The sequence below is a fragment of the Pseudomonas sp. 06C 126 genome (assembly GCF_001855215.1).
In the GTDB taxonomy this organism is placed as follows: domain Bacteria; phylum Pseudomonadota; class Gammaproteobacteria; order Pseudomonadales; family Pseudomonadaceae; genus Aquipseudomonas; species Aquipseudomonas proteolytica.
Window position 1 is genome coordinate 1 of the sequence record NZ_MIFU01000013.1, and the last position, 57,671, is coordinate 57,671.

The window sequence follows — 57,671 nt, forward strand, 5'->3', positions numbered from 1 at the left end:
GCATCGCCGAAATGCTCTGGCGCAGGGCCGGGATGCCGCTGGAGCCGCCGGTGAAGAACACCGTGTCGACCTGGGCCACGTCTACCGAGGCGTCGTCGAGCAGTTGGGTCACGCTGTTGCGCACCCGCTCCAGCAGGTTGTCGATGGAGGACTCGAACAGGGCGCGGCTCAGTTCCACGCTCAGGCCTGGTTCTACCCGGTCCAGCGGTACATGGCGGCTGTCGTCGTGGGTGAGGTGGATTTTGGTTTCTTCCACCTCCATGGCCAGCCAGTGCCCGGCGCGCTGTTCGATCAGCTTGAACAGGCGGTCGATGCCACCGGTGTCCTCGATGTCGTAGCGCATGCTGCCCAACGCAATCTGGGATTTTTGCGAGTACACCGAGTTGATGGTGTGCCAGGTGGCCAGGTTCATATGGTGGCTGGTGGGCATGTAGGCGCCGCTTTTCATACGGCTGCCGTAGCCGAACAGCGGCATCATGCCTTGCAGACTCAGCTGTTTGTCGAAGTCGGTACCGCCGATATGCACGCCGCCGGTGGCGAGGATGTCGTCGTGGCGGTTGTCGTGCTTGCGTCGCTCGGGCGACAGGCGCACCAGGGAGAAGTCGGACGTACCGCCGCCGATGTCGACAATCAGTACCAACTCTTCTTTTTCAATGGTGGACTCGTAGTCGAAGGCTGCGGCAATCGGCTCGTACTGGAACGAGACTTCCTTGAAGCCGAGCTTGCGGGCCACGTCCACCAGGGTGTCTTCGGCCTCTTTGTCGGCCATCGGGTCGTCGTCGACGAAAAATACCGGGCGGCCCAGCACCACTTCCTCGAACTCACGACCGGCGGTGGCTTCGGCGCGGCTCTTGAGCTGGCCGATAAACAGGCCCAGCAGGTCCTTGAACGGCATGGCCGTGCCCAGCACGCTGGTGTCGTGCTTGATCAGCTTGGAGCCCAAAAGGCTCTTGAGCGAGCGCATCAGGCGGCCTTCGTAGCCTTCCAGGTACTCGTGCAGCGCCAGGCGGCCATAGACCGGGCGGCGTTCTTCGAAGTTGAAGAACACCACTGACGGCAGGGTGATCTTGTCGTCCTCCAGCGCGATAAGCGTTTCCATGCCGGGACGGATCCAGCCGACAGTGGAGTTGGACGTGCCGAAGTCGATGCCGCAGGCACGGGCTGGGGAGGTGTTGTTCATGTCTAACAGGTTCCGGTTAAAAAACGGCCGCGCAGTGTATGTCACTCGCGTGCAGATGCGTAGGCCGACTATCCGCTAAATACAGCAGACTTGTTACCTTGAAAGGTCGGCTCTTTGCCCCCAACTCCTGTGCATACGGTTGGTGGCTGTCGAAAGGATCAAGTTTGTCCTGCAAGCCGCCGATAATTTTCTGACGCACCTCGAATCGCCCCGCAATGCCCCGGCAGGCAGGGCGCGACTGTGCGATCTCGATAACGGATGGTGATGCCCCCATGGATTTCAAAGACTATTACAAGATTCTTGGTGTCGAGCCGACGGCCGACGACAAGACAATCAAGGCCGCTTATCGCAAGCTGGCGCGTAAGTATCATCCCGACGTCAGCAAGGAAAAGGACGCGGAAGCGAAGTTCAAGGACGCCTCGGAAGCCTACGAAGCGTTGAAAAGCGCAGACAAGCGCGCCGAATACGACGAGTTGCGCCGCTATGGCCAGCACGGTCAGCCCTTCCAGGGGCCGCCAGGCTGGCAGAGCCGTGGCGGGTTTGGCGGTGGCCAGGATACGGGCGAGTTTTCGGACTTCTTCAGCTCGATCTTCGGCTCGCGCGGCAATGGTTTTGGCGGTGCCCAAGGGCGCAGCCCCGGCCGTCGCGGCCAGGATGTGGAGATGGAACTGCCGGTGTTCCTGGAAGAGACCCTGTCTACCGAGTCCAAGGCGATCAGCTTCCAGATTCCGCAATACGATGCGTCGGGCCGGCATGTCAGCAACACCACCAAGAGCCTGAATGTAAAAATCCCGGCCGGTGTGGCCGATGGCGAGCGCATCCGCCTCAAGGGCCAGGGCGCGCCGGGGATTGGCGGTGGGGCCAATGGCGACCTGTACCTGATCATCAAGTTTGCGCCGCATCCCAAGTTCGAAGTCGACGGCGAAAACCTGATCATCAACCTGCCTCTGGCACCCTGGGAGCTGGCGTTGGGCGCGGAAGTCGCGGTGCCGACGTTGACCGGCAAGATCAACCTCAAGGTCCCGGCCGGCAGCCAGAATGGCCAGCGCATGCGCGCCAAGGGCCATGGCTTGCTGAACAAGGCCGGGCAACGCGGCTATCTGTTTGTGCAGCTCAAGGCCGTGATGCCCAAAAGCAGCGACGAAGAGGTCAAGGCGTTGTGGCAGGAGCTGGCGAAAAAGGCTGATTTTGATCCGCGGGAAAACTGGGGTCGCTAAGGGGGGGAGCGGGCTTACTGTGACCAGCGGGCTTGTTGTGGCGAGCGGGCTTGCCCCGCGCTGGGGTGCGAAGCAGCCCTACACCCTGCCACTGAGGTGTATCTGGAAGAATGCAGTGACTTTATTGGGGCTGCTTCGCCCCCCAGCGCGGGGCAAGCCCGCTCGCCACAATAAACAATCGCACTAGCACCGTCGCGGCAGCACCACGGTGAATGTGGTGCCTTCGGCCTCGCTGGAGGTCACTTCAATCGTGCCCTGATGGGCCAGCACCACTTCCTTGACGATAAACAGCCCCAGCCCGAGGCTGGTCGAGGTGTTGCCCAGTTCTTCAGTGGCGCTGCGTACCAGCGGGTCGAAGACGGTGCCCAGCGCCGCCTGGGGAATCGGGATGCCGTAGTTGTGCACGCTCAGTTCCACGGTGTCGGGCGTGCCCTTGAGGTTCAGGGTCACTGCCTGGCTGTTGAGGCCGTGCTGCAACGCGTTGCCAATCAGGTTCTGCAGCAGTTGATCGATTCGCCCACGATCCCACTGCCCCTGGGTGTCGTCCTCGACATGCAAATGGGCCTGGCAATCCGGGCGACCGGCGCATGCTTCGTCGATGGCGGCCTGCGCGGCGTCAGCCAGGTTCATCGGCTTGGGTTCGATCGGCAGGCTGCTGCCCAGCCGGCTGCGCACAAACTCCAATAGATCGCGGACCATTGCCCCCATATGCCGGGCGCCATTTTTGATATTGCCCACCAGGCTCAAGCCTTGGCTGTCCAGCGCGACTTTGCGCAACAACATCTCGGTGGACATGTTCACCGCCTGCAGCGGTGCGCGCAGGTCGTGGCCGAGGATGGCGAGGAAAATATCCCGCGAGCGATTGACCTGCTCGGCGTAGGCCGCGGTGGATTCGGCCAGGGCTTCGTCGATGGCCTCATTGAAGCGGATCATGTCCTGGAAGTACGTCATGTCCGGCACTTCGAGGCTATCGACCCACAGCCGGATCACACAGGCCCGCAGGTGGCGGAACTCGGAGGTCATCTGCACCAGGTCAAAACCCACGGTATGACGTAGCTCGCCATGGCTGGCGGCGGCTTCGTCCAGGCTTGGGGTTTTCTCCGGGCCTTCGCCCTTGGCCTTGGCCGCTTGTTCGTCGGCGCTCTGGCGGGTGTTCATGTCCCGTGCGGCGGCCAGCAGGATCGAGTGCGCGTGGTCGCGCAGTTGCGTGCGGTTCAGGGTGTCGGCGGCCGGGGTCAATGTTTCGGCAAACTGCTCCCATTCATCGACGATCCGCTCGGCATGCAACACGATGAATTCGGATAGGCCCATAGCCAGGTTCCCAAGTGCAAGACAGTAAAGAGGCGCATCGTAGCGCCTTACGCCTCTTCGCTTCACTGGCACACAGGGTTAATGCCGATGAACGGTCAGAATAGAAAGTAACGCTGGGCCATCGGCAACACATCCGCCGGTTCGCACCACAGCAATACACCGTCGGCCTTGACCTGATAGGTCTGCGGATCTACCTCGATCTGCGGCAGGTAGTCGTTGTGGATCAGGTCGGTCTTCTGCACCTGGCGGCAGCCCTTGACCACCCCGATCTGCTTCTTCAGGCCCAGGGCTTGCGGCAGGCCCTCGGCCAGCGCCGCCTGGCTGATAAACGTCAGGCTGGTGGCGTGCAGCGCGCTGCCGAAGCTGGCGAACATCGGCCGGTAGTGGACCGGCTGCGGCGTAGGGATCGAGCCGTTGATATCGCCCATCAGGCTTGAGGCAATCGCCCCACCCTTGAGAATCAACGTGGGCTTGATCCCGAAGAACGCCGGGCGCCACAGCACCAGGTCGGCCCACTTGCCCACCTCGATCGAGCCCACTTCATGGCTGATGCCATGGGTGATCGCCGGGTTGATGGTGTACTTGGCGATGTAGCGCTTGGCACGGAAGTTATCGTTGCCTGCTCCGTCCCCCGGCAGCGGCCCGCGCTGTTTTTTCATTTTGTCGGCGGTTTGCCAGGTGCGCATGATCACCTCGCCCACGCGGCCCATGGCCTGGCTGTCGGAGCTGATCATCGAGAATGCGCCAAGGTCATGCAGGATATCTTCGGCGGCGATGGTTTCGCGGCGGATGCGGCTTTCGGCGAAGGCCACGTCTTCGGCAATGCTCGGGTCCAGGTGATGGCAGACCATCAACATGTCCAGGTGCTCGTCGATGGTATTGCGGGTGAATGGCCGGGTCGGGTTGGTGGAGCTGGGCAGCACGTTGGGGAAACCGCAGGCCTTGATGATATCCGGCGCATGCCCGCCGCCAGCGCCTTCGGTGTGGTAGGTGTGGATGGTGCGCCCCTTGAGGGCGGCGAGGGTGGTTTCGACAAAACCGGACTCGTTGAGGGTGTCGCTGTGGATCGCCACCTGCACATCGTATTCGTCGGCCACGCTCAGGCAGTTGTCGATGCTCGCCGGGGTGGTGCCCCAGTCTTCATGCAGCTTCAAGCCAATAGCCCCGGCCTTGACCTGTTCGATCAACGGCTCAGGCAGGCTGGCGTTGCCCTTGCCGGTAAAGCCGATGTTCATCGGGAACGCATCGCTGGCCTGCAGCATGCGCGCCAGGTGCCACGGGCCCGAGGTGCAGGTGGTGGCGTTGGTGCCGGTGGCCGGCCCGGTGCCGCCGCCGATCATGGTGGTGACGCCACTGGTCAGCGCCTCTTCGATCTGCTGCGGGCAGATGAAGTGCACATGGGTGTCGATGCCGCCGGCGGTGAGGATCATGCCTTCGCCGGCAATCACTTCGGTGCTGGCGCCGATGGCCAGGGTCACGCCCGGCTGGATATCCGGGTTGCCGGCCTTGCCGATCCCGGCGATACGCCCGTTCTTCAGGCCGACATCGGCCTTGACGATACCCCAGTGATCGATGATCAGCGCGTTGGTGATCACCGTGTCGACCACGTCGGCGGCCAGCAGTTGGCTCTGGCCCTGGCCGTCGCGGATAACTTTGCCGCCGCCGAACTTCACTTCTTCGCCGTAGGTGGTGAAGTCCTGTTCCACTTCAATCCACAGCTCGGTATCGGCCAGGCGGACCTTGTCGCCGACGGTGGGGCCGAACATGTCGGCGTAGGCTTGGCGGCTGATTTTCATAGGGGTGTCCTGAAGAATTTGTGTTGAATGTGAATCCGCTATCGCAGGCAAGCCAGCTCCCACATTTGAAATGCGTTCCCATGTGGGAGCTGGCTTGCCTGCGATGCGGCCCTACAGGTCGCCCATGATGCGTCCGGCAAACCCGAACACCCGGCGCAACCCCGCCAGCTCCACCAACTCCACCTCGCGGCTCTGCCCTGGCTCAAAGCGCACCGCCGTGCCCGCCGGGATGTTCAGGCGCATGCCGCGGCTCAGGGCACGATCGAAGGCCAGCGCGTCGTTGGTCTCGAAAAAATGGTAATGGGAGCCGACCTGGATCGGCCGGTCGCCGCTGTTGGCCACGCTCAGGGTGACAGTGCGGCGGCCCACGTTGAGTTCGATTTCACCAGGCTGGATCTGATATTCACCAGGAATCATGCAGGTTGCCCCAGGGTCTTGTAGTAGATGGCGGTCGGGCTGTAGCGCCCGTCCGGGCTTTGGCAGTAGTCCGGCAGTTCGCCGATCTTGGTGTAGCGCAGCGCCTGGTAGAAAGCTTCGGCGGGGGAGCCGGCTTCGGTGTCCAGGTACAGCAGGCCGCGCTTGTGCTGGCGCGCGCACAGCTCCAGGGCGCTCATCAATTGCTGGCCGAGGCCGTGGCGCCGGGCGTCATTGCGCACCAGCAGCTTTTGCACCTCGGCGCGGTTGAGGCCGTTGGCTTTCTGGCACAGCGCCAGTTGTACGCTGGCCAGCACCTGTTCATCGCGCACCACCACCCACAGCAGCAGGCTGGAGTCCTCGATACCGGCCTGTACGCCGTCGAAATAGTCCCGTGCCTGAGCCGCGTCGAGGTCGGCCATGAAGCCCACCGATGCGCCGTGCTGCACGGCGTCCAGCAACAGCTCAATCAAACCCTGGCGGTAATGGGCAAAGCTTTCGGTGTTCACTCGACGCAGTTGGGCGGCGCTCATTGCTGTTACTCCTTGTGAACCGCCGGCGGCTGGGCGCCAGGGTTGAGCATCAGTTGCATAAAGGTCAGGTCCAGCCAGCGGCCGAACTTGGTGCCCACCTGGGCCATTTGCCCGGTGATGCCAAAGCCCAGGCGCTCATGCAGGCGGATCGAGGCCTGGTTGCCGCTTTCGATGGCGGCGACCATCACGTGTTTGTCGCAGGCCCTGGCGCGTTCGATCAGGGCCTGCATCAGCAGGGGGCCGAGGCCTTTGCCGCGTTGGTCATTGCGCACATACACCGAATGCTCGACGGTATGGCGAAAGCCGTCGAAGGGCCGCCAGTCACCGAACGAGGCATAGCCGACCACGTGCTCGGCCTCCACCGCCACCAGGATCGGATAGAACTGTGCCTGGCGCGCACTGAACCAGGCCTGGCGGTTGCCCAGGTCCACCGGTTGGTCGTTCCAGATCGCCGTGGTGTTGAGCACGGCATCGTTGTAGATATCGCGGATCGCCGGCAGGTCGCCGTGCACCGCGTCACGAATCAGCAAGGACATGGCCGGGCCTCAGGCGATGGGTTGGTGGACGGTCACCAGCTTGGTGCCGTCGGGGAAGGTGGCTTCGACCTGGATATCCGGGATCATCTCCGGAATGCCTTCCATCACTTGCTCGCGAGTGAGCAGGGTGGTGCCAAAGTGCATTAGGTCGGCCACCGTGCGCCCGTCGCGCGCGCCCTCGAGCAGGGCGGCGGAGATGTAGGCGATGGTTTCCGGGTAGTTGAGCTTCACCCCGCGCGCCAGGCGGCGTTCGGCCACAAGGCCTGCGGTGAAGATCAGCAGTTTGTCTTTTTCCCGTGGGGTCAGGTCCATGGTCAGCAATCCGTCATAAAAAGCATTCTAAAAAACACCGAAAATCCAATGTGGGAGCTGGCTTGCCTGCGATGGCAGCACCTAGGTTTGTCTGGGGGGCCGAGTCGCCTGTATCGCAGGCAAGCCAGCTCCCACACAAGCCAGCTCCCACACAAGTTCAGTTCCACCTTGAATGTTCAGGTGTTCCAAATTCTTGGGGGCACAGCTTCACGCCCCAGCAATGCCGGGCGCAACAGCCGCCACAGATCAATCAACCAGGCCCGCGCCAGTAACGTCTCGCTGGCCAGGCAGCGCGCCACCAGCAAACCGGGCAGTTGGGTCAGGTCGCCACGCACTGCATGCGGCAGCGCACGGCATTGTTCAAGCAGTTCGGTATCGATTTCCCCGCTCACCAGCAACGTGGCAAACACCGGCTGCCCATCCAGGCCAATCGGTGAGTCGAGCAGGCCGTCGTCGCCCACAATGCGTTGGCGCTCATGCCACAGCAACTGGCCGTCGCGGCGGATATCCAGGTGCGACTGAAAGTGCCCCCGGTCGAAACGCTCGCCACTGGCCGGGCGCCCTAGCGCCACCACGTCCCAGTAGAACAGCCGGGCGTCGCCTTCGAGGTTGATGCGCGTGCTGAGTTCGGCCTGGGCGGCGCTGAACACGATGGTTTCCTGGGGCAGCCACTCCAGGGTGGCGCCGGCCTCGACCGTCAATACCACCTGCTGGTAGGCCGGCCCGCTGGCGCGATACCACTTGGCGGCGCCGGGGCTGGTCAATTGCGCCCACGCGCCCTCAGCCAGATGGGCGGTGATATCCAGGCGATCCCCCCCGGCAATCCCGCCCGGCGGGTGCACGATGATGTGCTGGCACACCTCGGGGCCTTCGGCGTACAGGTGCTTTTGCACCCGCAGCGGGCCCAGGTGGCGGCGCAGTACCGGACGAGTGGTCGCGCCGAATCGTGCATAGCCCAACTCCAGCGCGGCGTGCCAGCTGGGGGTGAACAGGGCGGTGGGGGCAGGAACAGTCATGGTTTGGGCTTATCAACGAGACGCTACAGATTAGATGGTAACCAGGCCGCGTACACCCTCGGCCTCCATATTTTCACCACGGCCTTGCTGGACGATTTCCCCGCGGGACATCACCAGGTATTGATCGGCCAGCTCGGCGGCGAAGTCGTAGAACTGCTCCACCAGCAAAATCGCCATGTCGCCGCGCTCGGCGAGTTTCTTGATCACCGCACCGATCTCCTTGATCACCGAGGGCTGGATGCCTTCGGTGGGCTCGTCGAGGATCAGCAGGCGTGGGCGGCTGGCCAGGGCGCGGCCGATGGCCAGTTGCTGCTGCTGGCCGCCAGACAGGTCGCCACCGCGCCGATGCTTCATTTGCAGCAGCACCGGGAATAGCTCGTAGATAAACGCCGGGACTTGCTTGGCTTCGCTGCCGGGAAAACGCGACAGGCCCATCAGCAGGTTTTCTTCCACCGTCAGCCGGCCGAAAATCTCCCGGCCCTGGGGCACGTAGGCAATGCCGGCGTGTACCCGCTGGTGCGGCTTGAAACCGGTGATGGCCTTGCCTTCCCAGTTCACCGCGCCTTCCTTGGCGGGCAACAGGCCCATCAGGCATTTGAGCAGGGTGGTCTTGCCCACGCCGTTACGGCCGAGCAGGCAGGTGACTTCACCGACTTTCACGTCAAAGGACAGGCCGCGCAGGATGTGGCTGCCGCCGTAGTACTGGTGCAATTTGTCGACTTGCAGCATGTTCAAACTCTCCTCAATTCCCTGTAGGAGCGAGCGTGCTCGCGAAAAACGCCAAGGCACCGCGGGCATTCAGGCTCGGCGCGTTATCGTTGACGATCTTCGCGAGCAAGCTCGCTCCTACAGAGAGCAATCCGCATCGGGTTCAGCGACCGAGGTACACCTCGATGACGCGCTCGTTTTCCTGCACCTGTTCCAGCGACCCTTCGGCCAGCACACTGCCCTGGTGCAACACCGTGACGTGGTCGGCGATCGAGCCGACAAAGCCCATGTCGTGCTCCACCACCATCAGCGAATGCTTGCCCGCCAGGCGCTTGAACAGCTCGGCGGTGAACTCGGTCTCGGCGTCGGTCATGCCGGCCACCGGCTCGTCGAGCAGCAACAGCTGTGGGTCTTGCATCAGCAGCATGCCGATTTCCAGGAACTGCTTCTGGCCGTGGGACAGCAAACCGGCCGGGCGTTGTGCCGATGCGCTAAGGCGGATGGTGTCCAGCACCTCTTCGATGCGGTCCTTCTGTTCCCCGCCAAGGCGTGCGCGCAGGCTGGCCCATACCGATTTGTCGGTCTTCTGCGCCAGTTCCAGGTTCTCGAACACGCTCAGGGCTTCGAACACCGTGGGCTTCTGGAACTTGCGGCCGATGCCGGCCTGGGCGATCTGCACTTCGCTCATGCGGGTCAGGTCCAGGGTTTCGCCGAACCAGGCCTTGCCGTGACTGGGGCGGGTCTTGCCGGTGATCACGTCCATCAGGGTGGTCTTGCCTGCGCCATTGGGGCCGATGATGCAGCGCAGTTCGCCAACGCCGATGTACAGGTTCAAGTCATTGAGGGCCTTGAAGCCGTCGAAGCTGACGCTGATGTCTTCCAGGGTCAGGATCGTGCCGTGGCGCGTGTTCAGGCCTTTGCCGGCGGCCTGGCCGAGGCCGATGGCATCGCGGCTGGTGCCCTGGTCGCGGTTCGGTTCGATGATCGGTTCGAGCATGAACTGGTCGGTTGCCGTGACTCTCATTGTTCGCCCCTTTTCTTCAACAGGCCGATGATGCCCTTGGGCAGGTACAGGGTGACGATGATGAACAGCGCCCCAAGGAAGAACAGCCAGTACTCCGGGAAGGCCACGGTGAACCAGCTCTTCATGCCGTTGACCACGCCGGCACCCAGCAGCGGGCCGATCAGCGTGCCGCGCCCGCCCAGGGCGACCCACACGGCGGCTTCGATAGAGTTGGTCGGTGACATTTCGCTGGGGTTGATGATGCCCACCTGCGGCACGTACAGCGCCCCGGCCAGGCCGCACAGCACGGCGCTCAACACCCAGACAAACAGCTTGAAACCACGGGGGTCGTAGCCGCAGAACATCAGGCGGTTTTCTGCATCGCGCAGGGCCGTCAGCACGCGGCCGAACTTGCTCCGGGCCAGGCGCCAGCCGATAAACAGGCTGCCCACCAACAGCAGCACCGTGGCCAGGAACAGCACCGCACGGGTGCCGGGTTCGGTGATGCCAAAGCCCAGGATGCTGCGGAAGTTGGTAAAGCCGTTATTGCCGCCAAAGCCGGTCTCGTTGCGGAAAAACAACAGCATCCCGGCAAAGGTCAGGGCCTGGGTCATGATCGAGAAATACACGCCCTTGATCCGTGAGCGGAAGGCGAAGAAACCGAACACCAGCGCCAGCAAGCCCGGTGCCAATACCACCAGGCACAGGGCCCAGAGGAAGTGCTCGGTGCCGAGCCAATACCACGGCAGTTCGGTCCACGACAGGAAGGTCATGAACGCCGGCAACTCGCTGCCGGCGGCCTGGCGCATCAGGTACATGCCCATCGCGTAACCGCCGAGGGCAAAGAACAGGCCGTGGCCCAGGGACAACATGCCGGCGTAGCCCCACACCAGGTCCAGGGCCAGGGCGACGATGGCGTAGCAGAGAATCTTGCCCACCAGGGTCAGGGTGTACGCCGAGACGTGGAATGCACTCTCTGCGGGCAACAGCGACAGCAGCGGCAACGCCAGCAGCACGGCGAGGATCACCGCGCCCACCGCAATCGTCACCTTGGGGCCGGCCTTTTGCGCGGCCGTGAGCATCAATGGCTGGTTCATCAGTCGATCACCCGTCCTTTCAGTGCGAAGAGTCCTTGCGGGCGTTTCTGGATAAACAGAATGATCAGCGCGAGGATCAGGATTTTGCCGAGCACGGCACCGATCTGCGGTTCAAGAATCTTGTTGGCAATCCCCAGGCCGAAGGCGGCCATGACACTGCCGGCCAGTTGGCCGACGCCGCCGAGTACCACCACCAGGAACGAGTCGATGATGTAGCTCTGGCCCAGGTCCGGGCCGACGTTGCCGATCTGGCTCAGGGCCACGCCACCCAGGCCTGCGATGCCCGAGCCGAGGCCAAAGGCGAGCATGTCCACGCGCCCGGTGGGCACGCCGCAGCAGGCGGCCATGTTGCGGTTCTGGGTCACGGCGCGCACGTTGAGGCCCAGGCGGGTCTTGTTCAGCAGCAGCCAGGTCAGCACCACCACGCACAACGCAAAGCCGATGATGACGATGCGGTTGTATGGCAGCACCAGGTTGGGTAGCACCTGGATCCCGCCCGACAGCCAGGCCGGGTTGGCCACTTCGACGTTCTGTGCGCCGAACAGCAAGCGCACCAGTTGGATCAGCATCAGGCTGATGCCCCAGGTGGCCAGCAGGGTTTCCAGCGGCCGCCCGTAGAGATGACGGATCACCGTGCGCTCTAGCGCCATGCCGATGCCGGCGGTGACAAAAAACGCCACCGGCAGCGCGAGCAACGGGTAGAACTCGATGGCCTGGGGCACGTAGCGCTGCATCAGCAACTGCACCACATAGGTGGAGTAGGCACCGAGCATCAGCATCTCGCCGTGGGCCATATTGATCACGCCGAGCAGGCCGAAGGTGATCGCCAGGCCCAGGGCCGCCAGCAACAGGATCGAGCCCAGGGACATGCCGCTGAAGGCCTGGCCGAGCACTTCGCCCACCAGCAGCTTGCGCTTGACCTGGGCCAGGCTGGTTTCGGCGGCGGTGTGCACCCCGGCATCGGTTTCTACGCCAGGCGCCAGCAGCGCTTCCAGGCGCGTGCGGGCCAGTGGGTCGCCGGTGCTGCCCAGCAGACGCACGGCAGCCAGGCGCACGGCCGGGTCGGGGTCGACCAGTTGCAGGTTGGCCATGGCCAGGCTCAGGGCGCTGTGTACCTCGTCATTGGTTTCGCTGGCGAGTTGCTGGTCGAGGAATTTCAGTTGCGCAGGTTGCGCGCTTTTTTGCAGGGTCTGGGCGGCGGCCAGGCGGACCTTGGGGTCGGCGGCGAGCAGTTGCTGGCTGGCCTGCACGTTGTTGATCAAGCCACGCAGGCGGTTGTTCAAGCGTACGGTCTTGGTTTCGCCGTTGACGCTGACTTGGCCTTGTTGCAGGGCGTTGACCAACTCGATGCGCGCCGGGTCGGGCTGGGCGGCCCAGTCTTGCAACAGTTTGGCCTGTTGCATGGGGTTGGCCGCGAGGAAGTCTTCGGCATCGCCTGCGTGTGCGGCCAGGGGCAGCAACAGCAGGCAGGCCAGGATGAAACGGTGGAGGGCAGTGGGCATAAACAAATGTCCTGGTCATGCACGGACTAGGTTTATGTGGGAGCGAGCAAGTCGAATCGTCGCACCGCCGCTCCCACATTTGATCTGTGTTGGGGCTTAGTTGCTCTTCACCGCGTGATCCGGCTTCTTGTCATTGCCAGGGATGTACGGGCTCCATGGCTGGGCGCGGATCGGCCCTTCGGTCTGCCACACCACCGAGAACTGCCCGTCCGACTGGATCTCACCAATCATCACCGGCTTGTGCAGGTGGTGGTTGGTCTTGTCCATGGTCAGGGTGTAGCCCGACGGCGCGGCGAAGGTCTGGCCGCCCAGGGCTTCACGCACTTTGTCGACGTCGGTGGACTTGGCTTTTTCCACGGCCTGCGCCCACATGTGGATGCCGACGTAGGTGGCTTCCATCGGGTCGTTGGTCACGGCCTTGTCGGCGCCCGGCAGGTTTTTCGCCTTGGCATAGGCTTTCCAGTCGGCGACGAACTTGGCGTTGACCGGGTTCTCTACCGACTGGAAGTAGTTCCACGCCGCCAGGTTGCCCACCAGCGGCTTGGTGTCGATGCCGCGCAGTTCTTCTTCGCCGACCGAGAACGCCACCACCGGAACCTCGGTGGCTTTCAGGCCCTGGTTGGCCAGTTCCTTGTAGAACGGCACGTTGGAGTCGCCGTTAACCGTGGACACCACGGCCGTCTTGCCGCCCGCCGAGAACTTCTTGATGTTGGCGACGATGGTCTGGTAATCGCTATGGCCGAACGGGGTGTAGACCTCTTCGATGTCTTTGTCGGCCACGCCTTTGGAATGCAGGAACGCGCGCAGGATCTTATTGGTGGTGCGTGGGTAAACGTAGTCGGTGCCCAGCAGGAAGAAGCGCTTGGCGCTGCCGCCTTCTTCGCTCATCAGGTACTCCACCGCCGGGATTGCCTGCTGGTTGGGCGCCGCACCGGTGTAGAACACGTTGGGCGACATTTCTTCACCTTCGTACTGCACCGGGTAGAACAGCAAGCCATTGAGTTCTTCGAACACCGGCAGCACCGATTTGCGCGACACCGAGGTCCAGCAACCAAACACCACCGCGACCTTGTCCTGGGTCAGCAACTGCCGGCCTTTCTCGGCAAACAGCGGCCAGTTGGACGCAGGGTCCACCACCACCGGCTCGAGCATCTTGCCGTTCACGCCACCCTTGGCGTTGATCTCGTCGATGGTCATCAGCGCCATGTCCTTGAGGGACGTTTCGGAGATGGCCATGGTTCCGGACAGCGAATGCAGGATGCCGACCTTGATGGTCTCGGCGGCCTGGACAGTCCAGGTCATGCCCATGGCGGCAATGGATGCCGACAGAGTGAAAGCCTTTATCAAGCTGCGACGCTTCATGGTGTGGTCTCCAGAACTCAATATTTTTAGGGGGCAGGTAGGGCGCTGAGGGAGCGTTTGCAAAGGCTGTGCCTACTGCGAGTGGTCCCTGGTTATGCGGGGAGTCAGGCGTCTGGATCGCGAGCGATGCACCAAGTCAGGGCTTGTTTCAGGTGTTGGTGCAGAGCGCGCGCCTGAACGGGGCAGGGTGTGGATAACTATCTAGCGCCCTGGGGATGGCGCCAGGGGCAAAGATCGCCGTGACCTTGGCCAGCGTCTGGCCACGGCAAATTTGAGGGGATGTCATGGAACGACCTAAACGCGGATGGTTCGGCAGTGGCCTGAAGTCCGATGTGGCGCTACCACCTGTGGGGCCTGCCTTTATCACCATGGACGATGCGGCCCGCTACGCCCACCGGCAGATCGGCAGCCGGCGTGATGTCGAGTATGGAGGGGTGATTCTGGAGCGCGTGTCAGATGGCTATTTCTATTGCACCGAACCTATTGCGGGGCAACGCAATACCTTCGATTTATGGACCGTGCTCAAGGTCGACAGCAACAGTCAGTACTTGCACCCGCAAGGCTATCGGTGCGTGGCCGAATATCACTCGCATCCCGATATGTTCGAGGAGTTTGCAGCCAGTAATCCTGCGCTTTCCGAACGCCAGGCCAAGGCCTTGAACAGCTTTTTTTCGGATATCGACCTGAGCATCAATATTTTGGAGCGCGGCTTTTTTTCGGCGTCTTACCTGTCCGGCCCGGACGGCGCGCTGCTCAAGCATGTCACCACCGGGTCGGAGGAGGAGCGGCGCTTTGGCGTATGGTTGAATCAACGCTTGCACTTCGGCCATGAGGACGGCCCCGCCGACGATACGCCCCAGAGCCTTATCAAGAAGGTGCTCAGTGTCAGTCAATTGTCCTTCGTGGTACCCAGTGCTTTATGGGGCGGATCGGTAGGTACAGTGCCCAAGCAATGGCAGCCTTTTTCCCCCTTCGTCTCGCGTACCTACGATCTGCCGGCGTGCGGGGCTGTGCAGTTCGGGCTGCAAGCCACGTTGGCATTGCTTGAACAGCGCCAAACGGCGTTTATCCTCAAGCACATCGATAGAGAAGATTACGTGCTGACCGAACCGCTGGCCGGCGGCGCGGCCCCGGCGACCATCCAACAGCTTTTTGCACTGACCCCCGATGGCAATCGGGTGCAGCACGATCAGTTCCATTGGTACGGCGTCTACCAGGGCCCCACTCCGGTGCCTGCCAGGCTCTCCGCCCTGGAGCCGTGGTTGTACCGCAACTTTTTTGCGCCCGCCGAACTGGCAACCCAGCTTTATCAAGGGCACCAGTCCAGGGACTTGCTGGGGCCACAGCGGCGGCTGGTGTTCTATCGCAGCGTCAATGATGGGGCCTTGCTGCAATACACCTGTTCGTTCTCGGCGGCCGAGGCCGATCTTTTTCGCGTCGAGGCTGACGGTCGGGTGGTGGATAACCAGATCGATTCGGCGTTACTCGACGGTACATTGCGCCCTCGGGCCTTTGTGTTGCGTGTGGCCGAAGCAGGGCATCTGACCGTCACCCGCACGGGAAAAGTCTGGGACAGGAGCGGCCCCGTGGATGCTCAGTGGCGCGCGTTTTCATTGATTCCCAAACCGGTCTTGAGCCCGCCCTTCATCAGCGCTGACGATGCTGCCCGCTGGGCCCACGACCGGATCGGCAACCAGCGCGACAAGGAGTACGGCGGCGCCGTGTTGAAACAGGGCGCGCGCTATTTCGCCACCGAGCCGGTGGCCGGTGCGGCCATTCAATTTGATTTCCGCTCCATCCTTGCCACTGATGAGCATGACTACTTCATCGCACCGTCCCCCTATGATTGCCATGCCCTCTACCACTCACATCCGGCCGGTTCCGTTGGCGAGCAACAACTGCACGCGCAGTTTTCCGCTGATCAGGTTGCGGTATTTATCAGTTTTTTCTCGTCGGCAGACCAGGCGTTTGTCATCGGCAACCGCGAGTTTACGCCCGCTCACTATCTGTCGGGGCCAGAGGGGTCGTTGCTCAAATACGTGAGCAGCGGGTCGGCAGCGGAGCAAAAGCTGCTCAAGCAACTGACCGGTGAGCTGCGGATCGAAACGTTCACTGAGTTTGAAGGGGCGATCTGGAATTTTGCCGATGTGGGAGACCTGCGGGTGGTAGTGCCCAGTCGTGTCTGGGGTGGCGCTCGCGGCCGGGTCTCCCGAGGATGGCGAGTCGGCACGCCGGTCAGCCCCGCAGGCGTCGTGCAGGAGCAGCCGTTCCTTACGCCTGCCACGAACATGGGGCAAGTGGCTGCGCTGATTGCACTGAACCACCTGGCCGCCTTGCCAACGGGGGCGTACCAAGGCGTTGTACTCAAGCACAAGACCACGCAAACCTACGCCGCGACGCTGCCCGTTGCGGCCGGCACGAGCGTGGCAAGCCTGTTTCCGCTGCGGGCCGACGGTCAGCCCAAACTGCCGTCCAATTACCGACTGGTCGGCATCTACCGCAATGCGCCGCCCCTTGATGCCGCACAACTGCTCGTTCGGGAGGAGTGGCTGTACAGGCGCTTTACCAGCCCGAAATTGCTGGTGGAGAGCGTGCAACAGGGGCTGGAAACCTTTGCGTTGCAGGTCGCCGGGCTGGGGCTGAAGTTGTATCTGCGCACCGCCGACGACGCATTGCTGCAGTGGCAGGTGCCAGGTGCCGCGCCTGACAACGAACTGGTGACCGTGACGGGCAGTACGGTGACCGATAAAGGTAACCAGGCCGCCTTGCTCGACGGCTCGTTGTCTCCACGGGACTTCGTGCGCCGGGTAATCCGGGCCGGTGCGTTGTCGGTGCTTCAGCAGGGCGCGTTATGGCAAACCCAGGGGCCGGTGTATGACAGCGAGAGCCTGCCATTGGGCACGGGTTCCGTGGCGTTGAGTGCGGCGTTCCTGACGGCCGAGGATGCCGCTCGGCATGCCCATGAGCGGATCGGCTTTCGCCGAGCGCAGGCGTATGGCGGTTATATCCTCAAGGGGCTGGATGGGCGATTTGTCTTCACTGAACCGTTGATTATCCACGGCAATGGATTCACTGCCGACCTGCTCACGCCGGTTGCCGGTAATGGGGTGCTGGTACCGCCGCGAGGTTATGAGCTATATGCGCGCTACGCCTCCCACGCCGCACTGTCGGCCAGTGACCGCGAGCGCCAGCAGCGGTTGAACTGGACGCTGGAGGACCTGGAAGTCATGACCACGATGTTCTCGGATCAGGAACTCCAGGCGGTGATTGCGTCGCGCCGACCGGCCTACTTGAGCGGCTCGCCGAACAACCTGATCGGCTATGTCCCCGGCGGCTCGGCCAGGGAGCTGGTGGTGCAGAGCAACACCACCCGTGAGGCTGGCAAGCATGGGTATTTCGAGCGATTGGAATCGGGTGTGCTCAAACCGGCAGACATCGTTACCCGGCTGGCTGACGCGGGCGACCTGCAAGTGCTGGTCCGCAGTTCGTTGTGGGGCCCCCGTGGCCGGGTCTACAGCGACTGGACGCCAAACTTCGACTACGCCGATGTCGAACCGCTGAACCCGGCATTCGGCGCGATTTTCAGCAGCCAGGATGGCGCGGCGCTCAATGCCCATTTGCGCTGGGCTGGCAGGAACCTGGATGCCCAGGGCTACATCGCCTATGTGCTCAAGCACCCAGCGGCGGATGAGTTTGTGGTCAGCGAACTGTTACCGGTAGCCCTCAGCGGGCGTTGGTTACGTGACGTATCCAAAGGGGCCGGCTATCTGGCTGGTGGTGCTTTCGCCAGGAATTTTACGGTGGTGGGGCTGCTCTATTCGCAGCAATGGCTACCGTCGGGGTTGCCGCCGGTCGAGGCCTGGCTGATGCGGTTTTTTGTCACCCCGAATGTGCTGATGCGTGCCGAAGACGACGCCCGCTCGATACCGCGTGATTCAGCGACAGGCATATTGCCGGTCTACCTGTCGACGCTGGACGGCGCCTTGTTGCGTTATCAGCCACAAGTCGCGCCCCTGCTCACAGAGCCCCCTCAAGGTGAGGACGTGACAATCGAGGGCATGAGCCTGCGCAACGGCACGTTCGACACCGCCAAGTTTGTTTCATTGGTCGCCAAGGCCGGGGGCTTGCGGGTGCTGTACAGCAGCCAGTGCTGGGATCGGCGAGGGGCGGTGAGCCGAGGCTCCGAGCCATGGCGACCTTATGCCAACTTCCTGCGCCGTCGCCTGGGGCCGGCCTTCCATCATCAGGACGATGCGGTACGCCATGCGCAGTCGTTGTTGCTCCAGGGCAATGGCTTGATGGGCGGGGTGATCCTCAAGCGCCCCGACGGCCTGTTTGTGGCCACCGAACCGCTGAAAGTGCCGCGTGAAGATTTCGACCCCAAATGGATCTTCCCGGATGAAGTGGTCAGCACGGGCGGCTTCCCCGCCGCCCACACCCTTGTGGGGCGCTACCGCTCAAGCCCGGTCCGCGAGTTGCCCTTCGCCCTGGAGACCCACCAGGAGCAGCTGTATCGCAATATGCCGTCCACCAGGGTGATTGGCGCAGCGCTTTGGGGGCAGGACGCCAGCTTGACTGACGAGTACCTGTTGGGCGCCGATCGCTGTGTGGTGAGTTACACCCGCAGCGGGACGCCATTGGAAGAGCAACTGAAAAAAGACCTGCAAGCGTTGAACCCGGTGCGTGCAGATCTGTTGGATAACCGCATTGAGCGGCAGATCCGCAAGGGCGAACTGACCCCCACTGAGTTTGTCACCCGCCTGGGCAAAACCGGGGTGTTGCGAGTGGTGCAGGGCAGCCCTGCCTGGGGTATTCCACGCCGGATCAGCGGGGAGTTCATTGCGTTCCAGGTCGCGCCGTTGATGATCCGCAACGCCCTGGCAGACCCGGCGTTCAGTCCGCTCTTTGCCAACGAAAAGGATGCGATACGTTATGTCCATGAGCGCTGCCGACATGGCGAAAATCTACAGTTTGGCTATCTCTTCAAGTCGAAGAAAACCGCGCGTTATATGGCCAGCCTGCCGATGCTGCGCCAGAGCTATCGCGACTTCTGGCAAGTCTTTCCCAATGGCCAGTTTCCCCAGGACTATGGGCTCGAAGGTTTCTACCTGTGCGCCAGCAACGTAGCCCAGGCGCCCGCCGACGATCCACTGCGCCAGGCGTTCTTTACGCCCACGGATATCGACACCGGCATTCGCTTCTCCCTGCATGGCTTGAAAGGCAAGCGCCTGGGGATGTACCTGTCGTGCCAGGACGGCGCCTTGCTCCGCTATGAGTACCAGGGAACCGAGGCTCAATTGGAGGATTTTGGGCTATTGGTCGAGTTGCGCCAGCAGTTACTGGAAGGCAAGCGGACCGTACTCAGTTACGTGCAGGACCTGGTGGCGATTGGCGATCTGAGCACGCTGATCCAGGGGCGAGAGTGGACCACGCGCAATCGTGTGGATCAGTTCTGGCGGCCTGGCGTGGTCGAGGTCTTGGTCGACCCATGGGCGGCGGCATGTGGCCCGGTGTTCTCCCATGGGGATGATGCGGTGCGCTATCTGCAGCGGCGACTCTCGCCTTATCAGGATCAGCAGTACCTCGCTGCCGTTCTGGCCGACGCCACGCGCTCCTCGTTCCTGGTCACGCTCCCCGTGGCTCCTGGGGTTGGGCGCGCGCTGATTTTGCGGCTGTTCTACAGCGGCCCTCAAGGGCCCGTTCAGCCGTTGGAACCCCCGGCGCCAATGCCGGACTTCCCGCCAAACCTTGGGGTTGTCGGGGTGCATCTGCTCTACAGCAGCATGCCTGCCACGGACAGCCTGGATCCAGCGGACCAGGCCCTGTTGCGCAATTTTGTGGGGCCGGAACTCATGAGCTATTTCATCTGGGTATTGCGTAGCTTGCCCCGTGAGTCCGCCGCTCTTTATCTCTCGTGCCAGGGCGGTGCGCTATTGAAATACGTGCCAAGTTTTATGCCCTTCGAAGGCAAGACGCTGGTGACCGGGCCCACGGTTTATCCCAGCGTTTTTCTCAAAGGCATGGTCAACGCCGGCAAGCTGTTGGTCCTGGATAAAGACGGATTCTGGATCAACGAAGGGCAGCTGTCCGAGCAGCAGTTGGGATATGCCAATGGTCTGAGCCTGGAAGCGATCGGAGGGGATGAGCCGCTGAACATACGGGACCGGGATGAGCTGTAAGCGCAGGCCCGGTTTTTTCAGGGGGCCGGCGGCCTAACGCTTGCGCATCAGGCCAATGAAAAACAGCCCGCCAATCGCCGCCGTGGCTACGCCGATAGGCAGGTCTTCGGGGGCGATCAGGGTGCGTGCAGCGACGTCGACCCACACCAGGAACAGGCTGCCGAGCAAGCCGCAGGCCGGTAGCAGTCGCCGATGCTCGGCGCCCACCAGGCGCCGGGCAATGTGCGGCACCATCAACCCGACAAAGCCGATGGAGCCGCTGATGGACACCAGTACGCCGGTCATCAGCGACGTAATCAGGAACACCTTCAGGCGCACATTGCGTGCGTTCAGGCCCAGGGTGACGGCGGTCTGTTCGCCGGCCATCAGTGCGTTGAGCGGGCGCGCCATGCCCAACAGCAACAGCAGCCCGAGCAGCACCGTCGCAGAGGGAATTGCCAGCAACTCCCAGCGTGCCAGGCCCAGGCCGCCGAGCATCCAGAACATCACCGCCGACGCGGCGCGATGGTCGCCCATGAACAGCAGCAGGTTGGCCACCGCCATCATCACAAACGATACCGCTACGCCGCACAGCAACAGGCGATCACTTTCCAGGCGACCGTTGCGACTGGCCACGGCCAGCACCACGAGCATGCTCAACAGCGCGCCGATAAATGCGGCCAGCGGCAGCGTCAGTAAGCCGATGACCTGGCCGACATGCAGCACCACAATCACCGCGCCCAAGGTGGCGCCGGAGGTCACGCCCAGCAGATGGGGGTCGGCCAGCGGGTTGCGCGTCACGGCCTGCAGCACCGCGCCGATCAACGCAAGGCCCGCGCCCACCAGGGCGCCGAGCAGCATGCGCGGCACGCGGATCAACCAGACGATATGTTCCTGGCCGGCGCTCCAGCTCACCTCGCCAACGCCCGCTACCTTGTGCAGCAGAATCCGCCACACCACGTCCTGGGGCACCCGCGCGGGGCCGAAGCCCAAAGACATCACGCAAGACACCAGCAACAACGCGCCAAGGGCCACCAGCAGCAGGGCGTAGCGACGGTCAATCATGGGTGGTGAAACCCCTTGGCCAGGGTCTGGACTGCCAGCACATTGTCGATACCGGGCGTGGCCTGCACGTAGGGGATCACGATAAAGCGCTGGTGCTTGATGGCGTCCACCGCTTGCAGCGCCGGGTTGTCCAGCAGGAATTGCTGCTTCTGTGCGGCGCTGATTTCGCTGTAGTCGACGATCACGATGACCTGTGGGTTGCGCTCGACCACGGTTTCCCAATTGATGCGGGTCCAACTGGCGTCCACGTCATCGAGGATATTGCGCCCGCCCGCCGCCTCGATCAGCGCTTGCGGCATGCCCAGGCGGCCCGAGGTCATGGCGCGGTCTTCGCCACTGTCGTATAGAAATACCCGGGGTTTTTCCGCCGGCAGGTTTTTTTGTATATCGGCGACCTGTGCCTGCATCCGGGTGATCAAGGCATTGGCGCGCTCCTGCACGTCGAAGATCTTGCCCAGGTTGCGCAGGTCGTTGTAGGTGTCATCCAGGGTCGCGGCCGGGCGCTTCATCACAAACGCACAGGACTCGGTCAGCTCCAGCACATTGATGCCCAAAGGTTGCAGGGTTTGCGGCGTGAGGTCGCCGCCCACGCGCATGCCGTAGTCCCAGCCGGCGAAGAAGAAATCGACGTTGGCATTGAGCAGGGTTTCCACCGACGGGTACTTGCTCGCCAGCTCTGGCAGGCCATCGAGTAGCTGGGCCATTTGCGGGGTCACGGATTTCCAGCCCGTCACGCCGCTGTAGCCGACCATGCGCGACTTGAGCCCCAGGGCCAACATCATCTGGGTCATGTTGATGTCGTGGCTGACGGCGTGTTCCGGCGCCTGGTTGAAGGTCACTTCGCGGTTGCAGCTCTGGATTTTCAGCGGGTAATGGGTCGCTTCGGCAAACGCCTGGGCGGTGCCCAGCAGCAAAGCGAGGGAGAGCAGGGAGCGCAGGATCATGGTTGGGTTATCCAGGTGATTCGAGGGTAGCCGGACAAAGGATGGGCATCGATCAAGGCCTCGACACCGAAGACCTCGCGCAGCAACTCGGTGGTCAACACCTCGTGCGGCGTACCACTGGTGATGATGCACCCGTGGTTTATCACGTACAGGCGATCACAGAAGGCTGCCGCCAGGTTCAGGTCGTGGATACTGGCCAGGGTGCCGATCTGCAGGCGCTTGACCAGCTTGAGCAACTCAAGCTGGTAGCGTGGGTCGAGGTGGTTGGTCGGTTCATCGAGGATCAGCAATTGCGGTTGCTGGGCCAGGGCGCGGGCGAGGATCACGCGCTGTTTTTCACCGCCGGAAAGGGTGGCGAAGGCGTGGTCCTCAAAGCCCAGCAGGCCGACGGAGTCGAGGGCTTGTTGCACCAGTTGGCGATCGTGTTGGGTATCGCCGTCGAACAGCCCTTTGTGGGGCGTGCGGCCCATGGCGACGACTTCATCGACGCGCAAGCCGAAGGCATCGGGGAATTCCTGCAACACCACGGCGATGCGCTGGGCGCACCAGCGTGAAGGCTGCTTCCAGACGTTCTGGTGATCGAACCGCACTTCGCCCTGCTCGGGTTTGCTGAACCGATAGGCGCAGCGCAACAGGCTGGTCTTGCCGCTGCCATTGGGCCCGATCAGCCCGACAAACTCCCCGGCGCCCACCTGCAGGCTGGCATCACGCAGCTGGAACTGGTGATGGCAGTGGCTGTGGCCCAGGGGGGACCAGGCGAGGTGGTGAAGGTCGAGGGTGGGCATCAAATCTCTCAAGTCAAACAGCGATCCAGTGTGGGGGGGTTAGAAGGTGTAGTCGGCCGTCACAAAGAACGAGCGCGGCTCCCCCAGTATCCATTGCTGGCCTTCATTGTATTGGCTCACGGCATAGGTGCGGTCGAACAGGTTATTCAATTGCAGGCCCAATGTCGTGTTGCGCAGGGCTTTCCACGAAACGCTGGCATCGACCACGGTGTAGCTGGGCAGCTCGTTCTGGTTGGCCATGTCGGCGTAACGCGCATCCACATAACGTACGCCGGCACTGGCGCGGATGTCTTCGGTCACGGCCTTGCTCAGCCACAGGTTGGCGGTGCGGCGCGGCACGTCCACCGGGCGATTGCCATCGCGCGAGACTTGTACGCCGCCGACATTCTGCTGGAAGTCGTCGTACTGCGCCCGCACGATGGCCGCGTTGGCTTGCAGCTGCCAGGCGTGGGGCAGTTGCAGGTCGAGGCTGGCTTCCAGGCCATTGGAGGATTGCTGGCCCACCTGCTGTTTGAACTGCGGGTTGCCCGGCACATCGGTCAGCAGTTTCTTTTTGACGATATGGTAGGCCGCCAGGGTCCACTCGCCGCGCTGGTCCCAGAAGGCCTGCTTGATACCGATCTCGGTCTGCTTGGCAGTGGACAGGTCGAACGCTTGCTGGCTTGAACTCAGGGAGATCAACCCGCCGACGCCATCGGTGCTGGTGGCGTACTGGCCGTAGACCGAGGTGTCTGGAGTGATGGCAAACACCAGGCCGGCCTTCCAGTTGTTGCCGGTCAGGGTCCTGTCGCTGCGCTCACCGCTGCGCAGTTCATCGCGGTCCAGGTGCACGTAGTCGCGACGGATGCCGGTGATCAGCGAGAGCTGGTCGGTCAGTTGCAGGCGGTTTTCGGCAAAGCCTGCGAACTGTTTGGTGGTGGTGGCGAACAGCGGCAGGAACGGGTCGGCACTTTCAAAAGGGGCCTGGGCCGGGTGTTTCACATCAATCGGCTGGCCACCGGTCACGACGTCTTCAAACGGTGAGTTGCTGGCCAGGCGGAAACGGATGCGGTTGTATTCCACGCCGGTCACGGTCTGGCTGTCGAGGCCGAACAGGGTGTGTTTGAAGGTGAAGGTCTGGCGATCGCCGACCTGCTCCTGGTTGTGCTTGATGCCGTAGAACCCGCTGCGGGTCAGTTGCCCGGCGCTGAAGTTGTAGTTCTCGGCGTTCTGCCAGCGGCGCTGGGCCTTGAGGTAGTACAGCTCGTTGCGCGCGCTGACGGCATCGTTGATCTGCCATTCGCTGCTCAGGCGCGTCCACTGGTCGTTGTAATGCTGGGTGTCGTTGCTGACGTTGTAGTTCTTGTCGCGCAGGCCCTTGTGCAAGTGGCCGTTGAGCAGCGGTGTACCAAAGTAGTTCTGTGGGCGCTGGTCGCCGTAGTCGTGGGCCAGGGTGAAGCTCAGGTCATCGGCGGCCTGCCAGCGCAGGGCGCCGCTGGCAAAATCGCTGGCCGAGTCGCCACGGTCGATAAAGCCATTGCTGCGCAGGCGGTTGAGGTTCAGGCGATAGCTCAAGGTGTCGGTCAGCGAACCGCCGCTGTCCAGGGCTTGTTGCTGGCGATCATAGGAGCCGTAGCCCAGGCGGATGTGGTTTTCGATCTCGCCAGTGAAGGGTTTTTTCGAGATCGTGTTGACCACTGCGCCGGTGGCGCCTTCGCCATACAGCACCGAGGCCGGGCCGCGCAGCACGTCCACGCGCTCGACCGCCCAGGTGTCGACCGGGAAGGTCGAGGTGCCCATGCCGGTGTACAGGCGGTTGCCGTCATACAACTGCATCACCGAGCCCTGGCCGGTAAAACCACGGGTTTGCAGCGAGGTGCCGCCGTCGCCCGGGGTGCCGGTGCGGCTGATGCCGGTGGCACGGGAGATTGCGTCCTGCACACTGGCGTCGCCCCGTTCGCGGATCTGCGTGCCGGTCTGGCTTTCGACACTGCCGGGGGTTTGCAGGGCTGTGAGGCCCAGGCGCGAACCGGCTGTGGTTGGAGTGCTCAGGTCGATATATTCGCTGTCCACCGCCGGGGCGGTCACGGGGCTGGCGGGCAGGGTCAGGGCCTGGGCGCTGTTTTGCAAGGCAAGCAGGCACAGGCCGCTGGCAAGGTACTTGTTCATCGGACGACAGATCGCTTCTTCGAGACGGTACTCGCCGCTGGACGCGGCGAGTGGGGACGGTGCAGTAAGTGTTATAAGTTAACACTTCTTACGTTTGGGATGAAAGCCCGCGTAAGACTACATAACGTCTCTATGTAGGGCATCTCGCTTGCCTCATGGGGAAGATGAGGCCGATTCACGTTGCTTGAAAAAGCGCGCCAGCACCAGCCGATCCAGGACCCACACCAGAATCAGCGACGCACCGACCAATGGGAAAATGATCGCCAGCGCGAGCATGATCACCATGGCGGTTTTCCACTTCGGCAAATCATGGCGCAACGGTGGAACCCCCAGGCCACCTTGTGGCCGGCGTTTCCACCAGATCACCACGCCGCTGACCGCACTCAGCAGAATCATCAGGCACACCAGCAGCACGATGATCTGGTTGATCACGCCGAACATCTTGCCCTCGTGCAGCATCACCCCGGACTCGGTAACCCGCGCCACGGTGTTGTAGTGCTGCCAACGCACATCGGCGAGGACCTTGCCGGTGTATTGGTCCACATGCAGGGTTGCGTCATTGCGCGGGTCGTTGGCGAACACGGCGATGGTGAATACGCCTGTGGCCGTGGTCGGGAAGGTGATGCTGTAGCCCGGCTCGACCTGGCGTGCGGTGGCCAGGTCCACCACCTGTTGCAGGCTGATCGAGGGCGCGGCCGGGCCGTGGTGCATGCCACCGTGCTGCATGTGTTCGGCATGCTCGCCGGACACCGGCATGGGGGTGTTTTCCATGGCCCAGGGCACGGTCTGCTGCGTCGCGGTATTGAGGCTGCGGGCCTGTTGATCGGACTGCGGCACGTCGTTCCACATCGCCGCCGGGAAGCGGTTCCACAGGTCGGCGTACTGCTTGCCCCAGAAGCCGGTCCAGGTCATGCCGCTGAGGATCATCAGCAGCAGAAACGCCGCGCCCCAGAACCCGGTGACGGCATGCAGGTCGCGCCAGAACAGGCGCCCGCGACTGCCCAGGCGCGGCCACAGAATCCCGGCAGCAGAGCGACCGCGTGGCCACCACAGGTACAGGCCGGACACCACCAACATCACCCCCCAGCCGGCCGCGAGTTCAATCAGGCGGTCGCCGGTGGTGCCGATCATCAATTCACCATGCAGCGCACGAACGATGGCTTGCAGGTTGTAGGTTGCGTCCTGCTCGCCAAGCACGCTGCTGCGGTAAGGGTCGACAAAAACGGTCAGCTCGTTGCCTGCGTTGTGCAGGACAAACTGCGCGCTGCTGCTGGCGTCCACGGGCGGCAGGTATTTGCTGAGGGTGGCATGTGGATAGGCGGCCTTGGCCCGCTGCAGTTGCTCGTCGGCGCTGAGGACGTGTTCGGCGGGCTGCACGTTAAGCAACTGGCCGTACATCAACGGGTCAAGCTGGGGCTTGAACAGGTAGATGATGCCGGTCACTGCCAGCAACACCATGAAGGGGGCGACAAACAGCCCGGCGTAGAAATGCCAGCGCCAGGCCAGGTTGTAGAAGGAGATCTTTGGAGGGGTCATCAGGGTGCTCCGCAAGGACGTTATTTTTGTGCATGACTTGTAGGAGCGAGCTTGCTCGCGAAAAACCTGAGGTTGCCGCGTTGAGTCTGATTTGCTGCGTCATCGTTCACGTTCTTCGCGAGCAAGCTCGCTCCTACAACGGTGGTGGCTAGAAGCTCATGTCGACCTTGGTCCAGAGCGTGCGCCCCGGTTCATTGATGGCTTGTGGGTCGTTGGCCGGGTAGCCGAACCCGGCGTTGCCGGCCAGGTTCAAGTGCTCGGCGTAGGCCTTGCCAAACAGGTTGTCGACGCCAGTGCTGACCTTGAAGCTCTTGTTGATGCGGTATGCAGCATTGAGGGAGAACACGCCAAAACCACCGCTCTTGGCGAAGTCCTTGCCGACCACGTTGCCTTTGTTCTGGTCGATGCGGTTTTGCGCTGCGACCACACGCCACAAGGCGCCGGCGCTCCAGTCGTCTTCGCTGTAGGTCAGGCCAAAGCGTGCGTCCAGGGGCGGCATTTGCGGCAGCGCCTTGCCGTCGCTGCTGTTCTTGCCCCAGGCGTAGGCCAGGGTGGCGTCGGCTTTCCAGTTGGACGTCAGTTTGTACGCTGCGCCCAATTCACCGCCCATGATCCGCGCATCGATGTTCTGCGCCTGGGAAGTCATGCCCATCATCCCTGGGGTGTAGTTGAACAGGATGTAGTCGCGCACTTGGCCGACATAACCGGAGGCCCAGGCTTCCAGGTCTGCGGTCTTGTATTGCAGGCCGAAATCCAGCTGGGTGGTTTTCTCCGGTTTGACCGCGTCGAAGGCATTCAACGAGCCCGCAGGGCCACGGTTGGGGGAGAACAACTCCCAGTAGTCCGGGAAGCGTTCGGCGTGGCCGAGGCCGGCGTAGAGGGTTGTCGGGCTGTCGGCCAAGTCATGTTCATAACGTACGAAACCGGACGGCAGCGTGTCGGCGCGGGTATCGCCGGCGGTGGGGTTGGCGCGACTCATCATGCCGCTGCCGGTGCGCTGGCGGTAATCCTTGGCCGAGGCGCGATCCAGGCGGGCGCCGGTAATCAGCCGGTCATTGTCGGCGGCGTACCAGGTCAATTCGCCAAACACTCCGTAGTTGTGGAAGTCGGCGTCCTTGTTGCGCGGCAGGTTCTTGTAGGTGTCGACCCCGGCGCTGCTGCGCTGGCGATGCTCGTTGGTCTGCGCATCGATGCCGCTGATCAGTTGCACGTCGGCCCAGCGCCAGGTGGCCTTGATCCGCGCGCCGAGGGTGCGGCGGTCGACGTTGGACGCCATGGGCCCGGCCATCATCCCGGTGCCCGAGGGCGTGCGCAGGCTGTAGTTGTCCATCACATGGTCGGCGTAGTTGTAGTAGACCTGGGCTTCGACCTTGTCGAGTACCTCGCCGATATTGGATTTCTCGAAGCGCAGACCGAGGCTTTCGCGCAGGAACTGCGAGCCATCCATGCCACGTCCGGCGTAACGCGCTTCACCATCGCCACGACCGGCGGTGAGTTCCAGCAGCGTGTCGGCGTCCGGGGTCCAGCCGAGGGCGACGTCACCATTCCATTTGTCGTAGCGCGAGGCGACGGTGTCGTGGTTGCCGTCCTTGTAGTCATCGGCGTGGGCCTGGTTGCCGATCACGCGGATATACCCCAGCGAGCCACCGGCGGCGGCATCCAGCACTTTGTCGAAACGCCCGTTGGAACCGGCGAGGATGCTGGCGTTGACCCGCGTGCCCAGTTCGCCGAACTGCTCCGGCTCACGGTCGAACAGCACCGTGCCAGCCGAGGCGCCGGGGCCCCAGAGCACGGTTTGCGGGCCTTTGATCACGGTGAGCTTGTCGTAGGTTTCCGGCGAGATGTAGGAGGTGGGCGCGTCCATGCGGCCCGGGCAGGCGCCGAGCATCATGCTGCCGTTGGTGAGGATATTCAGGCGCGAGCCGAACATGCCGCGCAGTACCGGGTCGCCATTGGTGCCGCCGTTGCGCACCAGGGCAAAGCCCGGAATGGTCTTGAGGTAGTCGCCGCCGTCACTGGCCGGCACCGGCTGGCGTGGGTCCTTGGGGTTGGTGACGATGGTCAGTGGGGAGCTTGGGGCAACGCCGGTAATCACCGTCGGGCTGAGCTCGTTGTGGTGTTCGGCGTGGTCGTCGGCATACGCCTGTGGGGCCAAGAGTGCGCCGCACAAAACGGCGAGCACGGGGGTACATCCCATACGGGTGTCAGCAGGAAACCTGGACATGAAAAATTCCATCAGTCAGTCGTAAACAACACGGCCAGCAGCCTGCGGCTGTCTGTGTGAAGGCGGCCGTGCGAAGTTGTGTGTGATTGCGGTTTACGACTGGCTGGGCGGGGCGCGGCTGCGCGCGCCGGGGAAAATGCTCTGCCGGGCATGGCCCAGGCGCGTTGCAGGGGTGAGGGCGTTGGCCGGTGGTGGGGTGCCAAGGGCCACGAATGAAACACTGCCCGGCAGGGCCGGGCAACTGAACAACAGGCTGCAATAGCCGCATTTCTCCCACATGACGTGGTCGGCGGCGGGGGGCTTGGTGTGCTCGGCGGGATGCTTTGGCGCGGCGTGGCAGGTGTCGTCCATGGACATCTGCATGGACATGCCGGCGTGATGATCCATCGGCATCGCTTGGGAAATCAGCGGTCCGATAAAGATCATCAGCATGGCGAACAGGCTGATCCAGCTGCCGCGGGCCAGCTTCAGGGGCTGGCGGCGGCGCGGGGTTGACCTGTTGGCGGGAGCACCCATGGGGAGCGGCCTGGGGTGGTTAATGGGCGTGCTTTTGCTCGTGGCCGGCCATCGGCGGTACTTTTTGTACCGAGACTTCCACTTTTACCGGCCCGGCCTTTTCGAAGTTCAGGGTCAGGGGGAAGTGCTGGCCGTCGCGCAATTGGCTGCGATCCTTCAGGTCCAGGAGCATCACGTGATAGGCCATCGGTGCGAAGGTCAGCTCGCCCTTGGGCGGCACGGCCACGCTGGGCACCTGTTGCATTTTCATCAAGTCGCCCTGCATGACGTGTTCATGCAGCTCGGCCTTGGCCGCCACTGGCGTATCGACGCTGAGCAGGCGGTCCGGGGCTTCACCCTGGTTATGGATCACAAAGTACGCGGCCACCGTCGGCGCATTGGGCGGCAATTCCTGGGACCAGGGATCGCTGACCAGCAGGTCGCCGGCCTTGTAGTCCTCGGCATTGGCAGCACTGAACACAGGCAGCAGCAAGGCCGCCAGAAGCAGGGAAGATTTGAGCATGGCAGTTCTCCAGAACGATTCAAACGCAGTTCAATTGCGAAGTGATCAAACGGCAGGAGAGGCGCGGGGGTTGAGGCTCGGCCATTGCTGGCGCGGAGTCGGGGCTTGCAGGGTGGGTGATGGCAGGCCAGGGGCCGGGTCGATCCGTGTGAGATACAACTGCGGCACATGCCCCAGTGCCAGCAGCGGCGGCGAGCCCGAGCAGCACCAGCAATGCTGCATGGAGGAATGCTCGTCCTGCTGCGGCGCCGGTATATCCAGCTTGCCCAGGGAGATCGCCACCAGCTTGCTGCCATTGGAGGAGCAGAAACTGCCCCACAGCAATTGCTCGGCAGGGCTCTGACCCTGCTGCATCGCCCCGGCCATCGGCATGGCAAACGCGTTGAACAGCACTGCAAGGCAGGCGATCCAGGCAAATGCAAAGCGTTGACGGGCCATGGCGGACAATCCGTAGGGTTAAGCGATCAGGTAGGTATTTAGCCTGATCGGGGGGCATAAGTAAAAAGTGGCGGTGTGGTTTGGTGTCGCAGTGATGTCAAGTTATGCGACGGGAACGCCATGCACCTGCATATCGACGCCAAGCCCCTTTCGGAGTACCGCAAATATCGCCGCCAGGTTATCCATGCTGGGGTTGCCATGGGCCGAAAGCATACGGTGCAAGCTTTTGCTCGGTTTGGCCGTCTCTTTTGCCAAACTCTCAAAACCAACAGTGGCGTTGACCAGGTCGCGCAGAATGATGCGGGACAATTCGGGTTCGCCGTTGAGAAATAGCGTAGCAGCCTCATCGAGGAGTGCCTGGGCAAACTCTGGGTCGCGCTGGGCGGCTTCGGCAATCGTGAGTTTATAACTGCGGGTAAGTGCCATGCTGGCTACCTCTTTTGTTCCAGTTTTTTGTCGCGTTGATAGTCGCGGATCAGCGACTTTGCAGTTTTGATATCTTTTTTCTGGCTGGATTTGTCACCGCCGCCGAACAGGATGATCAGGCGCAGGCCCTCCCGTACCAAATAAATTCGATACCCTGGGCCCCAATCGATCCGGTACTCGCCCATACCATCGAACCACTTAATATTGCTGGTGTTGCCCATTTCCAGCCGAAGCAATGAGGTTGATACCTTAAGGCGTGCCTGGACGCTCAGGGATAAAAACCATTGCTTGAATGGGCTGGTTTGGCCGTCGCGTTTATATTCCTCAATCTCAATCATCGCCCGCCTCGAAGGTAACAAATAGGTTACTAATCAAGCAAGCGGGCGATCCTGACTTATTGAGTGAAACTTGCCAATGCTGTGAGTGTTTCTTGGGGCGTCAAAAACTCCCGATCCACCCCCGCCAGCACCGGCCGTTGCAATATCAGCACCGGTACGCCGCGCTCGCGGGCCACTTCCAGCTTGGGTTCGGTGGCGCTGCTGCCGCTGTTCTTGCTGATCAAGACATCGATCTGCCGGCGTTCGAACAACGCCCGTTCATCCGCGAGCAAAAACGGCCCGCGGGCGCCGATCACTTCGCAGCGTTCGTTGCCGGGGTATTTGTCCAGTGCGCGCAAGGTCCAGAACTGCCCGGCGGGGATTTCGTCGAGGTGTTGCAGCGGTTCGCGGCCCAGGGTGAACAACGGGCGCTGGAAGGGTTGCAAGGCCTCGATCAGCCCGGCCCAGTCGCGCACTTCGCGCCAGTCATCGGCGGGTTGTGGCTGCCAGGCGGGGCGGCGCAGGGCCCAGCAGGGGATATTGCACCTTTGTGCGGCCTGGGCGGCGTTGGCGCTGATCTGTGCGGCGTAGGGGTGGGTGGCGTCGAGGATCAGGCTGATGTGCTCGGCGCGGACAAACTGCGCCAGCCCCTCGGCACCGCCGTAACCGCCGACGCGTACCTGGCATGCCAGGTCGGTGGGCACCCGGCCGATCCCGGCCAGGCTGTAGATATGTTGCGGGCCCAGGGTGCGGGCGATGGCCAGGGCTTCAGTCACGCCGCCCAGCAGCAGGATGCGCTTCATAGCGGCTTGATCACTTCCAGCAGGGTGATGGGCAGCGCCTGGCGCCAGGTGTCGAACTCGCCCAGGGGCTGGGCCTGGGCCACATGGATGCGGGTCAGTTCGCCGCCGTGTTGTGCACGCCAGTTCATCAAGGTCATTTCGCTTTGCAGGGTCACGGCATTGGCCACCAGTCGCCCACCCGGGCGCAGGTGTTGCCAGCAGGTGTCGAGCACGCCGTCGCGGGTCACACCGCCGCCGATGAAGATCGCATCGGGCGCTTCCAGCCCCGCAAGGGCCTGGGGTGCGCTGCCGCGAATCAAATGCAGGCCGGGCACGCCGAGGGCATCGCGGTTGTGTTCGATCAACTGCTGGCGGCCGGCGTCGGCTTCAATCGCCAGGGCGCGGCAGCTGGGGTGGGCGCGCATCCATTCGATACCGATGGAGCCGCTGCCCGCGCCGACGTCCCAAAGCAACTCGCCGGGGGCGGGGGCAAGGCGCGCGAGGGTCATGGCTCGCACATCGCGCTTGGTCAGTTGGCCGTCATGCTTGAAGGCCGCATCCGGCAGGCCGGCCAGGCGCGACAGGCGCCGGGTATTGGCGTCGGCGAGGCAGTCGATGGCGATCAGGTTCAGCGCCGCAACCGGCGGGTCCTGCCAGCTTTCGGCGTTGCCATCGATGCGCCGTTCAGCGCTGCCACCGAGGTGTTCAAACACACTCAGGCGGCTCGGGCCAAAACCGCTGCTGCGCAACATGGCGGCGATAGCGGCCGGGCTCTGGCCGTCGTTGCTCAACACCAGCAAGCGCACACCGCTGGCCAGATGGGCATTGAGCGCAGCCACCGGGCGGGCGACTACCGACAGCGTCACCACATCCTGCAGCGGCCAGCCCAAACGTGAGGCCGCCAGCGACACGGAAGAGGGCGCCGGCAGGATCAACAGTTCATCTACCGCCACCTGCCGCGCCAGGCTGGCGCCGACGCCGTAGAACATCGGGTCGCCACTGGCCAGCACGCATATCGGCTCAAAGCGCCGCGCCAGCAGCGGCGCCAGGGAAAACGGGCTGGGCCACAACTCGCGCTCGGCACGAATGCACACCGGCAGCAAATCCAGCTGGCGCTGGCCGCCAATGATACGAGAGGCGCGCAACAGAGCATGCCGGGCATTCCTGCCCAGGCCCTTGAAGCCGTCTTCACCGATGCCTACTACCGTCAGCCAGGGCGACATATTGATTCCTTGAACGACATCCGACGGGCAGGCTTTTCATGCTGCCGGACAAAGCAGGCATAATACCGCGCCTTTACCCGTGAACCGGTAGCCCCCGTGAAGCCACTTCCTCTGTCCAATAGCAAACGCCCCTCGGGTTGCCCGGGGTTGCTGCGTATTGTCCAGGCGTTGGATGGTGGGATTTGCCGGATCAAATTGGCCGGTGGGGCTATCACCGCTGCGCAGGCCTTGGCCGTGGCGCACGCCGCGCAGGCTTACGCCGGCGGGGTGATCGAGGCGACCAACCGCGCCAACTTGCAGATTCGCGGCATTGGCCCGCAGCATGATGGCTTGATCACGCACCTGCTGGCTGCGGGCTTGGGCCCGACCACCGCCGGCGGCGATGACGTACGCAATGTGATGCTCAGCCCCGGCGCTGGCATCGACCGCGCGCTGCTGCTGGACACCCGGCCCCTGGCGGACCAGATCCTCGCCACCCTGCAAGCCCATCCACGGTTTCATGAGTTGTCGGCCAAGTTCGCCGTGCAACTGGATGGCGGTGAAGCCCTGGCGATGCTCGATCATCATCACGACCTGTGGTTATCGGCCTATGCCGCGCAGGGCCAGACCTTGTTGGCGTTCGGCCTGGCCGGTTGCCCCGCGCGCGACCTGCCGCTGGCCGCGGTCCGCGTGGATCAGGGGCATGACCTGGTCGTCGCGGTGCTGGAGCTGTTTCTCGACCTGGCCCGGCCCGACCAGAACCGCATGCGCGACCTGCTGGCGCAAACGTCTGTGGATAACTTTGTCGGGCGTTTGAACCTGCCCTTGCTCCCCGCCGATGGCTATCGTCGTCGCGCCACTGCGAGCCGCTTGCGCCTGGGGACTTATCCACAGCGCCAACCCGAGCGGGTCTATGTGGCCGCAGTCACGCCATTGGGCCGGCTGGCCCCAGCCATGCTGCGCGGCGCCGCGCAACTGGCCCTCGAATGTGGCGACGGCACATTACGCTTCACCCCGTGGCAGGGCCTGTTGCTGCCCAACCTGGCGCCGCACACAGCCCCGCGCGTGACTGAAGGCCTGGCGCAGTTGGGCTTCCTGTGTTCGGCCGACCAGGCCCTGGCGCGGATGATTGCCTGCACCGGTTCCAGCGGCTGCGCCAAGGCCCAGGCCGACACCAAGGCCGATGCCCTGCACCTGGCCACGCTGCTCCAGGACCACGGCCAGGGCCTGGACGTGCACCTGTCCGGCTGCCCGCGCACCTGCGCTGCGGCGCACATTGCCCCGGTCACTTTGCTGGCGGTGGGCGTTGGGCACTACGACCTCTATTTTCGCGATGCAGGCCAGCCGGGTTTCGGCCGCCTGCACGCGCACAACCTTTCTATTGAAGCGGCGGGCGCCGTGTTGCGTGCCCGTCCACGGAGCAACACCGATGATTGATTACATCCGCGACGGTCAGGAGATCTATCGCAACTCCTTTGCGATCATTCGCGCAGAGGCCAAGCTTGATCGCATCCCGGCCGACCTGGAAAAACTCGCCGTGCGGGTGATTCACGCCTGCGGCATGGTCGAGGCGATCGACGGTCTGCAGTTCTCCGAAGGCGCAGGCAAGGCCGGCCGTGAGGCCCTGGCCGCTGGCGCGCCGATCCTGTGTGATGCGCGGATGGTTTCTGAAGGGGTGACCCGGGCCCGCCTGCCGGCCAACAACCCAGTGATCTGCACGTTGCGCGACGACAGCGTGCCGCAGTTGGCGCGCGAGTTGGGCAACACCCGTTCCGCTGCCGCCCTGGAACTGTGGCGCCCGCATCTTGCCGGCAGTGTGGTGGTGATCGGCAATGCGCCTACCGCCCTGTTCTACCTGCTGGAAATGCTCGACGCCGGCGCGCCAAAGCCGGCGCTGATCCTCGGTTTCCCGGTAGGTTTTGTCGGCGCCGCCGAGTCCAAGGCGATGCTTGCCGCCGACAGCCGTGGCGTGCCGTTTGTGATCATGCAGGGCCGTCTGGGCGGCAGTGCGATGGCCGCTGCGGCGGTCAACGCCCTGGCCACGGAGGTCGAATGATGCAGGCGCGTGGACGTTTGATCGGCCTGGGCGTCGGCCCCGGTGACCCGGAACTGATCACCCTCAAGGCCCTGCGCCTGCTGCGCGAATCGCCGGTGGTGGCGTACTTCGTCGCCAAGGGCAAGAAGGGTAATGCGTTTGGCATTATCGAAGAGCACCTGGTGCCCCAGCAGACGCTGATGCCGCTGGTGTACCCGGTGACCACCGAAGCCTTGCCGGCGCCGCTGTCCTATGAGCAGGTGATCAGCGATTTCTATGACGCCGCCAGTGTCGACGTGGCCGCGCACCTGGATGCCGGGCGTGATGTGGCGGTGATCTGCGAAGGCGACCCGTTCTTCTACGGCTCCTACATGTACCTGCATGACCGCCTCGCCGAGCGCTACGACGCCCAGGTCATCCCCGGCGTGTGCTCGATGCTCGGCGGCGCTTCGGTGCTGGGCGCGCCTTTGGTGTATCGCAACCAGAGCCTGTCGGTACTGTCCGGGGTGCTGCCCCATGACGAGCTCAAGCGGCGCCTGGCGGATGCCGATGCGGCGGTGATCATGAAGCTGGGGCGCAACTTCACCAAGGTGCGCCAGGTGCTTGAGGAACTGGGGCTGGCCGGGCGTGCGCTGTATGTCGAGCGCGCCACCATGGCCAACCAGAAAATCGTCGCGCTGGATCAGGTCGAGCCGATGTCGTCGCCGTATTTCTCGTTGATCATCGTGCCGGGCGAAAGGTGGCAAGGGTGATGACGCCGGCGATCGTAATCCTCGGCCAGGGCAGCCTGGCCACGGCTCGCAGCATCCAGCAGGTGTACCCAGGCGCGCAGATCCACGGCTTGGCCGGTCGGGTGGACGGTGCCGACGAGACCTACAGTGAGTTTGGCGCGACCCTGCGCCAGTTGTATCAGCGGGGCACGCCGATCATTGCCCTGTGCGCGGCAGGCATTGTGATCCGCACGTTGGCCGCGCTGTTGCTGGAAAAAGGCGAAGAACCGGCGGTACTGGCAGTTGCCGAAGACGGCAGCGCGGTGGTGCCGTTGCTCGGTGGCCTGGGTGGGGTCAATGGCATGGCGCGGGAAATCGCGGCGGCCCTGGGTGTGGCGGCCGCGATCACCACCAGTGGCGAGCTGCGCTTTGGCACCTGCCTGCTCAACCCGCCTCAGGGCTATCAACTGGCCGACCTGGAGCTGGGCAAGCGCTTTGTCTCGGACCTGCTGGCCGGTGAGCAAGTGCGTATCGAAGGCGCGGCGCCGTGGCTGGAGCAGGCTAATCTGGCGCAGGACCAGCAGGCGCGCCTGAGCATTCATGTGGGCAGCGCCGAACGTGTGCCGGCGGCCAATGAGCTGCTGATCTATCCGAAGAACACCTGGGTCGCCTGCCGCCCGGGCGCCGAACTGGCGGCGCGGGTTCGCCAGGCGTTGCAGCAGGACGGTATCGCTGTGCAGTCGCTGGCGTGCCTGTTGGCCGACGATGCCGACATGGCCAGCGGCCAATTGCAGGAAGCTGCGCTGGAACTGGGTGTGCCACTGCGGTTTACGACGCTGGCTGCCGGGCCGGATATCGTCATCCATGGCGCTGCTGCGCCGGTAGACCTGGCGCAACTGGGCCGCCCCCGTGGCCGTCTCGCCGTGATCGGCCTGGGCCCCGGCGCTGCCGAACTGATGGTGCCGGCGGTCAAGGCTGAACTGGCGCGTTGCACCGATGTGCTGGGCTACGAAACCTATGTGCGCATGGCCGGGCCGTTTCGCGCCGACCAAGTGCAGCACTGCACCGACAACCGTGAAGAAATGCAGCGGGCGCGGCACGCCTTCGAGCTGGCGGCCCAGGGGCGTTCGGTGGTGGTGGTGTCTTCTGGCGACCCTGGCGTATTCGCCATGGCGGCGGCGGTGCTGGAGGCGTTGCATGAATCCAGCGACCCGGCCTGGCAGCGGGTCGAGCTGGAAATCTTGCCGGGGGTCTCGGCCTCCCTCGCTACCGCGGCCCAGGCGGGTGCGCCGCTGGGGCATGACTTCTGCGTGATGTCGCTGTCGGACAACCTCAAGCCCTGGTCCATCATCGAAAAACGCCTGGACCTGGCATGCCAGGCCGACCTGGCCCTGGCGTTCTACAACCCCATCTCCCGTTCGCGCCCATGGCAACTGGGGCGCGCCCTGGAAATCGTCGCCCAGCACCGCAATGCGGCAACGCCGGTGGTGTTGGGGCGGGATATTGGTCGTCCTGGGCAGACGCTGCGCACCCTCACCTTGGGCCAACTGACACCGGACCAGGTGGACATGCGCACCATGGTGCTGATCGGTTCGTCCACCACCTGTGCGTTCCCTCGGCTGAGCGGTGGCGAGTGGGTGTACACGCCACGCTGGTACGGTGAAAAACCGCTCTCCTGATGCAACAGCGGCCCCGCAATGGGGCCGCTGACGGGTAGGAAAAGACCAACTCCCGGCGATGACGTTTCCCTATCCGATGGGGCTGTTTCGACACGCCAGCCACGGTTTCTCACCTTATTGCTACAGAAGCAAACCTGCGCTTTATCAGGCTTGGCGCCCTCCCCAGTGTTTGCGGGAGCTGGCGCTGGTAGGTGCTTTTTGCCCACCGCATTCGGCGCTGCCCGGGCCCCTGAAAAAAACGCCTGGGCCGGCTAGTGTTGGCAGTAGACCCGTGTGGGTTTTTGTGGAGAAACATTCATGGAGCGAAAACATAAACGAATCAATATGGCGAAAAAGAGCAAGTTGATTGCCACTTACCGTTTACCGGTGAGCGCGCAGTCGTCGGGGGGCCCTTTACCCGCCGAGGCGCAGGTCGACCTCAATGGCGCGGTGATTAACAACAGTGTGTTCTCGTTTGTCGCGGGCATGAGCCATCTCAACAAGGAATACACCCGCAAGAGCTACCTGTTGGCCAGCAGCTATGTGAGTGACGTGCTGAACGTAACGCGCGGCAGCCAGGCCTGGTATGACGAGTTCATCAAGGTCATGACCAGCCTGGGGTGGTTGCCGATACGCAGCAGTTTTGAGCGGGTGACGACCTCCAGGAAAGGCCTGACGGTGCAGATGGCGGCGCTCAACATCATCTCGTCCACCGTGGCTTCGACGTCCCTTGCGGGCCCGTTGGCCATGGCGCTGCCCAAATTGGCAGCGGATGCCTTCGACGCGCTGAAGCAGCAGGCGGCGCCGTTTGATCTGTTCAAGCGCAACATTGTCACCCATGAAGGCGGTGACTTTGGCCTGGCGTCCTGCTCTGAAGTCGATGGCGAAGTGCTGATGATTTTGGTGACCTACAGCGCCCATGGCGTGAGCAAGAAACTGGGCGTCCCGTTTTTTGAATGGGACAGCTCCACGGTCGAAGCCTTCAGTGGTCAGACCTGCCTGATGCTCAACCCGGCGGTGGTCAACGAGGCTACCCTCAAGCAGTTGCGCAGGAGTGCAGGCGACAAGGTCTTGCAGGCCATTGCCCAATACCGGATTTGACCGCTGCCTCAGGGCACCAGATAACCGCGTATCCCGGTAAAAATGATCTGCGCGGCCAGCGCGCACACGAACAGGCCCATCAAGCGGCTGACAATCTGCAGGCCCTGGTCACCGAGGATGCGTTCGATCCGATTGGACAGGTACAGCACCACGCCTACGGTCAGGCTGGCCAGGGCGATGCTGAGAATCGCCATGAACTTGTCGTCCCAATGGGGCTGGCTGACCCCCATCACCAGCAGCGCGCCGATGGTGCCCGGGCCGACAGTCAGGGGAATGGTCAGGGGGACGATGGTCACGTCCTGCTGCACATTGTCGGTCTGTACCGCTGACTTGCCTTGGGCCATGCCTAGGGCCGAAATGAACAACACACTGCCGGCGCCGATGCGGAAGGCATCCACGGTGATGCCAAACACACTGAAAATCACCCGGCCAAACAGGTAGAGCAACACGCTCGACACCAGCGTCGCCAGGGCGACCTTCCAGGCCAGGCGCCGCCGTTCCTTGCTGGAATAGCCGCGGGTCAGGCTGATAAAGCAGGAGAGGACAAAGAAGGGGCTATACAGCACCAGCATCTTCAAATAAACGCTGAACAACACATGGAGCATGGTGGAAGCTCACAGCGAAGGAAGGGCGAGGGGGAGTCTATCAGGCTTGTGGGCTTTCTGTGGCTAGGGGGCTTTCTGAGGAGAGTGGGCTTCTGTGGTCAGGGGGCCTCTGTGGAGAGTGGGCTTTTTGTGGCGAGGGGGCTTGTCCCGCTGGGCCGCGAAGCGGCCCCACCCGCCTCATTGAGTTCTTTCAGTTAAATCCGGATAGCAGGTTTTAGGGCCGCTTCGCAGCCCAGCGGGGGACAAGCCCCCTCGCCACAGGGAGCCTCCTTGCCTCAGGAGGTGTGCGCCTGCTCCGCCGGCTGCTCGCGCTGTGTCACCCAGTACTCCACCAGTTCGCGCAGTTGCGACAACTCCACCGGCTTGGCCATATGCCCATCCATCCCGGCCTGGCGTGCGCGTTCCTTGTGTTCCGAGAGAATGTGCGCGGTCAGTGCCACCACCGGCGTGCGGGTGCGCTGGTTGCTGACTTCCCAGACCCGCAGCTGTTGGGTCGCAGAGAAGCCATCGAGGATCGGCATTTCGCAGTCCATCAATACCAGGTCGTAACGCTGGGCCTTCATCGCCTGCAAGGCTTCCTCGCCATTGCTGGCGGTATCGGGTTGCAGGTTGAGCTTGCCGAGCATGCCGCGAATCACTTTGGTGGAGATGCTGTTGTCTTCGGCCACCAGGATGCGGAAATCACTGGGCACGGTGACGGCCACAGGAACGTTCGGCGCGATGTGGCGGGGTTGGACCACGCCTTTGCTGCGCTGGGTCAGTTCGTCGGCCAGGGTGGTCTTGAGGGTGTAGCCCGCAACCGGCTTGGCCAGGATGCGTTTGATCCCGCAGTTGCGCGCGATGATCTTGCTCGGGGCATTGCTGATGCCGGTGAGCATGATCAGCAGGATGTCGTGGTTCAGGCTCGGGTCTTCCTTGATCTTCGCCGCCAGTTGCATGCCGGTCATGCCGGGCATGTTCTGGTCCAGCAGCACCACGTCGAAATAGTCGCGCAGGTGCGCCTTGGTGCGCAGCAGGGCCAGGGCTTCCTTGCCCGATGGCACGGCGCTGACGTTCAGGCCCCAGGCGGTGCATTGCTGCACCAGCACCTTGCGGCAGGTGTCGTTGTCGTCCACCACCAACACCCGCGCGCCTTGCAGCGGGCCGTCGAGATCGGAGGTCGGGTGCTCCAGGCGCTCGGGGTCCAGCGGCAAGGTCAGCCACAGGGTGCTGCCTTGCTGGCTGCCGGCCTTGATGCCGAACTCGCCATTCATCAGCAGGATCAGTTGGCGGGCGATCACCAGGCCGAGGTGGCCGCTCAGGCGGGTGGCCGACAGGAAATTCTTGCTGTGCAGTTCGCTGTGCAGTAGGGCGTCGCGCTCGGTGGCTTCCATCGGCAGGCCGCTGTCTTGCACGGCGATGCGCAGGCGCGGTTTGCTGCTGCGTTCATCCAGGGCGACCACGATCAGCACTTCGCCTTCGTCGGTCTTTTGCAGGGCATTTTCCAGCAGGCTCAGCAGGGCCTGGCGCAGGCGTGTCGGGTCGCCGCTGATGACCCGTGGCACCTGGGGCTGGATAAAGCTGATCAGTTCGACGTTCTGCTGCTCGGCCTTGGCGCGGAAAATACTCAGGCAGTCTTCGATCAGGGCATTGAGGTCGAACTGCACGTCGTCCAGTTCAATCTGCCCGGACTCGAGCTTGGAAATGTCGAGAATCTCGTTGATCAGGGTCAGCAGTTCATTGCCGGCGCTGTGGATGGTCTGCACGTAGTCACGCTGTTTGACCGACAAAGGCGTGCCCAACAGCAATTCGGTCATGCCCAGTACGCCGTTCATGGGCGTGCGGATTTCATGGCTGATCTTCGCCAGGAACTCGGCCTTGGCCGCGATCTCGGCGTTGCTGGCCGCCAGGTCGCGGCTGAGGCTGAAGCGATCCTCGACGATGCTGCGCTGGCGCTCGCCCAGGGCCTGGCTCATCAACAGGCCGCTGACGCAGATCACCGCCAGCAGGGTGATGATCAGGCCTTGCGGGGCCACCAGGGTCAGGCCCAGCAGGGCCGGGAGGATAATCAGCGTGCCAGTGTTGAATACCACCATGGCGAGCAAGAACAGGCGTGCAGGCCGGTAGCCTTTTTGCCAGTGGTAGGCCGAGACAAACAGCATGCTCAGGCCGGCCAGTGCCACCAGGGCATAGGTGATGATGTTCAGCGGCAGGGTGTTGACGAACAGCAGTAACAGGCCGCACAGGACGATTAGCAGGATATCGGCCATCAGCAGCTTGTTCAGCGGGTGCGGGCCCAGTGGCGCGAAGAAGCGATAGGCGAACATCAAGCCGCACGGCGCGGTCAGCAGCAACGCCATATAGGCGCCCGGCGTTTGCAGGGCGTGCCAGTTCGGCAGCCAGGGGCCCAGCAGGTTGAGCAGCAGCAACAGGCTGAGCAACAGCAGCACTTCGCAGGCCGCCAGCCACAGGCTGCTGCGCGAACGATGGTAGGCGTAGCGGGTAAGGTTGTGCAGGATCAGCATCAGCAGGCAGCCGAACAGCAGGCCATAGACCAGGGTCTGGGTCTGGTTGGCGGCAGCCATCACGGCCGGTTCCAGGGTCAGGTACGGCCGCAGTTCGTGCTCCGAGACCAGGCGCACATACACATCCAGGGGTTTCTGGCTCTGGGGCATGGGCAGCATGAAGTCGCTGCTCGGCAGCGGACGTTCAGCCTGGGGTTGGCGGGTGCCGGTATTCACTTGCTCGATCAGCGTGTCGCCGTCCAGCACATACAGGTTGAGGTGCGCCAGGTCCGGCGCGAATACCCGCAGCACTTGCTCGTGCTTGCCCGGTTGCAGCCTGAAACGTACCCACAGCGCGCCATTGGGCTCGGCGGCGGTGATCCGGTCCAGTTCGATGGGGCTAAATTGGTTGTTGTAGCGGGGGGAGCGAATGTCGCTCAGTTGCAGGTCGGCCTGTTCATCGAGTAATACGGCCCAGCCACTGCCTTGCGCGACGGCCTGGGCCGGCAACAGGCAGAGCAAGGTCAGCAGGCTGACAGTAAAAACTATGGCGATCCTGAGCCAGCGCACGGCGAAATCCCTTCGTAGGTTGATGCACGGGGTTAACTATGCGCGGGACCGCAATAGGACGGCAAGGGCCAAAGGCCCTTGCCTAGCCGAACGGATAGCTGGTTACTGATCTTCGCCGCGCTCACGGGCAATGGCACGATAGCCGATGTCCTTGCGGTAGAAGCAGCCCTGCCAGTCGATCTTGGCGGCCAGCTTGTACGCTTGCTGCTGGGCGGCATCGACACTGGCGCCCATGGCCGTGGCGCAGAGTACACGGCCACCGGCGGTGACGACCTGGCCGTCCTTGAGCGCGGTACCGGCGTGGAACACCTTGCCTTCGAGTGTCGCGGCCGCATCCAGGCCCTGGATCACATCACCCTTGGCGTAGTCGGCAGGGTAACCACCAGCCGCCAGCACAATGCCAACGCTCGGACGTGGATCCCACTGTGCTTCAACCTTGTCCAGGGCCTGGGCCAGGGCGGCTTCCACCAGCAGCACCAGGCTCGACTGCAGGCGCAGCATCACCGGTTGGGTTTCCGGGTCGCCGAAGCGGCAGTTGAACTCGATGACTTTCGGGTTGCCGGCCTTGTCGATCATCAGGCCCGCGTACAGGAAGCCGGTGTAGACATTGCCTTCATCGGCCATGCCACGCACGGTCGGCCAGATCACCAGGTCCATCACGCGCTGGTGCACCTGGGCGGTGACCACCGGGGCAGGGGAGTAGGCACCCATGCCACCGGTGTTCGGACCGGTATCGCCGTCGCCGACGCGCTTGTGGTCCTGGCTGGTAGCCATCGGCAAGACGTTCTTGCCGTCGACCATCACGATGAAGCTGGCTTCTTCGCCGTCGAGGAATTCTTCGATCACCACGCGCGAACCCGCGTCACCGAAGGCATTGCCGGCGAGCATGTCGCGCACGGCGTCTTCGGCTTCCTGCAGGGTCATCGCCACGATCACGCCTTTACCGGCGGCCAGGCCATCGGCCTTGATCACGATCGGTGCGCCTTTTTCACGCAGGTAAGCCAGGGCCGGCTCGATCTCGGTGAAGTTCTGGTAGTCGGCGGTCGGGATCTTGTGGCGAGCCAGGAAATCCTTGGTGAAGGCTTTCGAGCCTTCCAGCTGGGCCGCGCCCGCAGTCGGGCCGAAGCAGTCCAGGCCACGGCTGCGGAACAGGTCCACGACGCCCGCCACCAGCGGTACTTCCGGGCCGACGATGGTCAGCGACACGTTCTTTTGCGCAAAGTCGGCCAGTTGCTCAAGGGCCAATACGTCGATGGCGACGTTTTCGCACTTGGCTTCAATGGCGGTACCGGCGTTGCCGGGGGCCACGAATACTTTCTGCACGCGTGGGTCTTGGGCGACTTTCCAGGCCAGTGCGTGTTCACGGCCACCGCTGCCAATGATCAAAACATTCATTTCAAAAACCTCGGATGATGCTCAATTCTTGGGAGCACTGTGAGCCGCTTTTCTGTAGGAGCTGGCTTGCCTGCGATAGCATCAACTCGGTCGCACTGAAACTCCGAGTTGTCTGCATCGCAGGCAAGCCAGCTCCTACACAAGCCAGTGCCCGCTTGGTATCAAATCTGTCAGTGACGGAAGTGGCGCATGCCAGTGAAGACCATCGCGATACCGGCTTCATCAGCCGCGGCGATCACCTCGGCATCACGCATCGAACCGCCCGGTTGGATCACGGCAGTCACGCCCGCTTTTGCGGCGTTGTCCAGGCCATCACGGAACGGGAAGAATGCGTCGGAAGCCATCACCGAACCCACCACCTGCAAACCGGCGTGTTCAGCCTTGATCGCGGCGATGCGCGCCGAGTTCACACGGCTCATCTGGCCCGCGCCGACACCGATGGTCTGGCGGTTCTTGGCGTAGACGATGGCGTTGGATTTAACGTACTTGGCCACTTTCCAGGCAAAGATCAGGTCGTTGATCTCTTGCTCGGTCGGTGCGCGCTTGGTCACAACTGTAAGGTCTTGGCTGCCGATCATGCCGATGTCGCGGCTCTGTACCAGCAAACCGCCATTGACGCGCTTGTAGTCCCAGGCAGCGGCACGGTCAGCCGACCACTCGCCGCAGGCCAACAGACGCACATTAGCCTTGGCCGCCACGATGGCACGGGCCTCGCTGCTGACGCTTGGCGCGATGATCACTTCCACGAACTGACGCTCGACGATGGCCTTGGCGGTCTCGGCGTCCAGTTCGCGGTTGAACGCGATGATGCCGCCGAATGCCGATTCGGTATCGGTGGCGTAGGCCAGTTCGTAGGCCTGGCGGATCCCGCCTTCGGCGTCCGGGCTCACGGCCACGCCGCATGGGTTGGCGTGCTTGACGATCACGCAGGCCGGCTTGACGAAGCTCTTCACGCACTCCAGCGCGGCGTCGGTATCGGCCACGTTGTTGTAGGACAGCTCTTTGCCTTGCAGTTGGGTCGCGGTGGCGATGCCCACTTCGGCAGGCTTGGCTTCCACGTAGAACGCCGCGCTCTGGTGCGGGTTCTCGCCGTAGCGCATTTCCTGGGCCTTGATGAACTGGCTGTTGAAGGTGCGTGGGAACTGGCTGCGGCCTTCAGTGCTGAGGGTCTCGGCGGCCTGGTTCACGGTGCCCATGTAGTTGGCAATCATGCCGTCATAGGCGGCGGTGTGCTCGAAGGCCTTGAGCATCAGGTCGAAACGCTGGGCGTAGGTCAGGCCGCCGGCTTTCAGGCTTTCCAATACGTGGGCGTAGTCGCTGGCGTTGACCACGATGGCCACGTCTTTATGGTTCTTGGCCGCCGAGCGCACCATGGTCGGGCCGCCGATATCGATGTTTTCGATAGCGGTCGGCAGGTCGCAGCCTGGCTTGTTGATGGTGGCTTCGAACGGGTAGAGGTTAACGGCCACCAGGTCGATCGGCTTGATGCCGTGCTCGTTCATGATGGCGTCGTCGATACCGCGACGGCCGAGGATGCCGCCATGGATTTTCGGGTGCAGGGTCTTGACCCGACCGTCCATCATTTCTGCGAAACCGGTGTAGTCCGCGACTTCTACTGCGGCCACGCCGTTGTCCTGCAGCAGTTTGAAGGTCCCGCCCGTGGAGAGGATTTCCACACCCAGGGCTTCCAGCTCCCGGGCAAATTCGAGGATCCCGGTCTTGTCGGAAACACTGATCAAGGCGCGGCGGATCGGCAGGCGGGTAGTCTGGTCGGTCATCTCAATTTCCATCAAAAGCAAAGGAGTCAGCAAAAAAGGCGACCGGTTTTACGCGGGCGCCTTTCTGGTTTGATTGAATGCTTACAGCAAATCGTACTGTTTGAGCTTCTTGCGCAGGGTCCCACGGTTCAGGCCCAGCAGCTCACTGGCTTTGGTCTGGTTGCCCTTGACGTAGTTCATCACGCTTTCGAGCAAGGGCGCCTCGACTTCGGAGAGCACCAGGTTGTACACATCCGTGACGGCCGCGCCCTCAAGGTGGGCGAAATAATTGTGCAGCGCTTTCTCGACGCTCCCGCGAAGGGTCTGGCCTTCTTCGCTCGGCGTGTTGAGGTGCTGTTTCAAATTGACGTTGTCGCTCACGGGTGTTGTTCCACTCACTAAAGTCTCGGTCATCATCGTCATGCGGCCACCCCTTCTCCGTCCCCTGCTCTCAGGCTCTTGTCTCGTTCGGCAAAGAACTCACGAACGGCGGTGACCTGTGCTTGCGTTTCATCCAAACGATTGAACCCTGCGCGAAACTCTTTGGCGCCGGGCAGGGTTGCGAGATACCAACCCACATGCTTGCGAGCAATGCGCGCGCCCATCACGTCCCCATAGAAGGTGTGCAGGGCGGCCAGATGCTCTAGCAGAATACGTTCCACCTCGATCAGCCCCGGTGCCGGCATGATTTCGCCGGTACGCAGGAAGTGCTCGATCTCACGAAAGATCCATGGCCGCCCCTGGGCGGCCCGGCCGATCAACAGGCCATCGGCACCGGTTGCGTGCAGTACGCGCCGGGCTTTCTCGGCCGAGTCGATGTCGCCGTTGGCAAAGACCGGAATCGACACCGCCTGCTTGATCGCAGCGATGGTGTCGTATTCGGCTTCACCGGTATAAAGGTCAGCGCGGGTGCGGCCATGCACCGCCAATGCTGTAATGCCTGCCTGTTCGGCGATCTTCGCCACCGTCAGGCCGTTCTTGTTGTCCCGGTCCCAGCCGGTACGGATCTTCAGGGTGACCGGTACATCCACTGCGCCGACAACGGCCTGCAGGATCTCGGCCACCAGTTGCTCATCCTTCAACAGGGCGGAACCGGCGGCCTTGTTGCAGACCTTCTTGGCCGGGCAGCCCATGTTGATATCAATAATCTGTGCACCCAGCTCTACGTTGGCCCGGGCCGCATCCGCCAGCATTTGTGCATCACCACCGGCGATCTGTACCGAGCGGGGCTCGGGATCACCTTCGTGGATCATGCGCATCCGCGATTTGCGGGTGTTCCACAAGCTCATGTCGCTGGTGACCATTTCCGAGACTACAAGGCCCGCGCCCAAACGTTTGCACAGCTGACGAAAGGGCTGGTCGGTGACGCCCGCCATCGGGGCGAGAATCAAAGCGTTTGGCAATGTATATGGGCCGATGCGTACCGCCGACATAGGACTTCCCTGTTGTGGGGCCGGATCATTAGAGTTCGAAAAAGGGTTGGCATGATACCCGCTCTCGATGACTGGTTAAAGGCTGAATTGGATAAAATCTGAGCAGCTATTTTCTTATCGCCAGCGGTTTGGTCGTGGACGGGCAAGTCAATAACCTGCCGTCCGAACCTTGACGCGCGCGGCCAATCACTCGGGGGAGTGGAAACTGAGACTGTAGTTCACAGCTTTGTTGCCCGGGTCGAGAATGTCCAGGGCGATATGGATCGGGGTCTGGGATGGCATCTCGGTCTGGCCGGCCAACTCACCGCTGAGGTACTCGGCGGGCTTGAAGCGCCGGCTGGCGATCATCCGGCCATTGAGGTCGGCAAAGCGCAGCTCCAGCAGCGGGAACGGCTGGGAGAAGGTGGCGCGGTTGTAGATGATCGCATCCACCACCAGCGCGCCGGCGAACTCGGGATGGCTGCGCACCACCAGGTTACTGCTCTTGATATGGGCGATATCGACCCGCGACGGCACGGTGCAGCCCAGTTTCGGGCACAGCTCCTGGAACCACGGCCGGTATTTGTCCTGGCGGGCCAGTTCGTCGAACTGGTAGGCGATGTACTGTCCGGCGAGCGCAGCGGCGGCCAGCAGCACCAGGGTCAGCCAGAACAGGCGGCGGCCCCAGCCAGCGGGGCGTTTGCCGGTGTAGAGGTGCAGCGGGTCGTCTTCCAGGTCCTGCAGCATCTCGTCATGGGCATTGGAGGCGGTGCGGGAGCGCTTGCGGCGCGGTTCAGGCTCAGGCTCGTCCGGTTCGCTGCCGAGCGTTGGCTCGGGCGGGTCGAGGGCGTCGGCGGTATGCAGCACCGTCGGCTCGTCGTCCACCTCGTGAAGGTCGAAGGACATCGAAGGCTCGGTGCGCAGGGGTTTGCCCGTGGGTACTGGGGCCGGCTCGACGGCTTCCTCGGCGTGGGCGATTGTCGCAGCCCGTTCGTCTGGTGGATCGCTGAACAGGCTGGCGGCCCATTGTTCTTCTTCGGCCTTGGCGGTGTCGCGGCTGGCGCTCATCGACTCGTCTTTTTGCCGGCGGTCGGCGCTGGCTTGGCGCCGTTCGCTGCCCTGGGGCTGAGTGTGCTGGATCTCCCGGCGCTCCAGCTTGGCCAGTTCCTCGTCCAGGTCCAGGTTATCCAGGTCCAGCTCTTCGGCGCTCCATTGCTTCTGGCTGATGGCGCGCGGCGCAGCTTCGGCGCTTGGCGCCTCAGGTGCGTGGGCACGCTGCTCCAGCAACTGGCGGGCAGCATTGAACACTTGCAGGCAAGAGCCACAGCGAACCACGCCACGGGCCACGCTCAGTTGAGCATGGCTGACGCGGAAACGGGTTTGGCAATGCGGGCACTGAGTGACGAAACTGTCGGTCATGCGGCCATCCGATTCATGCAGGCGCTCATTCTAGCGCCGACGACCGCTGATGCGTACCCAGCCATCGCGGTTGGCGATGGGGTCCAGGTCGAAGTCCTGGGCATAGGCGGCGGCGACTTCTTCACCCTGCTCGGCGAGGATCCCCGACAGCGCCAGGCGCCCGCCAGGCTTGACCAGGCTCGACAGTTGCGGGGCCAGCGAGACTAGCGGCCCGGCAAGGATATTGGCGACCAACACGTCGGCCTGTACCTGGGGCAACTGCTCCGGTAGGTACAGTGGGAATTTGTCTTCAGGGATGTTGTTGCGCCCGGCGTTATCGCGGGAAGCTTCCAGGGCCTGCACGTCGATATCGGTGCCGACCGCTTCCTTGGCGCCCAGCAGCAGCGCGGCGATGGCCAGGATCCCCGAGCCGCAGCCGAAGTCCAGCACGTTACAACCGTGCAAGTCCTGGCCGTCGAGCCATTCCAGGCACAGGGCGGTGGTTGGGTGGGTGCCGGTGCCGAATGCCAGGCCCGGGTCCAGCAGCAGGTTGACGGCCTCAGGCTCCGGGGCGGCATGCCAGCTGGGTACGATCCACAGGCGCTGGCCGAAACGCATGGGTTGGAAGTTGTCCATCCAGCTGCGTTCCCAGTCCTGGTCTTCGATCACTTCACTGTGGTGCTCGGGCAGCGGGCCGCCGGTCAGCAGTTCCATATGGGCAAAGACGCTGGTGGCGTCGGTGCCATCTTCGAACAGGGCCAGCAGGTGGGTGTGGGACCACAGCGGCGTGGTGTTCAGCTCAGGCTCGAAAATCGGCTGGTCTTCGGCGTCCATGAAGGTCACCGACACGGCGCCCACTTCAAGGAACGCGTCTTCATAGGTTTCGGCTTGTTCTGGGCTGATGGCGAGACGGACTTGCAGCCAAGGCATGGCGGGCACCTTTGAAAAAATGAGTGTGCAGCGGGGTGGGGCTGCGAAAGGGCGCAAGTTTACGCGAGAGCAGGCCAGAAGACGACACCACTGAAAGCACTGGGGGCCAAATGTAGGAGCTGGCTTGCCTGCGATGGCGGGGTGTCAGCGTGCTCATCAGTGCCTGGCCCACCGCTATCGCAGGCAAGCCAGCTCCCACAGGGTTTTGTGGTGTTCTTGCGTGACCATAAACAACAAAACCGCCCGAAGGCGGTTTTGTGAGTGGAGCACAAACTTACTGGTTGGCCAGCTTGTGTTCCAGGTAGTGAATGTTCACACCACCTTCGCAGAAGCCTTCATCACGAACCAGATCCCGATGCAGTGGGATGTTGGTCTTGATGCCGTCGACCACGATTTCGTCCAGGGCGTTGCGCATACGGGCCATGGCCTCGTCGCGGGTGGCGCCCCAGGTGATCAGCTTGCCGATCAACGAGTCGTAGTTGGACGGAACCTTGTAGCCGCTGTACAGGTGCGAATCCACACGCACGCCGTTGCCGCCTGGCGCATGGAAATGCTTGACCAGGCCAGGGCTTGGGATAAAGGTTTTCGGGTCTTCGGCGTTGATCCGGCACTCCAGGGAGTGGCCGTGCATCTTCACGTCGTCCTGGGTGAAGGACAGCACGTTGCCAGCGGCGATGCTCAGCATCTCCTTGACGATGTCGATACCGGTGACCATCTCCGAAACCGGATGCTCTACCTGCACGCGAGTGTTCATCTCGATGAAGTAGAAGCGGCCGTTCTCGTAGAGGAACTCGAAAGTCCCGGCGCCACGGTAGTTGATATCGATGCAAGCCTTGACGCAACGTGCCAGGACTTCCTGACGCGCCTTTTCATCCAGGCCCGGCGCCGGAGCTTCTTCCAGGACCTTCTGGTGACGACGTTGCAGCGAGCAATCGCGGTCGCCCAGGTGGATGGCGTGGCCCTGGCCGTCGGACAGTACCTGGACTTCCACGTGACGTGGGTTGGTCAGGTATTTTTCCAGGTAGACCATCGGGTTGCCGAACCAGGCGCCCGCTTCCGAGCGAGTCTGCTTGGCTGCTTCGATCAGGTCTTCTTCCTTGTGCACCACGCGCATGCCGCGACCACCACCGCCGCCGGCGGCTTTGATGATCACCGGGTAACCGACTTCACGACCAATGCGCAGAGCGGTTTCCTCGTCTTCCGGCAGCGGGCCGTCGGAGCCTGGAACGGTTGGCACGCCGGCTGCGATCATGGCGTCCTTGGCCGAAACCTTGTCGCCCATCAGGCGAATGGTCTCGGCTTTCGGGCCGATGAAGGCAAAGCCGGATTTTTCCACCTGTTCGGCGAAGTCGGCGTTTTCCGCGAGGAAGCCGTAGCCAGGGTGGATGCCATCAGCGCCGGTCACTTCAGCCGCGGCGATGATGTTCGAGACCTTCAGGTACGAGTTCGTGGCCAGTGGCGGGCCGATGCAGATGCTTTCGTCCGCCAGTTTCACGTGCATCAATTCGGTATCGGCCGTCGAGTAAACAGCGACGGTCTTGATGCCCTCTTCCTTACAGGCGCGCAGGATACGCAGCGCGATCTCGCCGCGGTTGGCGATCAGGACTTTTTGCAGTTTCTTCGCAGGTTTCAACATCGAAGGCGCTCCGCGGTTCAAACGATGGTGAACAGCGGCTGGTCGTACTCAACCGGCTGACCGTTTTCTACCAGGATGGATTCGATGACGCCGGCTTTTTCGGCCGTGATGTGGTTCATCATTTTCATCGCTTCCACGATGCAGATGGTGTCGCCCACTTTCACAGTCTTGCCCACTTCAACGAAGGCTGGCGAGGTCGGTGCCGGGGTGCGGTAGAAAGTACCGACCATTGGCGACTTGACCACGAAACCGTTGAGCACTGGCGCGGCCGGTGCGGCGGGAGCTGCGGCAGCAGCAGGTGCGGCGGCCGGAGCAGCAGCGGCAGGAGCCGGTGCTTGCATCTGTGGTGCGTAGAACTGTTGGGCCGGGGTCTTGCTGTGACGGCTGATCCGTACGGACTCTTCGCCTTCCTTGATTTCCAGCTCGTCGATACCGGATTCTTCCAGCAGTTCGATCAGTTTCTTAACTTTACGGATATCCATGAATCATCAACTCCCAAGGGTCGGTCAGGGGCGTTTAGCCTGTTCTTCAACTTGTTCCAGGGCGGCCTCCAGGGCCAGTCGGTAACCGCTGGCGCCAAGGCCGCAGATCACTCCTACCGCTACGTCGGAGAAGTAAGAGTGATGGCGGAAAGCTTCGCGTTTATGCACGTTCGATAAATGCACTTCGATGAATGGGATGCTCACCGCCAGCAGCGCGTCACGTAATGCAACGCTTGTGTGCGTAAAAGCGGCGGGATTGATCAGGATGAAGTCCACGCCTTCGCTGCGCGCGGCGTGAATGCGATCAATCAATTCATACTCGGCATTGCTTTGCAGGTAGAGCAGATGGTGGCCGGCTTCACGGGCCCGTCGTTCCAGATCGAGGTTGATCTGTTCGAGGGTAACTGCACCGTATACACCCGGCTCGCGGGTGCCGAGCAGGTTCAGGTTGGGTCCGTGCAGAACCAGTAAGGTCGCCATCGGCTGTTCCTTGTTATTGGATGTGGGTACGTCAGAACCCGGCGACTATGCCGCAAAGCCTTTGTGACTGTCCAGTTCTCTGCAATAGCCAGCACGATTAGCGAGGATTGCGCAAAGTATGTGACCGGGGCGCACGATCCGGTCATTGGTAATACGGTCTAGAAAGCAATGAAGATCGACTGTGGGAGCTGGCTTGCCTGCGATAGCGGTGGATCAGTAGCCGATTAGTCGCCTGGCACACCGCTATCGCAGGCAAGCCAGCTCCCACATTTGATCTTCATGGGGCGGGAGATGGCGTCAGACGCGGAAGGCCTGCACGGCCGTATTAAGCTGCCCGCCGAGCACCAATAAATGCTCGCCCTGGCTGCGGCCCTGGCCAATGCGCAGCAGGTTGTCCTCGCCCAACTGGTGGATGCGTTCGCTGTTATCACGGATCTCACTGACGGCGCCGCTCTGCTGCGCCGTGACATCGGCAATGCGGATGGCTGTGTCGGAAATGGTCTGGATCGCGTTGACGATTTCGTCCAGCGCGCCGTCGGCGGCCTGGGCTTGTTGAGCGGTGGCTTCGGCATGTTCGACCTGGGCGCGCATGCCCTCCACCGACTGCCTTGCTGCGGTCTGCAGGCCGGCGATCAGGGTCTGGATTTCGGCGGTGGCGCCTGCGGTGCGCTGGGCCAGGGAACGCACTTCGTCGGCGACCACGGCAAACCCGCGGCCGGCTTCACCGGCGCGGGCGGCTTCGATGGCGGCATTGAGCGCCAGCAGGTTGGTCTGGTCGGCAATCGAGCGGATCACCGTCAGCACGCTGCCAATGGTGGCGGACTCTTCGGCGAGTTTTTCGATCATCTGCGCATTGTCCTGCACCTCGCCCACCAGTGCGTGCAGGCCGGTCAGGCTCAAGCCGATCACCCGTTGGCCATGCTCCACGGCGTCGCCGGCGCTGCGGCTGGCCCCGGCGGCCTGGCTGGCGTCGCCGGCGACCTGCTGGATCGTGGCTTCCAGTTCGCCCAACGAATCGCGGATTTGCGCAGTGTCCCCGGCCTGGCGTTCGGCGCCGTCATGCAGGCCGCCGCTCAGTTCGGCCAGGGCGCGGCTGCTACCGGCGACTTCCTCTGCGTTAGCGCGGATAGTGCCCACCAGGTTCACCAGGTAAGCCCGCAGGCGATTGAGCGAGGCTTCAATGTCATGCAGTTCGCGGTTGGTCGCACCCAGGGCGATCGGTTGGCTGAAATCGCCCTCGGCCCAGGTCGACAGGGCCGGCGCCAGGCTGGTGAGTACTCGTGCCAGGCGTCGTTGCAGGGTGTCGATGAGCAGGGCGATCAACAGGATCAGGCCAATCATCACGCCTTGGATCACCCGCACCTCGCCCTGGATCTTGCCGTGCTGGGCACGCACCTCGGGCTCCAGCGCGGCGATGGCTTGCTGCACGGTGTCGATTTTCAGGTGCGTGGCAGCGGCCAGTTCTGCGCGCTTGTGGATTTGTTCACGGGTCCGCGCAAGCTCTGCCGGGTAGCGTGTGAGCAGGCTGTTGAGTTCGCGTTTGAGATTGACGCCGGTGTCTTCGGCGGTGGTGGTTTCGCTGCTTTCCAGGCCCATCAACGCAGAAAAGTCATCGCTGTTGGAGGCACTGCTGGCAGTCACGCCCAGTAGTGGCAGTTGCTCAAGCAGGTCAGCCTGGCTGCGGATATTGGTCAGTTCACGTTCCACGTCGGCGGCCAATTCACTGCGCCCGCTGCTCACCAGTTTGTCCCGCGCCAGGGACAGCTTGGCCAGGTGCTGCGAGGCCGCCAGCAGCGGCGGCAGATAACGCCCTGCATCGGCTGAGTTGACGCCCATGGCGTACTGGCTCAGTTGCTCCAGGTTGGCCCCCAGTTCCCGCTCGGCTTGCAGCAGCAAGGCTTGTGGGTCGCCGGCCAGTTTGCCGGCGGCCAGCAGGTCGGTCTTGCTGAAGCCATCGAGGTCGAGCAGGCCGGGCCGCAGTTTTTCGGTCAGCTCAGGCGGCAATTCATCCAGGTGCAGCAACAGGTTTTCCAGGCTCTGGCCGGCCGCGCTCAGGCGCAAGGCGTCGCCGCTGGCCAGATAGTCGTCGATATTGCGCGCGGTCTGGTTCTGGAACGCCTGGGACAGGCCCAGATAACGCTCCATCAATAGATAAGGGCGTTCGAGGGCCCGTTGCGACCACCAGAGCGTAGCGCCCAGGGCCAGGCAAACGGCGACCAGCAGAAGGGTGTTCAGATTCGTCAGCAGCTTCAGGCGCATGCGTGGTTTCAACCAACGGCAGAAGGAGTAAGTGCCTGAAGTTATTGCGTTTTCGTTACAGGGTTATGACGGACTGAGTGGAATCTGGTGAAAAAGTGGCACTTTGCCTTGATTCACCCGAAGCATGCACCCGATTACGCCCGGCGTCCTTGGCGCGGTACAGCGCTTCATCGGCCTGGGCGGCCATCATCAGGCTGTCGGAGCCGTCGCATAGCTGCACCACGCCGGCGCTGAAGGTGCACCACAAATCCTGGGGCTGGGCCGGGTAATGGATTTCGGCAAAGCGCCCACGGATTTCGTCGAGCACCTTGCAGGCGGCGTCCAGGTCGGTGTCGGGCATGACAATGGCAAATTCTTCGCCGCCGTACCGGCCGATATAGTCGGTCTTGCGCAGGCGCTGCTTGAGAAACAGCGCCAGGCTTTTGATCACGCGGTCGCCCATGGGGTGGCCGTGGCTGTCGTTGACCCGCTTGAAGTGGTCAATGTCGAGCATGGCAAAGCTCAGCGGCTTGTTCTCGCGGCGCGAGCGGAAGCTGCAGTCTTCCAGCAGTTGCAGGATATGGGTGTGGTTGTACAGGCCGGTCAGGCTGTCGCGCACCATCCGTGCCTTGAGATGACGGGCGCGTGCCGCGCGGTTGCGCACGGTAGTGATCAGGTGGCGCGGCTTGATCGGCTTGGTGAGGAAGTCGTCGCCGCCTTCGCTCATGGCGTCCAGCTGTTTATCCAGGTCGTCTTCGGCCGACAGGTAAATGATCGGCACGCTGACATAGCGGTCGTTGTGGCGAATCACCTTGGCCAGCTCGGTGCCGGTGCAGGCTGGCATGTACATGTCGAGGATGATCAGGTCGGGCTGGAAATCCGCCAGTTCGGCCATGGCCTGGATCGGTTCGATCAAGGTGCGGGTGACGATCCCGGCGCTGTTGAGCAAGCGTTCGGTGTGCATCGCCTGGGCGCGGGAGTCGTCGATGATCAGCACTTTATAAGGTTCGTACTGGGCGACGCAGGTCAGGACTTCGATTTTTTCCAGCAGGCTGGAGGCTTCCAGGGTGCCGGTGAGGAACTCCTGGCCCCCGGCGCGCACGGCGGCCAGGCGGGTGGGGGTGTCGGTTTCGTGCAGGCTGAAGAACAGCAGCGGCAGTTTCTGCTCCAGGCCTTCCTGGGCTTCGGCGGCCAGTTTCAGGCCCAGGCCGGTGCCGCAGAAGTCCACGTCCATCACAATCGCAGCCGGCAGGCGTTCGGCCATGGACGAACGGAAGGCCGCCACGCTGTCCAGGGACTGCGCGCTCAAACCAAAGAATTCCAGTTGCTTGGCCAGGCGCTCGGCGCGGTCGTGATCGGCCAGCATCACGTAGATGGGCTTGCGCATCGGCGGCAGGAAGGTCTGGTCCAACTGATCGCCCTGGCGCAGGCCGGTACGGGACAGGCGCTGCATCAAGCGGTTGAGGTCGGTGATCAGGTTGCTGCTCAGGCGGCCGCGGTTTTCATCCACGGCTTTAAGCGACTCGATGATGTGCCGGGCCAGTTGGCCATGCTCGGGTTGCTCAAAGCGCTCGGCAAAACGCAGCAGGCGCAGATTGGCCTCGCTGAGCTCGTTCAATTCGGCGTTCGACCATTCGCTGCGCTGCAAACGCTGCCAGATCTCAAGAATTTGACGCGCCTGATGAATTACCCGCTGGGCAAAGTGGTGCTTGAGACGCTCACGGCTGGGGTCTTCTGGCTCGGTCATATCCTGACTACTAGGTAAGGGTGCATGCTGAGGTCGACTGGTGGCTCTATGCTAGCACCTCTTTTCATTCGCACGAGTGTCATACGTCAATTAACTGCAACGTCCAGATGATTCATTTGCTGACTGTTGGGTCGCGTAGGCGCATCAGCGCCCATCCTTTATAGTTGAGTGCCAGCTTTACGCCACCTTGATTAAAAGCCCCGCACAGACGGGCACGATGGGGTAGGGTTGTGGTCGTAGCTATTGAACTCAAGTGACTGAAAGGATATCCGCCATGCTGGACTGGAAAAACCGTGCAGGCAGCGCCCCAGGCCCAAGCCCTGCGCCCAAGTCGGCCTCCCGCAGCTATTTTCGCAATTTGCTGATGAGTCGTGCCCTGCTGACCCTGGTTGTAATTTACCTGTTGGTCACCGGTGGCCTGGGTTGGTATTGGAGCCAGGAGCCGGCGCTGTTCCCGGTCCAGCAAAACGCGCAAATTGCCGCCGAAAAAGATGGCAAGCAAATGGTGATCGGCTTTACCACCGTCGAAACCGTCAAGACCGTGGTGGGCACCCTGCTGAACAAGCCGGGTGGCTATATCTCCAACGACCGCTTCCCGCCTGGGCTGTGGATGGACAATATGCCCAGCTGGGAATATGGCGTGCTGGTGCAGGTGCGTGACCTGACCCGCGCCCTGCGCAAGGATTTCGCCCGCTCGCAATCGCAATCGGCTGAAGACGCCGACCTGGCCAAGGCCGAGCCGCGCTTCAACTTCGATAACAAGAGCTGGGTGCTGCCCTCCAGCGAGTCGGAATACCAGGAAGGCATCAACTCCCTGAACCGCTACCAAGCGCGCCTGTCCGACCCCAACCAAAAAGGCGCCCTGTTCTATGCGCGTGCCGACAACCTGAACAACTGGCTGGGCGACGTCGCCACTCGCCTGGGTTCGTTGTCGCAGCGTCTGTCGGCCAGCGTGGGCCGGGTCAAGCTCAACACCGCGTTGAAAACCGAAGCGCTGGCGCCGGGCGAAGTGCCGCAGGTCGATGAAGAAGTGGTGGAAACCCCATGGATGCAGATCGACAACGTGTTCTATGAAGCCCGTGGCCAGGCGTGGGCCCTGTCCCACCTGTTGCGCGCCATCGAAGTCGACTTTGCCGACGTATTGGCCAAGAAAAACGCCACCGTCAGCGTACGCCAGATCATTCGTGAGCTGGAGGCGTCGCAGGAAACCCTGTGGAGCCCGATGATCCTCAACGGCAGCGGCTATGGCGTATTGGCCAACCACTCGTTGGTGATGGCCAACTACATCTCCCGCGCCAACGCCGCGGTGATCGACTTGCGTCAACTGCTGAACCAGGGTTGAGTCGTGGTCGATAGCGCCAAGGAGGTCGCGCACCGCGCGGCCTCGGATGCCGAACATATCGCCTGGGTCGACGAGCAGGACAACCTGCTCGGCGCCCTGGTGCGCGCCGACCTGCGTGAACGCGGGCTGATCGGCCGCGGTACCTACATCATGCTATTCAACTCAAAGGGCGAGTTGTGCGTGCACCGGCGCACCCTGAGCAAAGCCATCTATCCCGGTTACTGGGACGTGGCGGCAGGCGGGATGGTGGCGGCTGGCGAAACCTATGAGCAGTCGGCAGCCCGTGAGCTGGAAGAAGAGTTGGGCGTCAGTGGTGTTGAATTGACCGCCCACGACCACTTTTTTTTCGAGGATACGGGCAACCGGCTCTGGTGCTCGGCGTTCTCGGCGGTCTGGGATGGGCCGCTGCAGCTGCAGCCCGAAGAGGTGCTGGAAGCGCGCTTTATGAGCATCGAGGCGGTGCTTGAGGATATCGAGCGAAAGCCCTATTGCCCCGACTCCCTGGCCGCATTAAAACGCTATCTGGCCGCGCGTCGCTAAAGTTGCATAAATTGGCGCCATTTGGCTCTTAGCAATCAGGCTTTTTGCCGTTACACTGCGCGACTTTTCAAGCCGAACCGCCACCGCGTCTCCCCGGCCCCTGTAGGAGCGAGCTTGCTCGC

The 57,671-nt window shown here is 62.7% G+C and carries 48 protein-coding genes; 9 read left to right on the forward strand and 39 right to left on the reverse strand.

The annotated features are described in order from the left end of the window. Window positions 1-1,180: Hsp70 family protein (locus tag BHC62_RS03905; RefSeq protein ID WP_070994279.1), on the reverse strand; the 1,180-nt coding region annotated here is incomplete at its 3' end. Window positions 1,181-1,452: 272 nt separating this feature from the next. Here BHC62_RS03905 and cbpA point away from each other — a divergent pair. Further along, a complete protein-coding gene (cbpA, locus tag BHC62_RS03915) occupies window positions 1,453-2,397 on the forward strand; it encodes a curved DNA-binding protein (protein WP_070994280.1) in 945 nt (314 codons plus the stop codon). Window positions 2,398-2,580: 183 nt separating this feature from the next. Here cbpA and BHC62_RS03920 read toward each other — a convergent pair whose 3' ends face one another. From BHC62_RS03920 to urtA, 12 genes are all read right to left on the reverse strand, one after another. After that, a complete protein-coding gene (locus BHC62_RS03920; RefSeq protein ID WP_070994281.1) occupies window positions 2,581-3,708 on the reverse strand; it encodes a sensor histidine kinase KdpD in 1,128 nt (375 codons plus the stop codon). 95 nt (window positions 3,709-3,803) lie between these two features. After that, complete coding sequence (gene ureC / locus BHC62_RS03925) at window positions 3,804-5,504, reverse strand: urease subunit alpha (protein ID WP_029297750.1); 1,701 nt, start codon at window positions 5,502-5,504, stop codon at window positions 3,804-3,806. 111 nt (window positions 5,505-5,615) lie between these two features. After that, window positions 5,616-5,921 carry an urease subunit beta gene (locus tag BHC62_RS03930; RefSeq protein ID WP_070994282.1) on the reverse strand — a complete coding sequence of 102 codons (306 nt, stop codon included), beginning with the start codon at window positions 5,919-5,921 and terminating at the stop codon, window positions 5,616-5,618. Continuing rightward, complete coding sequence (locus BHC62_RS03935; RefSeq protein ID WP_070994283.1) at window positions 5,918-6,451, reverse strand: GNAT family N-acetyltransferase; 534 nt, start codon at window positions 6,449-6,451, stop codon at window positions 5,918-5,920. Before BHC62_RS03935 ends, BHC62_RS03930 begins: the two co-directional genes overlap by 4 nt. A gap of 5 nt (window positions 6,452-6,456) precedes the next feature. Beyond that, complete coding sequence (locus BHC62_RS03940) at window positions 6,457-6,987, reverse strand: GNAT family N-acetyltransferase (RefSeq protein ID WP_029297747.1); 531 nt, start codon at window positions 6,985-6,987, stop codon at window positions 6,457-6,459. Window positions 6,988-6,996: 9 nt separating this feature from the next. Continuing rightward, the gene (locus BHC62_RS03945) at window positions 6,997-7,299 is read right to left on the reverse strand and encodes an urease subunit gamma (RefSeq protein ID WP_029297745.1); all 303 of its coding nucleotides are present in this window, start codon (window positions 7,297-7,299) and stop codon (window positions 6,997-6,999) included. Between the two features lie 176 nt (window positions 7,300-7,475). Beyond that, window positions 7,476-8,315 carry an urease accessory protein UreD gene (locus BHC62_RS03950; RefSeq protein WP_070994284.1) on the reverse strand — a complete coding sequence of 280 codons (840 nt, stop codon included), beginning with the start codon at window positions 8,313-8,315 and terminating at the stop codon, window positions 7,476-7,478. A 30-nt stretch (window positions 8,316-8,345) separates the two neighbouring features. After that, window positions 8,346-9,044 (reverse strand): urea ABC transporter ATP-binding subunit UrtE, encoded by a 699-nt coding sequence (gene urtE / locus BHC62_RS03955; RefSeq protein ID WP_029297740.1) that lies wholly within the window; start codon window positions 9,042-9,044, stop codon window positions 8,346-8,348. A gap of 142 nt (window positions 9,045-9,186) precedes the next feature. After that, window positions 9,187-10,047 (reverse strand): urea ABC transporter ATP-binding protein UrtD, encoded by an 861-nt coding sequence (gene urtD, locus BHC62_RS03960; RefSeq protein ID WP_029297738.1) that lies wholly within the window; start codon window positions 10,045-10,047, stop codon window positions 9,187-9,189. Next, window positions 10,044-11,123, reverse strand: coding sequence for an urea ABC transporter permease subunit UrtC (gene urtC / locus BHC62_RS03965; protein ID WP_070994285.1), 1,080 nt, complete (start codon window positions 11,121-11,123; stop codon window positions 10,044-10,046). The genes urtD and urtC overlap by 4 nt, the downstream gene beginning before the upstream one ends. Then, window positions 11,123-12,625: an urea ABC transporter permease subunit UrtB gene (urtB, locus tag BHC62_RS03970; protein WP_070994286.1), complete on the reverse strand. Its 1,503-nt coding sequence runs from the start codon at window positions 12,623-12,625 to the stop codon at window positions 11,123-11,125. The genes urtC and urtB overlap by 1 nt, the downstream gene beginning before the upstream one ends. A 96-nt stretch (window positions 12,626-12,721) precedes the next feature. Then, the gene (gene urtA / locus BHC62_RS03975; RefSeq protein WP_029297732.1) at window positions 12,722-13,987 is read right to left on the reverse strand and encodes an urea ABC transporter substrate-binding protein; all 1,266 of its coding nucleotides are present in this window, start codon (window positions 13,985-13,987) and stop codon (window positions 12,722-12,724) included. A gap of 284 nt (window positions 13,988-14,271) precedes the next feature. Between urtA and BHC62_RS03980 the strand changes: the two genes are divergently transcribed. Continuing rightward, the gene (locus BHC62_RS03980; protein ID WP_070994287.1) at window positions 14,272-20,166 is read left to right on the forward strand and encodes a DUF4329 domain-containing protein; all 5,895 of its coding nucleotides are present in this window, start codon (window positions 14,272-14,274) and stop codon (window positions 20,164-20,166) included. 33 nt (window positions 20,167-20,199) lie between these two features. On the opposite strand, the gene BHC62_RS03985 is transcribed toward BHC62_RS03980, so the two are convergent. From BHC62_RS03985 to cbiE, 13 genes are all read right to left on the reverse strand, one after another. After that, window positions 20,200-21,210, reverse strand: coding sequence for an iron ABC transporter permease (locus BHC62_RS03985; protein ID WP_029297729.1), 1,011 nt, complete (start codon window positions 21,208-21,210; stop codon window positions 20,200-20,202). Further along, on the reverse strand, window positions 21,207-22,154 hold the full coding sequence (locus BHC62_RS03990) for an ABC transporter substrate-binding protein (protein WP_070994288.1): 948 nt from the start codon (window positions 22,152-22,154) through the stop codon (window positions 21,207-21,209). Before BHC62_RS03990 ends, BHC62_RS03985 begins: the two co-directional genes overlap by 4 nt. Further along, on the reverse strand, window positions 22,151-22,939 hold the full coding sequence (locus BHC62_RS03995; RefSeq protein ID WP_070994289.1) for an ABC transporter ATP-binding protein: 789 nt from the start codon (window positions 22,937-22,939) through the stop codon (window positions 22,151-22,153). Before BHC62_RS03995 ends, BHC62_RS03990 begins: the two co-directional genes overlap by 4 nt. A gap of 39 nt (window positions 22,940-22,978) precedes the next feature. Continuing rightward, on the reverse strand, window positions 22,979-25,087 hold the full coding sequence (locus tag BHC62_RS04000; RefSeq protein WP_070994290.1) for a TonB-dependent siderophore receptor: 2,109 nt from the start codon (window positions 25,085-25,087) through the stop codon (window positions 22,979-22,981). A gap of 153 nt (window positions 25,088-25,240) precedes the next feature. Next, a complete protein-coding gene (locus BHC62_RS04005) occupies window positions 25,241-26,623 on the reverse strand; it encodes a PepSY domain-containing protein (RefSeq protein ID WP_070994291.1) in 1,383 nt (460 codons plus the stop codon). Between the two features lie 148 nt (window positions 26,624-26,771). After that, window positions 26,772-28,847, reverse strand: a complete 2,076-nt coding sequence (locus tag BHC62_RS04010) for a TonB-dependent copper receptor (protein ID WP_070994292.1) — start codon at window positions 28,845-28,847, stop codon at window positions 26,772-26,774. A 93-nt stretch (window positions 28,848-28,940) separates the two neighbouring features. Further along, window positions 28,941-29,363: a DUF2946 domain-containing protein gene (locus BHC62_RS04015; RefSeq protein WP_070994293.1), complete on the reverse strand. Its 423-nt coding sequence runs from the start codon at window positions 29,361-29,363 to the stop codon at window positions 28,941-28,943. A 19-nt stretch (window positions 29,364-29,382) separates the two neighbouring features. Continuing rightward, window positions 29,383-29,865, reverse strand: a complete 483-nt coding sequence (locus BHC62_RS04020) for a copper chaperone PCu(A)C (RefSeq protein WP_029297710.1) — start codon at window positions 29,863-29,865, stop codon at window positions 29,383-29,385. 45 nt (window positions 29,866-29,910) lie between these two features. Next, on the reverse strand, window positions 29,911-30,303 hold the full coding sequence (locus tag BHC62_RS04025) for a DUF2946 domain-containing protein (RefSeq protein WP_029297708.1): 393 nt from the start codon (window positions 30,301-30,303) through the stop codon (window positions 29,911-29,913). Between the two features lie 102 nt (window positions 30,304-30,405). Continuing rightward, the gene (locus BHC62_RS04030; RefSeq protein WP_057958200.1) at window positions 30,406-30,729 is read right to left on the reverse strand and encodes a DNA-binding protein; all 324 of its coding nucleotides are present in this window, start codon (window positions 30,727-30,729) and stop codon (window positions 30,406-30,408) included. 5 nt (window positions 30,730-30,734) lie between these two features. Beyond that, window positions 30,735-31,067 (reverse strand): type II toxin-antitoxin system RelE/ParE family toxin, encoded by a 333-nt coding sequence (locus BHC62_RS04035; protein WP_029297703.1) that lies wholly within the window; start codon window positions 31,065-31,067, stop codon window positions 30,735-30,737. Window positions 31,068-31,123: 56 nt separating this feature from the next. After that, entirely contained in the window at window positions 31,124-31,849 is a 726-nt protein-coding gene (locus tag BHC62_RS04040; RefSeq protein ID WP_070994294.1) for a cobalt-precorrin-6A reductase, read from the reverse strand. Next, window positions 31,846-33,051, reverse strand: a complete 1,206-nt coding sequence (cbiE, locus tag BHC62_RS04045) for a precorrin-6y C5,15-methyltransferase (decarboxylating) subunit CbiE (protein WP_070994295.1) — start codon at window positions 33,049-33,051, stop codon at window positions 31,846-31,848. Before cbiE ends, BHC62_RS04040 begins: the two co-directional genes overlap by 4 nt. Window positions 33,052-33,162: 111 nt before the next feature. On the opposite strand from cbiE, the gene cobG reads away from it, so the two are divergent. The 5 genes from cobG to BHC62_RS04070 all read left to right on the forward strand — a co-directional run bounded on the left by cobG (window position 33,163) and on the right by BHC62_RS04070 (window position 38,534). Beyond that, entirely contained in the window at window positions 33,163-34,467 is a 1,305-nt protein-coding gene (cobG, locus tag BHC62_RS04050; protein WP_071609999.1) for a precorrin-3B synthase, read from the forward strand. Beyond that, complete coding sequence (locus BHC62_RS04055; protein WP_029297694.1) at window positions 34,460-35,086, forward strand: precorrin-8X methylmutase; 627 nt, start codon at window positions 34,460-34,462, stop codon at window positions 35,084-35,086. The genes cobG and BHC62_RS04055 overlap by 8 nt, the downstream gene beginning before the upstream one ends. Next, the gene (locus tag BHC62_RS04060; RefSeq protein WP_370694595.1) at window positions 35,083-35,817 is read left to right on the forward strand and encodes a precorrin-2 C(20)-methyltransferase; all 735 of its coding nucleotides are present in this window, start codon (window positions 35,083-35,085) and stop codon (window positions 35,815-35,817) included. Before BHC62_RS04055 ends, BHC62_RS04060 begins: the two co-directional genes overlap by 4 nt. After that, window positions 35,817-37,454 (forward strand): precorrin-3B C(17)-methyltransferase, encoded by a 1,638-nt coding sequence (gene cobJ, locus BHC62_RS04065; RefSeq protein ID WP_070994297.1) that lies wholly within the window; start codon window positions 35,817-35,819, stop codon window positions 37,452-37,454. Before BHC62_RS04060 ends, cobJ begins: the two co-directional genes overlap by 1 nt. Window positions 37,455-37,751: 297 nt before the next feature. Continuing rightward, window positions 37,752-38,534, forward strand: coding sequence for a hypothetical protein (locus BHC62_RS04070; protein WP_070994298.1), 783 nt, complete (start codon window positions 37,752-37,754; stop codon window positions 38,532-38,534). Between the two features lie 8 nt (window positions 38,535-38,542). Here the strand turns inward: BHC62_RS04070 and BHC62_RS04075 are convergent, their stop codons facing one another. The 13 genes from BHC62_RS04075 to BHC62_RS04135 form a co-directional block, all read right to left on the reverse strand. Next, window positions 38,543-39,139: a MarC family protein gene (locus BHC62_RS04075; protein WP_029297681.1), complete on the reverse strand. Its 597-nt coding sequence runs from the start codon at window positions 39,137-39,139 to the stop codon at window positions 38,543-38,545. Between the two features lie 275 nt (window positions 39,140-39,414). Further along, a complete protein-coding gene (locus tag BHC62_RS04080) occupies window positions 39,415-42,192 on the reverse strand; it encodes a hybrid sensor histidine kinase/response regulator (protein ID WP_070994299.1) in 2,778 nt (925 codons plus the stop codon). A 102-nt stretch (window positions 42,193-42,294) separates the two neighbouring features. Continuing rightward, window positions 42,295-43,587 (reverse strand): phosphoribosylamine--glycine ligase, encoded by a 1,293-nt coding sequence (purD, locus tag BHC62_RS04085; protein ID WP_029297678.1) that lies wholly within the window; start codon window positions 43,585-43,587, stop codon window positions 42,295-42,297. 170 nt (window positions 43,588-43,757) lie between these two features. After that, window positions 43,758-45,365 (reverse strand): bifunctional phosphoribosylaminoimidazolecarboxamide formyltransferase/IMP cyclohydrolase, encoded by a 1,608-nt coding sequence (purH, locus tag BHC62_RS04090; protein ID WP_070994300.1) that lies wholly within the window; start codon window positions 45,363-45,365, stop codon window positions 43,758-43,760. An 81-nt stretch (window positions 45,366-45,446) separates the two neighbouring features. Further along, window positions 45,447-45,767 carry a DNA-binding transcriptional regulator Fis gene (gene fis / locus BHC62_RS04095; RefSeq protein ID WP_003186237.1) on the reverse strand — a complete coding sequence of 107 codons (321 nt, stop codon included), beginning with the start codon at window positions 45,765-45,767 and terminating at the stop codon, window positions 45,447-45,449. Next, window positions 45,764-46,777: a tRNA dihydrouridine synthase DusB gene (gene dusB, locus BHC62_RS04100; protein WP_029297661.1), complete on the reverse strand. Its 1,014-nt coding sequence runs from the start codon at window positions 46,775-46,777 to the stop codon at window positions 45,764-45,766. The genes fis and dusB overlap by 4 nt, the downstream gene beginning before the upstream one ends. 186 nt (window positions 46,778-46,963) lie before the next feature. Beyond that, window positions 46,964-48,175, reverse strand: a complete 1,212-nt coding sequence (locus tag BHC62_RS04105; protein WP_070994301.1) for a DUF3426 domain-containing protein — start codon at window positions 48,173-48,175, stop codon at window positions 46,964-46,966. Window positions 48,176-48,205: 30 nt separating this feature from the next. Continuing rightward, window positions 48,206-49,084, reverse strand: a complete 879-nt coding sequence (prmA, locus tag BHC62_RS04110; protein ID WP_029297657.1) for a 50S ribosomal protein L11 methyltransferase — start codon at window positions 49,082-49,084, stop codon at window positions 48,206-48,208. 274 nt (window positions 49,085-49,358) lie between these two features. Continuing rightward, window positions 49,359-50,720, reverse strand: coding sequence for an acetyl-CoA carboxylase biotin carboxylase subunit (gene accC, locus BHC62_RS04115; protein ID WP_003188188.1), 1,362 nt, complete (start codon window positions 50,718-50,720; stop codon window positions 49,359-49,361). 17 nt (window positions 50,721-50,737) lie between these two features. Next, on the reverse strand, window positions 50,738-51,202 hold the full coding sequence (gene accB, locus BHC62_RS04120; protein WP_029297651.1) for an acetyl-CoA carboxylase biotin carboxyl carrier protein: 465 nt from the start codon (window positions 51,200-51,202) through the stop codon (window positions 50,738-50,740). Window positions 51,203-51,226: 24 nt separating this feature from the next. Continuing rightward, window positions 51,227-51,682: a type II 3-dehydroquinate dehydratase gene (gene aroQ / locus BHC62_RS04125; protein ID WP_029297648.1), complete on the reverse strand. Its 456-nt coding sequence runs from the start codon at window positions 51,680-51,682 to the stop codon at window positions 51,227-51,229. A gap of 297 nt (window positions 51,683-51,979) precedes the next feature. After that, window positions 51,980-53,941 (reverse strand): methyl-accepting chemotaxis protein, encoded by a 1,962-nt coding sequence (locus BHC62_RS04130; RefSeq protein ID WP_070994302.1) that lies wholly within the window; start codon window positions 53,939-53,941, stop codon window positions 51,980-51,982. Between the two features lie 55 nt (window positions 53,942-53,996). Next, window positions 53,997-55,667 carry a PleD family two-component system response regulator gene (locus BHC62_RS04135; protein WP_029297642.1) on the reverse strand — a complete coding sequence of 557 codons (1,671 nt, stop codon included), beginning with the start codon at window positions 55,665-55,667 and terminating at the stop codon, window positions 53,997-53,999. 274 nt (window positions 55,668-55,941) lie between these two features. Here BHC62_RS04135 and BHC62_RS04140 point away from each other — a divergent pair, with 274 nt between their 5' ends. Further along, window positions 55,942-57,009, forward strand: coding sequence for a DUF2333 family protein (locus tag BHC62_RS04140; RefSeq protein WP_029297639.1), 1,068 nt, complete (start codon window positions 55,942-55,944; stop codon window positions 57,007-57,009). A 3-nt stretch (window positions 57,010-57,012) separates the two neighbouring features. Continuing rightward, window positions 57,013-57,549: an NUDIX hydrolase gene (locus BHC62_RS04145; RefSeq protein ID WP_029297638.1), complete on the forward strand. Its 537-nt coding sequence runs from the start codon at window positions 57,013-57,015 to the stop codon at window positions 57,547-57,549. Window positions 57,550-57,671 lie beyond the last annotated feature (122 nt).

Coding starts and splice junctions, on each gene's coding strand:
- cbpA (WP_070994280.1), top strand. CDS start 1,453: ATGGATTTCAAAGACTATTACAAGATTCTTGGTGTCGAGCCGACGGCC.
- BHC62_RS03920 (WP_070994281.1), bottom strand. CDS start 3,708: ATGGGCCTATCCGAATTCATCGTGTTGCATGCCGAGCGGATCGTCGAT.
- ureC (WP_029297750.1), bottom strand. CDS start 5,504: ATGAAAATCAGCCGCCAAGCCTACGCCGACATGTTCGGCCCCACCGTC.
- BHC62_RS03930 (WP_070994282.1), bottom strand. CDS start 5,921: ATGATTCCTGGTGAATATCAGATCCAGCCTGGTGAAATCGAACTCAAC.
- BHC62_RS03935 (WP_070994283.1), bottom strand. CDS start 6,451: ATGAGCGCCGCCCAACTGCGTCGAGTGAACACCGAAAGCTTTGCCCAT.
- BHC62_RS03940 (WP_029297747.1), bottom strand. CDS start 6,987: ATGTCCTTGCTGATTCGTGACGCGGTGCACGGCGACCTGCCGGCGATC.
- BHC62_RS03945 (WP_029297745.1), bottom strand. CDS start 7,299: ATGGACCTGACCCCACGGGAAAAAGACAAACTGCTGATCTTCACCGCA.
- BHC62_RS03950 (WP_070994284.1), bottom strand. CDS start 8,315: ATGACTGTTCCTGCCCCCACCGCCCTGTTCACCCCCAGCTGGCACGCC.
- urtE (WP_029297740.1), bottom strand. CDS start 9,044: ATGCTGCAAGTCGACAAATTGCACCAGTACTACGGCGGCAGCCACATC.
- urtD (WP_029297738.1), bottom strand. CDS start 10,047: ATGAGAGTCACGGCAACCGACCAGTTCATGCTCGAACCGATCATCGAA.
- urtC (WP_070994285.1), bottom strand. CDS start 11,123: ATGAACCAGCCATTGATGCTCACGGCCGCGCAAAAGGCCGGCCCCAAG.
- urtB (WP_070994286.1), bottom strand. CDS start 12,625: ATGCCCACTGCCCTCCACCGTTTCATCCTGGCCTGCCTGCTGTTGCTG.
- urtA (WP_029297732.1), bottom strand. CDS start 13,987: ATGAAGCGTCGCAGCTTGATAAAGGCTTTCACTCTGTCGGCATCCATT.
- BHC62_RS03980 (WP_070994287.1), top strand. CDS start 14,272: ATGGAACGACCTAAACGCGGATGGTTCGGCAGTGGCCTGAAGTCCGAT.
- BHC62_RS03985 (WP_029297729.1), bottom strand. CDS start 21,210: ATGATTGACCGTCGCTACGCCCTGCTGCTGGTGGCCCTTGGCGCGTTG.
- BHC62_RS03990 (WP_070994288.1), bottom strand. CDS start 22,154: ATGATCCTGCGCTCCCTGCTCTCCCTCGCTTTGCTGCTGGGCACCGCC.
- BHC62_RS03995 (WP_070994289.1), bottom strand. CDS start 22,939: ATGCCCACCCTCGACCTTCACCACCTCGCCTGGTCCCCCCTGGGCCAC.
- BHC62_RS04000 (WP_070994290.1), bottom strand. CDS start 25,087: ATGAACAAGTACCTTGCCAGCGGCCTGTGCCTGCTTGCCTTGCAAAAC.
- BHC62_RS04005 (WP_070994291.1), bottom strand. CDS start 26,623: ATGACCCCTCCAAAGATCTCCTTCTACAACCTGGCCTGGCGCTGGCAT.
- BHC62_RS04010 (WP_070994292.1), bottom strand. CDS start 28,847: ATGTCCAGGTTTCCTGCTGACACCCGTATGGGATGTACCCCCGTGCTC.
- BHC62_RS04015 (WP_070994293.1), bottom strand. CDS start 29,363: ATGGGTGCTCCCGCCAACAGGTCAACCCCGCGCCGCCGCCAGCCCCTG.
- BHC62_RS04020 (WP_029297710.1), bottom strand. CDS start 29,865: ATGCTCAAATCTTCCCTGCTTCTGGCGGCCTTGCTGCTGCCTGTGTTC.
- BHC62_RS04025 (WP_029297708.1), bottom strand. CDS start 30,303: ATGGCCCGTCAACGCTTTGCATTTGCCTGGATCGCCTGCCTTGCAGTG.
- BHC62_RS04030 (WP_057958200.1), bottom strand. CDS start 30,729: ATGGCACTTACCCGCAGTTATAAACTCACGATTGCCGAAGCCGCCCAG.
- BHC62_RS04035 (WP_029297703.1), bottom strand. CDS start 31,067: ATGATTGAGATTGAGGAATATAAACGCGACGGCCAAACCAGCCCATTC.
- BHC62_RS04040 (WP_070994294.1), bottom strand. CDS start 31,849: ATGAAGCGCATCCTGCTGCTGGGCGGCGTGACTGAAGCCCTGGCCATC.
- cbiE (WP_070994295.1), bottom strand. CDS start 33,051: ATGTCGCCCTGGCTGACGGTAGTAGGCATCGGTGAAGACGGCTTCAAG.
- BHC62_RS04055 (WP_029297694.1), top strand. CDS start 34,460: ATGATTGATTACATCCGCGACGGTCAGGAGATCTATCGCAACTCCTTT.
- BHC62_RS04060 (WP_370694595.1), top strand. CDS start 35,083: ATGATGCAGGCGCGTGGACGTTTGATCGGCCTGGGCGTCGGCCCCGGT.
- cobJ (WP_070994297.1), top strand. CDS start 35,817: ATGACGCCGGCGATCGTAATCCTCGGCCAGGGCAGCCTGGCCACGGCT.
- BHC62_RS04070 (WP_070994298.1), top strand. CDS start 37,752: ATGGAGCGAAAACATAAACGAATCAATATGGCGAAAAAGAGCAAGTTG.
- BHC62_RS04075 (WP_029297681.1), bottom strand. CDS start 39,139: ATGCTCCATGTGTTGTTCAGCGTTTATTTGAAGATGCTGGTGCTGTAT.
- purD (WP_029297678.1), bottom strand. CDS start 43,587: ATGAATGTTTTGATCATTGGCAGCGGTGGCCGTGAACACGCACTGGCC.
- purH (WP_070994300.1), bottom strand. CDS start 45,365: ATGACCGACCAGACTACCCGCCTGCCGATCCGCCGCGCCTTGATCAGT.
- fis (WP_003186237.1), bottom strand. CDS start 45,767: ATGACGATGATGACCGAGACTTTAGTGAGTGGAACAACACCCGTGAGC.
- dusB (WP_029297661.1), bottom strand. CDS start 46,777: ATGTCGGCGGTACGCATCGGCCCATATACATTGCCAAACGCTTTGATT.
- BHC62_RS04105 (WP_070994301.1), bottom strand. CDS start 48,175: ATGACCGACAGTTTCGTCACTCAGTGCCCGCATTGCCAAACCCGTTTC.
- prmA (WP_029297657.1), bottom strand. CDS start 49,084: ATGCCTTGGCTGCAAGTCCGTCTCGCCATCAGCCCAGAACAAGCCGAA.
- accC (WP_003188188.1), bottom strand. CDS start 50,720: ATGTTGAAACCTGCGAAGAAACTGCAAAAAGTCCTGATCGCCAACCGC.
- accB (WP_029297651.1), bottom strand. CDS start 51,202: ATGGATATCCGTAAAGTTAAGAAACTGATCGAACTGCTGGAAGAATCC.
- aroQ (WP_029297648.1), bottom strand. CDS start 51,682: ATGGCGACCTTACTGGTTCTGCACGGACCCAACCTGAACCTGCTCGGC.
- BHC62_RS04130 (WP_070994302.1), bottom strand. CDS start 53,941: ATGCGCCTGAAGCTGCTGACGAATCTGAACACCCTTCTGCTGGTCGCC.
- BHC62_RS04135 (WP_029297642.1), bottom strand. CDS start 55,667: ATGACCGAGCCAGAAGACCCCAGCCGTGAGCGTCTCAAGCACCACTTT.
- BHC62_RS04140 (WP_029297639.1), top strand. CDS start 55,942: ATGCTGGACTGGAAAAACCGTGCAGGCAGCGCCCCAGGCCCAAGCCCT.